General features: G+C 73.5%; 55 protein-coding genes (2 of these 55 cut by a window edge). 29 read left to right on the top strand and 26 right to left on the bottom strand.

What is annotated here, in order from left to right; all coding sequences use genetic code 11:
• A protein-coding gene (locus tag ACZ5UI_RS06560) for an alpha/beta fold hydrolase (protein WP_464195455.1) crosses the window boundary here: on the bottom strand, window positions 1-393 show its 5' end (the start). The gene continues 486 nt to the left of window position 1, outside the view; the window shows 393 of its 879 coding nt (coding positions 1-393); it begins with the start codon at window positions 391-393; its stop codon lies off the left edge, out of view.
• A 57-nt stretch (window positions 394-450) separates the two neighbouring features.
• Here ACZ5UI_RS06560 and ACZ5UI_RS06555 point away from each other — a divergent pair, with 57 nt between their 5' ends.
• Window positions 451-1,056 (top strand): TetR/AcrR family transcriptional regulator, encoded by a 606-nt coding sequence (locus ACZ5UI_RS06555; protein WP_464195453.1) that lies wholly within the window; start codon window positions 451-453, stop codon window positions 1,054-1,056.
• Here ACZ5UI_RS06555 and ftsH read toward each other — a convergent pair.
• Window positions 1,053-3,122, bottom strand: coding sequence for an ATP-dependent zinc metalloprotease FtsH (gene ftsH / locus ACZ5UI_RS06550; protein ID WP_464195451.1), 2,070 nt, complete (start codon window positions 3,120-3,122; stop codon window positions 1,053-1,055). The genes ACZ5UI_RS06555 and ftsH overlap by 4 nt on opposite strands.
• 32 nt (window positions 3,123-3,154) lie before the next feature.
• Window positions 3,155-3,529 carry a YybH family protein gene (locus ACZ5UI_RS06545; RefSeq protein ID WP_464195449.1) on the bottom strand — a complete coding sequence of 125 codons (375 nt, stop codon included), beginning with the start codon at window positions 3,527-3,529 and terminating at the stop codon, window positions 3,155-3,157.
• A gap of 70 nt (window positions 3,530-3,599) precedes the next feature.
• On the opposite strand from ACZ5UI_RS06545, the gene ACZ5UI_RS06540 reads away from it, so the two are divergent.
• Complete coding sequence (locus ACZ5UI_RS06540) at window positions 3,600-4,484, top strand: LysR family transcriptional regulator (protein WP_464195447.1); 885 nt, start codon at window positions 3,600-3,602, stop codon at window positions 4,482-4,484.
• Between the two features lie 34 nt (window positions 4,485-4,518).
• On the top strand, window positions 4,519-4,857 hold the full coding sequence (locus ACZ5UI_RS06535) for a luciferase domain-containing protein (protein WP_464195445.1): 339 nt from the start codon (window positions 4,519-4,521) through the stop codon (window positions 4,855-4,857).
• On the opposite strand, the gene ACZ5UI_RS06530 is transcribed toward ACZ5UI_RS06535, so the two are convergent.
• Window positions 4,833-5,135, bottom strand: a complete 303-nt coding sequence (locus ACZ5UI_RS06530) for a DUF2277 domain-containing protein (protein ID WP_464195443.1) — start codon at window positions 5,133-5,135, stop codon at window positions 4,833-4,835. The two genes, ACZ5UI_RS06535 and ACZ5UI_RS06530, sit on opposite strands and share 25 nt — an antisense overlap.
• A gap of 24 nt (window positions 5,136-5,159) precedes the next feature.
• On the opposite strand from ACZ5UI_RS06530, the gene ACZ5UI_RS06525 reads away from it, so the two are divergent.
• Both ACZ5UI_RS06525 and ACZ5UI_RS06520 read left to right on the top strand, forming a co-directional pair.
• Window positions 5,160-5,876 carry a VOC family protein gene (locus ACZ5UI_RS06525; protein WP_464195441.1) on the top strand — a complete coding sequence of 239 codons (717 nt, stop codon included), beginning with the start codon at window positions 5,160-5,162 and terminating at the stop codon, window positions 5,874-5,876.
• A gap of 51 nt (window positions 5,877-5,927) precedes the next feature.
• Complete coding sequence (locus tag ACZ5UI_RS06520; RefSeq protein WP_464195439.1) at window positions 5,928-6,914, top strand: hypothetical protein; 987 nt, start codon at window positions 5,928-5,930, stop codon at window positions 6,912-6,914.
• On the opposite strand, the gene ACZ5UI_RS06515 is transcribed toward ACZ5UI_RS06520, so the two are convergent.
• A complete protein-coding gene (locus tag ACZ5UI_RS06515) occupies window positions 6,911-9,034 on the bottom strand; it encodes a CocE/NonD family hydrolase (protein ID WP_464195437.1) in 2,124 nt (707 codons plus the stop codon). The two genes, ACZ5UI_RS06520 and ACZ5UI_RS06515, sit on opposite strands and share 4 nt — an antisense overlap.
• A 138-nt stretch (window positions 9,035-9,172) precedes the next feature.
• Between ACZ5UI_RS06515 and ACZ5UI_RS06510 the strand changes: the two genes are divergently transcribed.
• Complete coding sequence (locus ACZ5UI_RS06510) at window positions 9,173-10,423, top strand: MFS transporter (RefSeq protein WP_464195435.1); 1,251 nt, start codon at window positions 9,173-9,175, stop codon at window positions 10,421-10,423.
• On the opposite strand, the gene ACZ5UI_RS06505 is transcribed toward ACZ5UI_RS06510, so the two are convergent.
• The 4 genes from ACZ5UI_RS06505 to ACZ5UI_RS06490 are packed head-to-tail and all read right to left on the bottom strand — an operon-like array spanning window position 10,395 to window position 13,756.
• Window positions 10,395-11,717, bottom strand: coding sequence for a DUF4153 domain-containing protein (locus ACZ5UI_RS06505; RefSeq protein WP_464195433.1), 1,323 nt, complete (start codon window positions 11,715-11,717; stop codon window positions 10,395-10,397). The two genes, ACZ5UI_RS06510 and ACZ5UI_RS06505, sit on opposite strands and share 29 nt — an antisense overlap.
• Before the next feature lie 54 nt (window positions 11,718-11,771).
• A complete protein-coding gene (locus tag ACZ5UI_RS06500; RefSeq protein ID WP_464195431.1) occupies window positions 11,772-12,710 on the bottom strand; it encodes a sensor histidine kinase in 939 nt (312 codons plus the stop codon).
• A complete protein-coding gene (locus tag ACZ5UI_RS06495; protein ID WP_464195429.1) occupies window positions 12,707-13,387 on the bottom strand; it encodes a response regulator transcription factor in 681 nt (226 codons plus the stop codon). Before ACZ5UI_RS06495 ends, ACZ5UI_RS06500 begins: the two co-directional genes overlap by 4 nt.
• 36 nt (window positions 13,388-13,423) lie before the next feature.
• Window positions 13,424-13,756, bottom strand: a complete 333-nt coding sequence (locus ACZ5UI_RS06490; protein WP_464195427.1) for a DUF4031 domain-containing protein — start codon at window positions 13,754-13,756, stop codon at window positions 13,424-13,426.
• Window positions 13,757-13,780: 24 nt separating this feature from the next.
• Between ACZ5UI_RS06490 and ACZ5UI_RS06485 the strand changes: the two genes are divergently transcribed.
• Window positions 13,781-14,839 carry an FUSC family protein gene (locus ACZ5UI_RS06485; RefSeq protein ID WP_464195425.1) on the top strand — a complete coding sequence of 353 codons (1,059 nt, stop codon included), beginning with the start codon at window positions 13,781-13,783 and terminating at the stop codon, window positions 14,837-14,839.
• Window positions 14,840-14,843: 4 nt separating this feature from the next.
• Window positions 14,844-16,157: a Tim44 domain-containing protein gene (locus ACZ5UI_RS06480; RefSeq protein WP_464195423.1), complete on the top strand. Its 1,314-nt coding sequence runs from the start codon at window positions 14,844-14,846 to the stop codon at window positions 16,155-16,157.
• On the opposite strand, the gene ACZ5UI_RS06475 is transcribed toward ACZ5UI_RS06480, so the two are convergent.
• Genes ACZ5UI_RS06475 through ACZ5UI_RS06465 form a run of 3 tightly spaced genes read right to left on the bottom strand, consistent with a single transcriptional unit; the run spans window position 16,147 to window position 17,688 of the window.
• The gene (locus ACZ5UI_RS06475; protein ID WP_464195421.1) at window positions 16,147-16,458 is read right to left on the bottom strand and encodes a hypothetical protein; all 312 of its coding nucleotides are present in this window, start codon (window positions 16,456-16,458) and stop codon (window positions 16,147-16,149) included. The two genes, ACZ5UI_RS06480 and ACZ5UI_RS06475, sit on opposite strands and share 11 nt — an antisense overlap.
• A gap of 4 nt (window positions 16,459-16,462) precedes the next feature.
• Window positions 16,463-16,999 (bottom strand): glutathione peroxidase, encoded by a 537-nt coding sequence (locus ACZ5UI_RS06470; protein WP_464195419.1) that lies wholly within the window; start codon window positions 16,997-16,999, stop codon window positions 16,463-16,465.
• Window positions 16,999-17,688: an SDR family NAD(P)-dependent oxidoreductase gene (locus tag ACZ5UI_RS06465; protein WP_464195417.1), complete on the bottom strand. Its 690-nt coding sequence runs from the start codon at window positions 17,686-17,688 to the stop codon at window positions 16,999-17,001. Before ACZ5UI_RS06465 ends, ACZ5UI_RS06470 begins: the two co-directional genes overlap by 1 nt.
• A 67-nt stretch (window positions 17,689-17,755) precedes the next feature.
• Between ACZ5UI_RS06465 and ACZ5UI_RS06460 the strand changes: the two genes are divergently transcribed.
• From ACZ5UI_RS06460 to ACZ5UI_RS06440, 5 genes are all read left to right on the top strand, one after another.
• Window positions 17,756-19,486 carry a thiamine pyrophosphate-binding protein gene (locus ACZ5UI_RS06460; RefSeq protein ID WP_464195415.1) on the top strand — a complete coding sequence of 577 codons (1,731 nt, stop codon included), beginning with the start codon at window positions 17,756-17,758 and terminating at the stop codon, window positions 19,484-19,486.
• A complete protein-coding gene (locus tag ACZ5UI_RS06455) occupies window positions 19,483-19,992 on the top strand; it encodes a VOC family protein (protein ID WP_464195413.1) in 510 nt (169 codons plus the stop codon). Before ACZ5UI_RS06460 ends, ACZ5UI_RS06455 begins: the two co-directional genes overlap by 4 nt.
• Window positions 19,992-20,945 carry a phosphotriesterase family protein gene (locus tag ACZ5UI_RS06450; protein ID WP_464195411.1) on the top strand — a complete coding sequence of 318 codons (954 nt, stop codon included), beginning with the start codon at window positions 19,992-19,994 and terminating at the stop codon, window positions 20,943-20,945. The genes ACZ5UI_RS06455 and ACZ5UI_RS06450 overlap by 1 nt, the downstream gene beginning before the upstream one ends.
• Before the next feature lie 74 nt (window positions 20,946-21,019).
• Entirely contained in the window at window positions 21,020-21,514 is a 495-nt protein-coding gene (locus tag ACZ5UI_RS06445) for a hypothetical protein (RefSeq protein WP_464195409.1), read from the top strand.
• A 5-nt stretch (window positions 21,515-21,519) separates the two neighbouring features.
• Window positions 21,520-22,074 carry a hypothetical protein gene (locus tag ACZ5UI_RS06440; protein ID WP_464195407.1) on the top strand — a complete coding sequence of 185 codons (555 nt, stop codon included), beginning with the start codon at window positions 21,520-21,522 and terminating at the stop codon, window positions 22,072-22,074.
• 35 nt (window positions 22,075-22,109) lie between these two features.
• On the opposite strand, the gene ACZ5UI_RS06435 is transcribed toward ACZ5UI_RS06440, so the two are convergent.
• Window positions 22,110-22,694: a methylated-DNA--[protein]-cysteine S-methyltransferase gene (locus tag ACZ5UI_RS06435; protein ID WP_464195405.1), complete on the bottom strand. Its 585-nt coding sequence runs from the start codon at window positions 22,692-22,694 to the stop codon at window positions 22,110-22,112.
• Between the two features lie 48 nt (window positions 22,695-22,742).
• Window positions 22,743-24,422, bottom strand: a complete 1,680-nt coding sequence (locus ACZ5UI_RS06430; protein WP_464195403.1) for a DEAD/DEAH box helicase — start codon at window positions 24,420-24,422, stop codon at window positions 22,743-22,745.
• A 114-nt stretch (window positions 24,423-24,536) separates the two neighbouring features.
• Here ACZ5UI_RS06430 and ACZ5UI_RS06425 point away from each other — a divergent pair, with 114 nt between their 5' ends.
• Window positions 24,537-25,652 (top strand): XdhC family protein, encoded by a 1,116-nt coding sequence (locus ACZ5UI_RS06425; RefSeq protein ID WP_464195401.1) that lies wholly within the window; start codon window positions 24,537-24,539, stop codon window positions 25,650-25,652.
• Window positions 25,649-25,870 (top strand): RNA-binding S4 domain-containing protein, encoded by a 222-nt coding sequence (locus ACZ5UI_RS06420; protein WP_464195399.1) that lies wholly within the window; start codon window positions 25,649-25,651, stop codon window positions 25,868-25,870. Before ACZ5UI_RS06425 ends, ACZ5UI_RS06420 begins: the two co-directional genes overlap by 4 nt.
• Here ACZ5UI_RS06420 and ACZ5UI_RS06415 read toward each other — a convergent pair.
• Window positions 25,857-27,038, bottom strand: a complete 1,182-nt coding sequence (locus ACZ5UI_RS06415) for an alcohol dehydrogenase catalytic domain-containing protein (RefSeq protein WP_464195397.1) — start codon at window positions 27,036-27,038, stop codon at window positions 25,857-25,859. The two genes, ACZ5UI_RS06420 and ACZ5UI_RS06415, sit on opposite strands and share 14 nt — an antisense overlap.
• Window positions 27,039-27,105: 67 nt before the next feature.
• Between ACZ5UI_RS06415 and ACZ5UI_RS06410 the strand changes: the two genes are divergently transcribed.
• Window positions 27,106-27,432 (top strand): hypothetical protein, encoded by a 327-nt coding sequence (locus tag ACZ5UI_RS06410; RefSeq protein ID WP_464195395.1) that lies wholly within the window; start codon window positions 27,106-27,108, stop codon window positions 27,430-27,432.
• A gap of 84 nt (window positions 27,433-27,516) precedes the next feature.
• Here the strand turns inward: ACZ5UI_RS06410 and ACZ5UI_RS06405 are convergent, their stop codons facing one another.
• Together ACZ5UI_RS06405 and hrpA are read right to left on the bottom strand one after the other, a co-directional pair.
• The gene (locus ACZ5UI_RS06405) at window positions 27,517-27,882 is read right to left on the bottom strand and encodes a hypothetical protein (protein ID WP_464195393.1); all 366 of its coding nucleotides are present in this window, start codon (window positions 27,880-27,882) and stop codon (window positions 27,517-27,519) included.
• The gene (gene hrpA, locus ACZ5UI_RS06400; protein ID WP_464195391.1) at window positions 27,879-31,751 is read right to left on the bottom strand and encodes an ATP-dependent RNA helicase HrpA; all 3,873 of its coding nucleotides are present in this window, start codon (window positions 31,749-31,751) and stop codon (window positions 27,879-27,881) included. Before hrpA ends, ACZ5UI_RS06405 begins: the two co-directional genes overlap by 4 nt.
• 33 nt (window positions 31,752-31,784) lie before the next feature.
• On the opposite strand from hrpA, the gene ACZ5UI_RS06395 reads away from it, so the two are divergent.
• Window positions 31,785-32,600, top strand: coding sequence for a hypothetical protein (locus ACZ5UI_RS06395; protein ID WP_464195389.1), 816 nt, complete (start codon window positions 31,785-31,787; stop codon window positions 32,598-32,600).
• On the opposite strand, the gene ACZ5UI_RS06390 is transcribed toward ACZ5UI_RS06395, so the two are convergent.
• Complete coding sequence (locus ACZ5UI_RS06390) at window positions 32,590-33,642, bottom strand: flippase-like domain-containing protein (RefSeq protein WP_464195387.1); 1,053 nt, start codon at window positions 33,640-33,642, stop codon at window positions 32,590-32,592. The genes ACZ5UI_RS06395 and ACZ5UI_RS06390 overlap by 11 nt on opposite strands.
• 34 nt (window positions 33,643-33,676) lie before the next feature.
• Window positions 33,677-34,663, bottom strand: coding sequence for an NADPH:quinone oxidoreductase family protein (locus ACZ5UI_RS06385; RefSeq protein WP_464195385.1), 987 nt, complete (start codon window positions 34,661-34,663; stop codon window positions 33,677-33,679).
• 42 nt (window positions 34,664-34,705) lie between these two features.
• On the opposite strand from ACZ5UI_RS06385, the gene ACZ5UI_RS06380 reads away from it, so the two are divergent.
• Both ACZ5UI_RS06380 and ACZ5UI_RS06375 read left to right on the top strand, forming a co-directional pair.
• On the top strand, window positions 34,706-35,269 hold the full coding sequence (locus ACZ5UI_RS06380) for a methyltransferase family protein (RefSeq protein WP_464195383.1): 564 nt from the start codon (window positions 34,706-34,708) through the stop codon (window positions 35,267-35,269).
• 4 nt (window positions 35,270-35,273) lie between these two features.
• Window positions 35,274-36,023 carry an SDR family NAD(P)-dependent oxidoreductase gene (locus tag ACZ5UI_RS06375; RefSeq protein WP_464195381.1) on the top strand — a complete coding sequence of 250 codons (750 nt, stop codon included), beginning with the start codon at window positions 35,274-35,276 and terminating at the stop codon, window positions 36,021-36,023.
• Here ACZ5UI_RS06375 and ACZ5UI_RS06370 read toward each other — a convergent pair.
• Window positions 36,020-36,463, bottom strand: coding sequence for a hypothetical protein (locus ACZ5UI_RS06370; RefSeq protein WP_464195379.1), 444 nt, complete (start codon window positions 36,461-36,463; stop codon window positions 36,020-36,022). The two genes, ACZ5UI_RS06375 and ACZ5UI_RS06370, sit on opposite strands and share 4 nt — an antisense overlap.
• 68 nt (window positions 36,464-36,531) lie before the next feature.
• On the opposite strand from ACZ5UI_RS06370, the gene yaaA reads away from it, so the two are divergent.
• Window positions 36,532-37,200, top strand: a complete 669-nt coding sequence (gene yaaA / locus ACZ5UI_RS06365) for a peroxide stress protein YaaA (RefSeq protein WP_464195377.1) — start codon at window positions 36,532-36,534, stop codon at window positions 37,198-37,200.
• A 13-nt stretch (window positions 37,201-37,213) separates the two neighbouring features.
• Here yaaA and ACZ5UI_RS06360 read toward each other — a convergent pair whose 3' ends face one another.
• Window positions 37,214-38,047, bottom strand: coding sequence for an SDR family oxidoreductase (locus ACZ5UI_RS06360; protein WP_464195375.1), 834 nt, complete (start codon window positions 38,045-38,047; stop codon window positions 37,214-37,216).
• A 29-nt stretch (window positions 38,048-38,076) separates the two neighbouring features.
• Entirely contained in the window at window positions 38,077-39,471 is a 1,395-nt protein-coding gene (locus ACZ5UI_RS06355) for an FAD/NAD(P)-binding protein (protein ID WP_464195373.1), read from the bottom strand.
• Between the two features lie 214 nt (window positions 39,472-39,685).
• Between ACZ5UI_RS06355 and ACZ5UI_RS06350 the strand changes: the two genes are divergently transcribed.
• From ACZ5UI_RS06350 to ACZ5UI_RS06340, 3 genes are read left to right on the top strand one after another with little or no spacing between them, the layout of a single operon-like run.
• Entirely contained in the window at window positions 39,686-41,575 is a 1,890-nt protein-coding gene (locus tag ACZ5UI_RS06350; protein ID WP_464195371.1) for an alpha/beta fold hydrolase, read from the top strand.
• A complete protein-coding gene (locus ACZ5UI_RS06345; RefSeq protein ID WP_464195369.1) occupies window positions 41,503-42,690 on the top strand; it encodes a saccharopine dehydrogenase family protein in 1,188 nt (395 codons plus the stop codon). The genes ACZ5UI_RS06350 and ACZ5UI_RS06345 overlap by 73 nt, the downstream gene beginning before the upstream one ends.
• 20 nt (window positions 42,691-42,710) lie before the next feature.
• Window positions 42,711-43,511 carry an amidohydrolase family protein gene (locus ACZ5UI_RS06340; protein ID WP_464197768.1) on the top strand — a complete coding sequence of 267 codons (801 nt, stop codon included), beginning with the start codon at window positions 42,711-42,713 and terminating at the stop codon, window positions 43,509-43,511.
• Here the strand turns inward: ACZ5UI_RS06340 and ACZ5UI_RS06335 are convergent.
• A complete protein-coding gene (locus ACZ5UI_RS06335; RefSeq protein ID WP_464195367.1) occupies window positions 43,487-44,845 on the bottom strand; it encodes a M20/M25/M40 family metallo-hydrolase in 1,359 nt (452 codons plus the stop codon). The two genes, ACZ5UI_RS06340 and ACZ5UI_RS06335, sit on opposite strands and share 25 nt — an antisense overlap.
• A 14-nt stretch (window positions 44,846-44,859) precedes the next feature.
• Here ACZ5UI_RS06335 and ACZ5UI_RS06330 point away from each other — a divergent pair, with 14 nt between their 5' ends.
• Window positions 44,860-45,336 carry a cupin domain-containing protein gene (locus ACZ5UI_RS06330; RefSeq protein WP_464195365.1) on the top strand — a complete coding sequence of 159 codons (477 nt, stop codon included), beginning with the start codon at window positions 44,860-44,862 and terminating at the stop codon, window positions 45,334-45,336.
• Here ACZ5UI_RS06330 and ACZ5UI_RS06325 read toward each other — a convergent pair.
• On the bottom strand, window positions 45,284-46,213 hold the full coding sequence (locus ACZ5UI_RS06325) for a DUF1295 domain-containing protein (RefSeq protein WP_464195363.1): 930 nt from the start codon (window positions 46,211-46,213) through the stop codon (window positions 45,284-45,286). The two genes, ACZ5UI_RS06330 and ACZ5UI_RS06325, sit on opposite strands and share 53 nt — an antisense overlap.
• Window positions 46,214-46,239: 26 nt before the next feature.
• On the opposite strand from ACZ5UI_RS06325, the gene ACZ5UI_RS06320 reads away from it, so the two are divergent.
• Entirely contained in the window at window positions 46,240-47,373 is a 1,134-nt protein-coding gene (locus ACZ5UI_RS06320) for an FAD-dependent oxidoreductase (protein WP_464195361.1), read from the top strand.
• A 33-nt stretch (window positions 47,374-47,406) separates the two neighbouring features.
• Complete coding sequence (locus ACZ5UI_RS06315) at window positions 47,407-48,876, top strand: GDSL-type esterase/lipase family protein (protein ID WP_464195359.1); 1,470 nt, start codon at window positions 47,407-47,409, stop codon at window positions 48,874-48,876.
• On the opposite strand, the gene ACZ5UI_RS06310 is transcribed toward ACZ5UI_RS06315, so the two are convergent.
• A complete protein-coding gene (locus tag ACZ5UI_RS06310) occupies window positions 48,823-49,923 on the bottom strand; it encodes an acyltransferase family protein (RefSeq protein WP_464195357.1) in 1,101 nt (366 codons plus the stop codon). The genes ACZ5UI_RS06315 and ACZ5UI_RS06310 overlap by 54 nt on opposite strands.
• Window positions 49,924-49,947: 24 nt before the next feature.
• Between ACZ5UI_RS06310 and ACZ5UI_RS06305 the strand changes: the two genes are divergently transcribed.
• Window positions 49,948-50,802 (top strand): PPK2 family polyphosphate kinase, encoded by an 855-nt coding sequence (locus tag ACZ5UI_RS06305; protein WP_464195355.1) that lies wholly within the window; start codon window positions 49,948-49,950, stop codon window positions 50,800-50,802.
• Between the two features lie 242 nt (window positions 50,803-51,044).
• Window positions 51,045-51,533: a DUF1269 domain-containing protein gene (locus ACZ5UI_RS06300; protein WP_464195353.1), complete on the top strand. Its 489-nt coding sequence runs from the start codon at window positions 51,045-51,047 to the stop codon at window positions 51,531-51,533.
• Window positions 51,534-51,536: 3 nt separating this feature from the next.
• Here the strand turns inward: ACZ5UI_RS06300 and ACZ5UI_RS06295 are convergent, their stop codons facing one another.
• On the bottom strand, window positions 51,537-52,634 hold the full coding sequence (locus tag ACZ5UI_RS06295; RefSeq protein ID WP_464195351.1) for an AI-2E family transporter: 1,098 nt from the start codon (window positions 52,632-52,634) through the stop codon (window positions 51,537-51,539).
• Between the two features lie 97 nt (window positions 52,635-52,731).
• On the opposite strand from ACZ5UI_RS06295, the gene ACZ5UI_RS06290 reads away from it, so the two are divergent.
• Window positions 52,732-54,292 carry the 5' portion of a hypothetical protein gene (locus tag ACZ5UI_RS06290; RefSeq protein WP_464195349.1) on the top strand. It continues 14 nt past the right edge of the window, so only the first 1,561 of its 1,575 coding nucleotides appear in the window; the start codon lies at window positions 52,732-52,734; the stop codon falls past the right edge of the window.

Genomic DNA, 54,292 nt, shown 5'->3' with positions numbered 1-54,292 from the left:
AAACTGGTCGAACGCGTCGCAGTTGGTCAGCACGAGGCGACCGACGCGCGCCGGATCGGTGTCGAGCAGGAACTGGCACAGCGCCCCGCCGGTGTCGTTGCCGACGAGCGTGACGTCGTGCAGGTCCAGCCCCTCCAGGAACGCGGCGATCTGGCGCGCGATGCCCCGCGGCGAGTTGTCGGTGCCCCGGATCAGCGGATGGCGGTGCGAGCCCAGCGGCCAGTCGGGCGCGTAGGAGCGCACGCCGGCGGCAGCCAGCGCGGCGGCGGTGCGGTCCCACAGCGAGCCATCGACCAGGAAGCCGTGGACGAAGACGACGGGCGGCACCGCGCTCTCCTCGGCCCCCGCGACGCGGTAGTGGACGGTGCCCTGCAGAAGATCGATCGTCGGCATGCTTGCTCCTGCCACTAGATTTACGTACAAGCTGCACGCAACATACGTACTGTCTGTATGGAAGTCAACCGCCCCCGCTCCCAGGCCGACCGCTCGGCCGCCACGCGCACCGCCCTGATCGGTGCCGCCCGCCCCCTGTTCGCGCAGGAGGGGTTCGCCGCGGTCGGAACCGAGACGATCGTGCGCGCGGCGGGGGTCACCCGCGGCGCGCTCTACCACCAGTTCGCCGACAAGACCGAGCTGTTCGCCGCGGTCGTCGAGGCGGTCGAGCAGGACGTGATGCGCCGCATCGTGGAGCAGCTCGGCAGCGACGGGCCCGCCGATCCGCTGGACGAGCTGGCCGCCGGCGCGTCGGCCTGGCTGGACGCCTGCAGCGAGCCCGAGGTGCAGCGGATCGTGCTCATCGACGCGCCCGCCGTCCTGGGCTGGGCCCGCTGGCGCGAGATCGGCGAGCGCTACAGCATCGGCGTGGTCGCGGCGGTGTTGACCGAGGCGATCCGCGTGCAGCGCGTTCCCGAGCAGCCCGTCCTGCCGCTGGCCCACATCATCGTCGGCGCGCTCGACGAGGCCGCGCTGTTCGTGGCCCGCGCCGCCGACCAGGACGAGGCCCGCGCGCACATGCAGGTGGTCCTGCGGCGCCTGATCGACGGCTTCGCCGCCTAGACGGGCCCCGCCTCCGTGTCGGCGGCGATCGGCGCGTCGGTCGTGGCCCGCGCCTCGCGGGCCGGGTCCATCGGCGGCACGGGCACACCGGCCGCCTCGTAGGCCTCGGGTCCGTCGAGCGTCTCGCGCTCGAGCAGCGTGTGGGTCAGGCGGTCCAGCCGCCCGCGCTCGCGCTCGAGCAGCAGCAGGACGTCGTGCTCGGCGCCGTCGATGATCCGCCGGACCTCCTGGTCGACGAGCTCCTGGGTCGCCTCCGACGTGCCGGACACGCCCGGCAGCAGCGGCCCGTCCTGGCGGCCGTCGGTCACCGCGACCGGACCGATCGCGTCGCTCATCCCCCACCGCCCGACCATGCCGCGGGCGATCTGCGTGAGGTTCTGGATGTCGGACTCCGCGCCGGTGGTGATCTCGTCGTAGATCAGCTTCTCCGCCGCGCGCCCGCCGAGCGACACCTTGATGCGGGCCAGCAGCTCGTCGCGGCCGTAGCCGTAGCGGTCGCTGTCGGGCGTGGACAGCGTCACGCCCAGCGCCTGGCCGCGCGGGATGATCGAGATCTTGCGCACCGGGTCGGCACCCGGGGTGAGCATCCCGACGAGCGCGTGCCCGGACTCGTGGTAGGCGGTGCGCTCGCGGTCGGCGTCGGTCATCACGATCTGCCGTTCGGCGCCCAGGATGATCTTCTCGATCGCGTCGCCGAAGTCGGCGGCGGTGACCGCCGGATGGCCGCGGCGGGCGGCGAACAGCGACGCCTCGTTGACCAGCAGCGCGATGTCGGCGCCGGTCATGCCCGGCGTGGACGCCGCGATGCGCGACAGCTCGACGTCGTCGGCCAGCGGCACCGCGCGGGTGTGGATCTTGAGGATCTCCACGCGGCCGTCGCGGTCGGGGGGCTGCACGGCGATGCGCCGGTCGAAGCGGCCCGGGCGCAGGAGGGCGGGATCGAGGATCTCCGGGCGGTTCGTCGCCGCCAGGACGATCACGGTCGTGCCCACCTCGAACCCGTCCATCTCGGTGAGGATCTGGTTGAGCGTCTGCTCGCGCTCGTCGTGGCCGCCGCTGATGCCGCCCACGTTGCCCGAGCGCGAGCGCCCGATGGCGTCGAGCTCGTCGATGAAGATGATCGCGGGCGCCGCCTCCTTGGCCTGCTTGAACAGGTCGCGCACCCGGGATGCGCCCACGCCGACGATCGCCTCGATGAACTCCGAGGCGGAGATCGAGAAGAACGCCGCGTCGGCCTCGCCGGCCACGGCGCGCGCGAGCAGCGTCTTGCCGGTGCCGGGCGGGCCGTAGAGCAGCACGCCGCGCGGTATCCGCGCGCCGAGACGCTCGTAGCGCTGTGGGTTCTTCAGCATGTCGACGATCTCGACGAGCTCGTTCTCGACCTCGTCGATGCCGGCCACGTCCTCGAAGGTCACGCGCTCCTGGTCGTTGCGCTCGACGCGTCGCGCGGTCGAGCGGCCGAAGCCGCCCAGCCCGCCGCCGCCCGCGGCCGCCCGCCGCGCGAACCACACGAACAGCGCGACCAGCAGGATCGTCGGACCGAACCCGAGCAGCAGCGTGCCCAGGATGTTGCGTCCGTCGTCGGGCGCCTCGGCGTTGACGACGACGTCGGCCTCCTGCAGCGTCGAGGTCAGCTCGTCGGTGGTGATGAAGGCGGGGACCTGCGTCTGGAACTTCGTGACCTTCTCGGCCTTGTCGGAGCCGCTGGGCGTGTAGTCGGCCTCCTGCTTGAGCTCGCCCTGGATCGTCTCGTCCTGCGAGGTGATCTCCTTGACGTTGCCGGCCGAGACCTGCTCGGTGAAGAACGGCTGGTAGGGCACCTGCGTGCGGTCCTTCGGCCCGCCGGTGACGAACGCGAGAACGAGGTTCAGGACCAGGAACCCGGCGATCAGCCCGAGCCACATCCCCCGGCGGTTCTGGGGAACCATCGGCGGCTTCTGGGCCGGCGGCGCGCCGCGCCCGGTCGACGACGGCTCGACCTTCCACTTGCGCCCCTGCTCCTCCCCACCGTTGGCGCCCCCGCGGTCAGGGGCCGGCGGAGGCGGAGCGGTGCGCTGGTCGGGCATGGGCTCAGACTACGCACCGCTCCGCGCGGGCCTCATCGGTCAGCTGACTGCGGATCGCTCTCCGGGCGGTCGATGATCCGCTTCCAGCTGCCGTCGGCCTGACGGCGCACGACCTGGGCGCGGCCGCCCGCCCCGTCCTTGGCGCGCGTCGAGGTCAGCGCCAGGTCGCCGTTGCGCACGGTCGGAAGCGGCTCCTCCTGGGGGAACTCGGGCCGGGCCGCGACCATCTGCTCGAACAGGGCGCGGATCGCGTCCTGGCCCGCGGTCTCGGTGCCCGGCGGGTAGGCCATCACGGCCGTCGGCTCGTACAGGGCGACGAGACCCTCGACGTCGGCGGCGTTGACGCGCTCGACGAACAGGCGCGTGATGTCCTCGGGCTGCTGTGCGACTTCTCGTGTGGTGGTCATGGACCGATGGTTCCCGGTTCGCAGCCAGAAGTCGCAGATCTATGGCTGCTCCGAGCTAGCATGTTTCGTTATGGAGCTGCGGCAGCTCGAGTATCTCGTGGCGGTGGTCGACGACGGCGGGTTCACGCGAGCCGCCGAGCGCCTGCACGTGGCCCAGCCGGGCATCAGCGCGCAGCTGCGCAAGCTCGAGGCCGAGCTCGGACAGGAGCTCCTGGACCGCTCGGGCCGGCGGGTCCGCCCGACCGCCGCGGGCCAGGCGGTGCTCCCCTACGCACGAGCCGCGCTGGACGCCGTGCGCGGCGTGCGCCTGGCCGTCGACGAGCTCAGCGGCCTGTTGCGCGGGCGCGTCGCCGTGGGCACCGTCACCTCCTACGGCGACCTGCCGGTGCCCGACCTCCTGGCCGCGTTCCATGCCCGCCATCCCGGTGTCGAGATCACGCTCAGCGAGAGCACCTCCGACCAGCTGCTGTCCGGCGTGCGCGAGGGCCGCCTGGACCTGGCCCTGGCCGGCACCACCGGGGACGCACCGCCCGGCGTCGCCACCGACACGGTGATCGAAGCCGAGCTGGTGGCCGCGGTGGCGCCGTCGGACCCGTGGGCCCGACGGCGGACCGTGACGATCGCCCGGCTGGCCGCGCGCGAGCTGGTCAGCCTGCCCCGGGGCACCGGGCTGCGGGCCGGCCTGGAGGACGCGTTCGCCGCCGCCGGGCGCACACCGCGCGTGGCCTACGAGGCGGGCGATCCGCGGGTGGTCGCCGACCTGGCCCAGCGCGGGCTCGGCGTGGCGATCCTGCCCCGGGCCCTGGCGGAGTCGCGGGCCCCGGCCCTGCACACGATCGCGCTCACCGGCCCGACGCCGCGCTCACGCCTGGAGCTGGCCTGGCGAGCCGACGGCCCGGTCTCGCCCGCCGCCACCGCGCTCGTCGCCCTGGCCCGCGAGCGACTCGTCCCTTGACTTCAAGTGCGCTTGAAGCTTCACGCTTGGGCGCATGATCGAATCGGCAAGCGACATCATCACCACGACGGCCCTCACCTGGCCCGGCGTGCACGGCGCCAACGGCGAGCGCGGCGAGTGGTCGCTGCGGGTCGGGCGACGCGAGATCGGCCACCTGCACGGCGACCGCGTCGCCCACTTCGGGTTCCCGCGCTCGGTCGGCGCGCAGCTGCGGGCGGCGGGACGGATCGAGCCCCACCCGGTCATGCCGGACAACCCTGGCTGGGGCGCACGGCCGTTGCGGACCGAGGACGACGTCGCCGACGTGATCGCGCTGCTGCGGCTGAACTACGACCGCGTCGCCGCGCGCTACGGCGTGCCCGAGACGGCCTGACCGACCGTCACGCGCGTCTGGCGGCGCGCGAACTGGGCGCGCTTCTTGGCCAGCTCGACCTCGCGGTCCTTGGGCGGCTGGTTGGTGACCAACTCGCCCATCAGCTCACCGGAGATCGCGGCGATCGCCTCGACGGCGCGGTCGAACGCCTCGGCGTTGGCCTGCGACGGCTTGGTGAAGCCGCTGATCTTGCGGACGTACTGCAGGGCCGCCGCGTGGACCTCGTCATCGGTCGCCGGCGGCGCGAAGTTGTACAGCGGGCGGATGTTGCGGCACATGCAGCAAGGGTACGGTTCGCAGTCGTGTTCGACCACCTCAGCATCCGCGCCAGTGACCACGAGGCCTCCCACGCCTTCTACACGACCGTCCTGGGCGCGCTCGGACACGCCCCCGGCGGCGCCCCGGGCTTCAGCCAGTTCGGTGAGTTCTTCGTCGCCGCCGCGTCGGACGAGCGCCCGCCCACCCGGCACGTGCACGTCGGGTTCACCGCCGACTCGCGCGCCCAGGTCGACGCGTTCTGGCAGGCCGGCGTCGACGCGGGCTATGCCAGCGACGGCGAGCCGGGCGAGCGGCCGCAGTACCTGCCCGACTACTACGGGGCGTTCCTGCTCGATCCCGACGGCAACAGCATCGAGGCCGTCCACTACGAGACGGTCAACCGCAACGGCCTCGTCGACCACGTGTGGCTGCGCGTCCTGGACACGCCCAGCGCGCGGGCCTTCTACGAGACGATCGCGCCCGCCGCGCACCTGACGCCGGGCGAGCACGACGCCGAGCACGCGATCTTCCGCCTGGCCTCCGGCGGCTCGTTCTCGCTGGTCAACGGCACGCCGACCGAGGCGCTGCACATGGCCTTCAGCGGCAGCCGCGCCGACGTCGACGCGTTCCACGCCGCGGCGATGGACGGCGGCTACACCGACAACGGCGGCCCGGGCATCCGCGAGCAGTACGCGGCCGACTACTACGCGGCGTTCGTGATCGATCCCGACGGCAACAACATCGAGGTCGTCGACCGCTAGCGCGCCCGGGGAGGATTGCCGCCCGCCCGGACCGGGAACCGAGGTTCCACCATGCTCCGCCGGGTCGCTGTCCTCACCGCCGCCACTGCCCTCCTCGTCCCGGCGGTGGCCGGGGCCCAGGCGCCGAACTCCACCGACGTGCCGCTGGCCGGCGGCGGGGCCGTGCACGTCGAGTTCAGCGAGGCCGCCGGAGGCCTGAACCCGGAGCTGGCCGCGGCCTACGTCGGGTATCTGGACTCGATCCCCCACGGCAGCGAGCTGCAGCGTCTGCGGATGCGCATCTCGTCCCAGCAGGAGGTCGCGGGCCTGTGCTACGGGCTCGAGCGCGAGCACATCCTGGCCTGCTACGAGCCTCGCTTCAACCGCATGAACGTGCCCAACGTGGGCCTCGACGCGACCACCACGGACGGCAAGTACACGCTGCGCTACGTCCTCACGCACGAGTACGGACATCACATCGCCAACCACCGGGCCAACCCGGGCTTCCGCGGCGGCGCGGTCGACTGGGGCCCGAAGCTGTGGGCCTCCGCGGAGCTCGTGTGCGCCGGCGTCGCGCGCCGCTCGCTGTTCCCCGGCGACGAGGGCAGCCGCTACCTGGCCAACCCGGGCGAGGCGTGGGCCGAGGCCTACGCGCGCCTGGTCTTCCCCGACCAGCCCTGGCGCTGGACGGGCCGACTGCTGCCCAACGCGGTCACCCTCGACGCCGCCCGTCGCGACGTCGTCGAGCCGTGGACGAAGAACCGCGGGGCCGCCGGGTTCACGATGGCCTCGGGCCGCCACACGCAGCGCTTCTCGGTGCCGATGAGCCTGGACGGCACGGTCAAGGTGCTCGTGCGCGGCCCGCGCCGCTCCGAGGTCGGCGTGCGGCTGTCGCTCAACGGCCGCTCGCTGGGCGCCAGCCGCAAGCGCGGGCGCACCGACACGCTGACCCGCCAGCGGGCCTGCCGCAGCGCGCCGACGCAGAACCTGACGGTGACGGCGATCCGCCGCGGCGGGGCCAAGGGCCCCGTGAAGGTGCTCGTCTCCTACCCCGGCTAGGCGGGCGGGGGCACGAAGTCGCGGCAGGGCTCGCCGCGCTCGCCCGGGCAGGGCGGCAGCGGCGTCGGGACGCTCACGCCCGGGACCACCGGCAGCACGATCCGCGAGGGCATCGTCGCGCCGTGCGCGATCTGCACGATCGCGGTTCCGCTGGCGGGCTGCGTCTTGGTGAACTCCCACACGGGCTGGTCGCCGCCCGGCGCCGCCACGATGATGCGCAGCCGCGAGCCGGCCCGGTACACGTGGCCCTGGTAGTAGAGCGGCACTGTGACCTTGGTGAACTGGCCGGGGGGCAGCGGGGCCGCCGTCTTCTTGGCCAGCGACAGGACGGGCTCCAGCTCGGTGCTCTTGGCCGCGTCCAGCGCGCGCAGGCTCGAGCGCAGCCAGCCGTCCTGCACGAACGTCTCCTTGCCGTCCGGGCGCACCTCGGTGACCGTCACCTGCAGGTCGACGTCGGGCACGGAGGCCTGGATCCACAGGTCGACGGCGCCGCCGCCGATCACGGTCGTGTCGGCGCTGAGCGGGGCGGTCAGGTAGGACGCGGACGTGCCGGCGGGGTTCTGGTCCCAGTGGTAGCTCGGCGTCGCGGTCCACAGGCCGCCGGCGCCACCGCCGGTGTTGCCGGTGAAGCTCGTGGCCGACCGCGCCTTGGGGTTCCAGGTGAACTGGTCCTGGCGGACGGTGCCGGTGGCCGCGTCGGCCAGGGTGCCGCCCGCGTCCAGGAACCAGGACCGCGCCTGCGTGCCGGGGATCGGCAGCGTCGGGAAGGACTGCTCGAACCCGGGGACCGGCGCGCCGGCCTGCGGGCTGCCCGCGCCGTTGTCGAAGAGCACGCGCACGGACGGCTGCGCCTCGAAGGCGGCCAGCGCCGACTGGTAGTCCGGCTGCTGCTGGATCGGATCCGGCGGCAGCACCTGGCCGGGCACGCCGAGCACGGACTGGTAGATGGCCCCGGCGCCCGCCGCGGCGGCCGCGGGCAGCGTCGGCTTGCGTTGGGCGACGTACAGCTCGAGGAAGTCGAACCAGCGGTTGAACGTCGCGGGATCGAGCGAGTCGGTGTGTACGCCGTTGGTGAACGTGAACCACTTGCGGGTCGTGCCGGTGAAGTGCGGCACCAGTGCCGGGCAGTGCCCGCCGGTCTGCTCGTCGGTCCACTGGCAGGCCAGGAAGGTGGGCACGTTGATCTTGTCGACGAAGGTGATCGGCGCGAGCGGGTCGGCGACCTTCGGGACGTAGAACTGGTTGCGCTCGGTCTTGGCCAGCAGGTCGACCGCCTGGTCGTGCAGCTCCTGGTTGGCCTTGCACACCTTGTCACCGGCCTTGATCCGGTCCAGCGCCCACTCCTGGCCGCCGGTCTCCGACGCGGGCAGCGCGTCGTGCACGCGGTCCTTGGCCCAGGACAGCGCGAAGCCGGAGTTGAGCATCCCGCCGGGGTACAGGGTGGTGGCGGTGTTGTCGATCACCGACAGCGGCGTGATCGCCGACAGGCTCGGCGGCTGCGTGGCGGCGGTGAACAGCTGGCTGATGCCGCCGTAGGAGATGCCGGCCATGCCGACCTTGTTGTGCAGCACCCAGGGCTGGCGCGCGACGGTCTCGATGACGTCGTAGCCGTCCAGGCCCTGCAGTGGCTCGAAGTAGTCGAACGCGCCGCCCGAGCAGCCGGTGCCGCGCATGTTGACGTCGACGACCGCGTAGCCCAGCAGCTTGTAGATCGCCTGGATCGAGCTCTGGCCGCCCTCGGGGTTGGCGTAGCCGTAGCCGGAGTACTCCACCAGCGTCGGGTACGGGCCCTGATCCGCGGGCCCGGGCAGGATCACGTTGATGGCCAGCTTCGTGCCGTCGCGCGTGGTCAGGTAGCCGTAGCCCTCGGGCACCTTCTGGCTGTAGGTCCTGGTGGACGGCGGCGTCGAGCGCGTCGACATGACGGTCACGGCGCGGGACGGCTTGGGCTTCCCGGCGACGCGGATCCGGTAGCCGCTCCCGGCGGCCACGTTGCGGAACACGACGCCTCCGAGCTTGCCGGCCCGGCGGGTGGCCACCCGCTTGCCGGAGCGCAGCAGCACGACGCGGGCGCCGCTCTGGGCCCCCGTCACGTCGACCTGCTGGACGGAGCCGCGCACCACGGGCGCAGCGGAGACCGACGGGGCGGCAACGGCAAGCGTCGCAAGCCCCGCGGCGAGAAACAGTGACCCAGCCACGCGCATGGCGCGCACTCTGTCACGAACGACGGATGCGCGGCGCGCCATGATGCGGGCGGCATGTCGTCCACCGCTGTCCCACGTCACCTCGGCGGCCTCGTGCGCCTCGAGCTGGCCACGCTGCTGTCGGGCGCGGGCAACGGCGTGGCGCTGGTCGCGCTGCCGTGGCTGATCCTCGAGCGCACGGGCAGCGCCTCGGCCGCCGGCCTGGTGGGCGCGGCCGCGGCGCTGCCGATGTTCCTGTCGTCGGTGTTCTGCGGGACGCTGATCGACGTCGTCGGACGCCGGCGCATGGCCATCGCCTCCGACGCCGCGTCCTGCGTGGCCGTCGCGGCCATCCCGCTGCTGGACCTCGTCGGCGGCCTGAACCTGGCCACGCTCGTCGTGCTGGCCATGCTCGGCGCCGCGTTCGATCCGGCCGGCGTGACCGCGCGCGAGACGATGCTCCCGGCCGCCGCCACGCAGGCCGGCTGGACGCTGGACCGGGCCAACGGCGTGCACGAGGCGGTGTGGGGCGTGGCCTTCCTGATCGGGCCGGGCATCGGCGGGGTCCTGATCGCCGTGATCGGCGCCGTCGACACGCTGCTGGTCACCGCCGGCGGGTTCGCCGGCTCCGTGCTCCTGCTGGCCACGCTGCACCTCCCCGGAGCCGGCCGGCCGGCCGCCCACGAGCGCCCGGCCAGCATCTGGCACGGGACGCGCGAGGGCCTGTCCTTCCTGTGGCACGAGCCGCTGCTGCGGGCCGTCGGGGTCCTGACGACGCTGATCCTCGCGCTCTACCTGCCGATCGAGGCGGTGATCCTCCCCTACTTCTTCGAGAGCCAGGGCGAACCGGCGCGCCTGGGCATCCTGGTCATGGTCATGAGCCTGGGCGGCGTGGTCGGCGCGCTGGTCTACGGCGCGATCGGCGCGCGCTTCCCGCGTCGTGTCGTCTTCGTCGGCGCGCTGGCCGGCACCGGCCTGGCCATCCTGGGCCTCGCGCTGCTGCTGCCGTTCGCCGTGATGCTCTGCTTCGCGTTCGTCGTCGGCCTGCTCTACGGGCCGGTCAACCCGCTGCTCAACTACGCGATGCAGACGCGCACACCCGAGCGCCTGCGCGGCCGCGTGATGGGCACGATCACGTCGTTCGGCTTCGCCGCGGGCTCGCTCGGCTTCATCATCATCGGCCCGCTCGTGCAGGGCGTCGGGCTGAAGCCGACGTTCATCGGGCTGGCCGTCGTGCTGCTGGTCGCCGCGCTGGCCTCGATCCCGTCGCGCGCGCTGCACGAGCTCGACGCGCCGGTCAGCGAGCCCGCGCCCGCGCCAGGTTGAACCCGGCCAGCCCGTCGGCGCGCTCCAGCCGCCGCAGCAGGGGCGGCACGACCACCCGTCGCTCGCCCTCAGGCAGGTGCTGCAGCGCGCGCAGCGCGTCGGCGCTGAGCGACCGCAGGTACTCGCGGTCGATCTGGCCGGTCTCGGCGTAGCGATCGACCGCCGCGTCGGCGATGCGCGCGTCCGGATCGCTGAGCGAGAAGGCCAGCGCCAGCGCGAGCGACAGCGCCGCCGCGACCCGCGGAGCGACGCGGGCGATCCGCGGTCGCGCCCCGGCCGCCAGCACCAGCACGAAGGTGAGCGCGAGCCAGACGAGGATCGCGCCGCCGCCGTAGCGCACACGGGTCAGGCCGTAGGCGTCGATGACCAGGCCCAGGCGCCAGAACGCGCTGACCAGCACCAGCATCGTCAGCCCGCACAGCGCGCCCAGCAGCAGGCGCACCCGCGGGTCGCGCCGGCGCGCGGCGAGCGCCACCACGCTGAGCGTCAGGCCGGCCACGACCAGCAGCTGGACGAACCCGGACCGCGCGTAGTCCCCGTAGCCCAGCCCAGTGGTGCGCTCGACGTAGTCGGCGCCGCCGAACAGCACCCGCAGCTGGACGGTCACGAACAGCGCGAACAGGCCGACCAGCGCGGTCAGGGCGATCCGCAGCTCCACCCGCCCGACCGCCCACGGCTGCCGTTGCGGCCCCTGCGTCGCCGGCCGCCCCGACCAGATCAGCGCGGCCGCGATCAGCGTCACCAGCAGCGCCGCGCAGATCCGCGCCACCAGCTGGTCCACGTGCTCGGGCGGCGACAGCAGATCGTTGGTCAGATCGGCGAACGCGCTGTCGGCGCTGACGAAGAGCGCACCGAACAACGCGAGCAGCACCGCGGCCAGGGCGGTGCCGCGCAGCGCCGCGATGGCGCCGCCCGCGCTCTGCGGACGCGGCAGCTCGCGCACCAGGCCCTGCCCGAGCAGGCGGGTCCCCCCGAACCAGCGCAGCGGTGCGACCGCGGCCCGGGCGACCTGCGTCCACGTCGCGGGCTGCACCACGGCCACGGCCGTGGCGGCCAGCGCCGCGACGACGGACGCGGCCACCACCCACCCGGCGTCGCGCAGCACCGGTTGCACCGCGAGCGCCGCGGCCAACGCCAACGCCAGCCGTCCGATCGGTCGCTGCGTCCCATGCCAGGCGGCGGCGATCACCACGAGCAGCACGGCGGTCAGGGCCAGGCCGACGCGGTGGCCGACGACGGCCACGGCGGTCAGCAGCGCGGCGCCGGCCACGCAGGCCAGGGCAGAACGGGACATGCGGGAACCTCCCGGGTTCGGGTGAATGAGACGTGCGGTACGGCGGGCGTCAGCTCAGGGGAGCTCGACGACCATGCGGCAGCCGTGCGGGTGCGCCGGCTCGGCGCGGATCGAGCCGCCGTGCAGCTCGACGATCGAGCGGGCGATGGCCAGTCCCAGGCCGAAGCCGGCGGTCGACCGCGAGCGGTCGGCCCGGGCGAAGCGGTCGAACAGCCGCTCGGCCTCCTGCTCGGAGAGACCAGGGCCTTCGTCCTCGACCTCCAGCCGCAGACCACCGCGCGGCCGCGCGCGAGCGCGGACGGTCACGGGCGCCCCGCCGCCGTGGCGGCGGGCGTTGTCGACCAGGTTGGTGACCACCTGGGCCAAGCGGTCGGGATCGCCACGCGCCTGCAGCCCGGGCGGCAGCTCGACGGGCACGCCGTGGCCGTCGACCAGCTCGGCCACCGCGAACGTGCGCGGGTGCAGCGCGGTTCCGCCGGCCTCCAGCCGGGACAGGTCCAGGAGCTGGTCGCTCAGGCGCCCGAGGCGCTCGACCTGGGCCAGCAGCGCGCGCGGATCGACGGGTTCGACGCCGTCGACCGCGTTCTCCAGCTGGGCCCGCAGCGCGCTGATCGGCGTGCGCAGCTCGTGGGCGGCGTCGGCCACGAAGTCGCGGCGCGAGCGGTCGACCTGATCAAGCTCGGCGGACATGCGGTTGAAGGCGCCGGCCAGCTGGGCGACCTCGTCGATCCCGGAGGCCTCGACGCGCTGGCCGTGCTCGCCCCGGGCCATCGCCTCGGCGGCCCGGGCCATGGCCCGCAGCGGCGCGGTCAGGCCGCGGGCCACGAGCTGGACGGCGATCAGCGCCGCGACCAGCGCGACCAGCGCCGCCCAGCGCTGGCGCAGGCCCAGGTCGGACGCGACGACCAGCGTGGCCAGCGTGACCACGATGGCCAGCACGATCACCAGGCCCAGCTTCAGCTTGATCGACGCGATCCGGTCCAGCGGGTTCACGACGGGTCTCCCAACGCGTAACCGTGCCCCTGGACCGTGCGCACCACGGTGGCGCCGAGCTTGCGCCGCAGCGCGGCGACATGCGAGTCGACGGTCCGCGTCGATCCACCGGCGCGCCAGTCCCACACCTGGTGCAGCAGCTCGTCGCGCGAGAACGCGCGTCCGGGCCGGGCGGCCAGGGCGGCGAGCAGGTCCAGCTCGGTGGGCGTCAGGCGGATCTCCGCGCCGTCGCGCACCGCGCGGCGGGCCTCCAGGTCGACGACCAGGGCGCCGAGCTCGATGCGCGCGGGTGCGTCATCGCCCACGGCGCGGGCGGTGCGGCGCAGGATCGCCTGGACCCGCGCGACCAGCTCGCGTGGGCTGAACGGCTTGGTCAGGTAGTCGTCGGCCCCGATGCCCAGGCCGACGAGGACGTCGGCCTCGGCGTCGCGCGCGGTCAGGAACAGCACCGCGACCGGTCCGTCGGCCTGGACGCGGCGACAGACCTCCAGGCCGTCGAAGCCCGGGAGCATCCAGTCCAGGACGACCAGGTCCGGCGCGGCGCGGCGGCACAGCTCGACGCCCGCGGGACCGTCGCCGGCCACCTCGACGCGGTAGCCCTCCGAGCGCAGCCGCGCCGCGATCGATGCCGCGATCGCTGCCTCGTCCTCGATCACCACGATGGTCCTGGCGCTCACGACGGCGATGCTAAGCGCCCACCGGTGCAGGACAGGTCAGGAAGTTGTGCGGGTTCGGTGCAGATCTCGGGCGGCGGCGCGCTCGGCCAGCACCTGCGCACGCGGGACGTAGGACCCGTCGGGCCGCTTCATCAGGACGTCGTCGGGAACGCGGCGGTCGAGGATGGCCACCGCGCCCGCGGACAGCGCCAGCTCGCGGTACTCCGGGGTCACGTCGTAGTGCGGGAAGCGACGCGCGTCCTGGAACCAGGCCCGGCGCAGGCCGATCGCGGCGGCCAGCGCGTGCAGCTCGTCGAGGTCGGAGGCGAGCAGGTGCGCCCACAGGCGGCCGCGCCAGGGAATCACCGCTCTGTCGACGTACACCGCCACCCCGACGATCGTAGATCAGCGAACATGCCCCGCTCGATGGGCGCGATCGCGGACATCACCCGCGACGCCTTCCGCGTCGAGGAGGAGGGCCTGGACTGGGCCTCCGGGCTGGCCGGCGCGGTCTGCGCGGTCGGCCCGCTCGCCGTGGGCGTCGCGGTCGGCGACCCGGCCGCGGGCTTCACGGCGGCGATCGGCGGCCTGAACACGGCGCTGGTCGTCCCGCGCGCCGGGCTGCGCGCGCGCCTGTGGTGGGGCATCGCCGGCGCGCTCGGCGGCTGCGCGGCGATCACGCTGTCCCAGCTGCTGGAGGACCGCACCTGGACGCTGCTGCTGGGCACGCTCGTGTGGGTCGCGGTGTGGGCGTTCTGGCGGGCCAACGGCCGCGTCGGCGCGCTGCTCGGCTTCGCCACCGCCGCGGTGTTCGTGATCCTGTCCGGGCTGCCGGGCGATCCTGGCGACACGCTGCACCAGCTGTGGCTGTACGCCGCGGGGGCCGGTCCGGCGCTGGCGCTGATGGTCCTCGCGCGCCGCGGCGACGCTGCGCCCCCCACCGGCTCCGCCGCCCTGCGCGCCTTCCTGCACGCGCTGCGCCACGATCGCGACCTGCGCGGCCACGCCGTTCGCCTGTCGCTCGCCGTGACGCTGGGCACGCTGATCTACCGCGCGTTCGATCTCGATCACGGCTACTGGATCCCGTTGACCACGCTGGCCATCCTGCAGCCCGAGGAGCGCGCGACGAACGTGCGCGTGATCCAGCGGGCCGCGGGCACGCTCGGCGGTGCCGCGGTGATCCTGATCATCACGCTGGCCTTCGACGCCCAGTGGCTGCTGCTGACCTGCGCGGCGATCTCGGCCTTCGGCCTGTACGCGCTGGACCACCGCAGCTACTTCTGGCTCGTCGTGCTGCTCACCCCGACCGTGCTGTTCATGATCAGCGCGGTCGACTTCCAGGGCGACGACGTGGCGCTCGATCGCGTGGCCAACAGCACCCTGGGCATCGTCGTCGGCCTGGCCATCGGAGAGATCTGCTGGCGCCTGTTGCGCGCTCGCGGTGGAACGAACGCGCCCGGCGTGGCAGGCTGAGGGCATGTCGCGCGTCGCTCTGCTGGTCACCACGCTCCTGCTCGTCACCGCCCCATCCGCCCTGGCCGCGGCCGGCGGCGGCTCCTCGGGCTTCGGCGGCGGGGGTGGTGGCGGCGGTGGCGGCGGCGGGTTCAGCGGCGGCGGCGCGGGCGGCGGCAGCATCTCGCCCGTGGCGATCCTCCTGATCGTCATCGTCGTGCTGCTCTTCGCCGCGTTCAGCGCGATCCAGGCCCGGCGCTGGCGGCGCAAGCGCGACGCGCGCATCCGCCACGTGCAGCTGGCCGCGGCCGAGGCCGCCCAGGACGACGCCGCGTTCGCGGTCGAGAAGGTCACGACCGACGCGACGCAGCTGTTCCAGCAGATCCAGGACGCCTGGTCCAAGGACGACCGCAAGCGGCTGCACAAGCTGTGCTCGCCCGACCTGTGCGTCGAGTGGGAGCGCCGGCTGGACGACTTCTCCTCGCGCGGCTGGCACAACCGCGTGCAGATCCAGGGCACGCCCGAGGTGCACTACGTCGGCCTGGTCAACCGGGCCGACGACGTCGACGACCGCGTCTGCGTGCTGATCCAGGCCACGCTGCTGGACTACGTCGAGGACGCCAACGGCAACCGCATCAAGCGCAACGACTCGACCAGCACGACGACGTCGCTGCGCGAGTACTGGACGCTGACCAAGCGCGACGGGCACTGGCGCCTGCTGTCGATCGAGCAGTTCGGCGAGGGCGCCCACAACCTCGACTCCGAGCTCGTCGCCTCGCCCTGGAGCGACCAGCGCCTGCACGAGGACGCGGTGCTTGAGGGCGCCGCGGCCGACGCGGTCGGCAGCCCGGCCGACGTGGCCTCGCTGGTCGACCTCGACTACGCCCACGACGGGCGCAAGGCCGCGCTGGACCTGAGCCTGGTCGACGGTCGCTTCGCGCCCGACGTGCTGGAGACCAGCGCCAAGCGCGCCGTGGCCGCCTGGGCCGAGGCGGTCGACGGCCCCGATGACGCGCTGCAGCGGGTCGCGCGCCCGGCGGCGATCACCCAGCTGCTGTACCCGACCGGCGACGACGCGGTCCGCCGCGTGGTCCGCGGGCCGCAGGTCAAGGCGATGACGCTCGTGCAGCTGGACGGGTCCACGCAGCCGGCGCGGATGACCGTCGAGCTGTCGCTCTCGGGCCGCCGCTACCTGGAGAACCGCGACACGGTCGCGATCGTCTCCGGGTCGCGCGACAGCGAGACCTCGTGGACCGAGCGTTGGACGTTCACGCTCGACGGCGACGAGACGGCGCCCTGGCTGGTGGCCAGCGCGGGCGACACCGCCGTCACGGCCTGAGCGACCGCAGCAGCGCGGCGTCGGGCTCGCCGCCGTGCAGGTGGCCGAGGATCCGCTCCTCGAACTGCACCTCGATGCGCAGGCCCAGCCGGGCCGACAGCTCGCCCACGTGACCGATCAGCGCCTGGGCCAGCGCGTCGTCGAGCCCCTCGACCCGCGCGTAGGCGCCCACGGTGCGCTCGTCCCCGCCGGCCGGGTCGTCGAAGAACCCGGCACCCGGCACCGCCCGGGCCAGCTCGCGCAGCGCGTCGGCGTGATCGTCCGCGGCCCGATCCGCGACGAACACGACGAGGTACGCCACCGGCCTACGCCCCGAGCGCCTGCTCGACGGCGCTGGTGATCTTGTCGCTGGTCGGCGTCGTGGTCGGGCCCCAGTGGTCGATCAGCTTGCCGTCGGCGCCGATCAGGTACTTCGTGAAGTTCCAGGACGGCGGGCCGGAGCCGGGCTGGCGGGCCAGGTCCTCCCACAGCGGCGCCGGCTCGGCGCGTACCGACAGCTTCTCGGTCAGCGGGAAGCTGACGCCGTAGTTGCGCTGGCAGAACTCGCCGATCTCCGCGGCCTCGGCCAGCTCCTGCTCGGCGAAGTCGCCCGACGGCGTGCCCAGCACCTGCAACCCGCGCTCGCGGTAGGTCTCATACAGCTCCTGCAGGCCCGCGTACTGGGGCGTGAACCCGCACTTGCTCGCCGTGTTGACCAGCAGCGTCGGATGGCCCCGCAACGTCTCCAGGTCCAGCGTGCCGCCCTCCAGCAGCGTCACCTGGTGGGCGTACAGATCGCCCGCCGCAGCGAGCTTCTTCGGCCGGCGCCGCCCGTACATCCGCAGCGTGGACACGATTCCCATCAATAGACCGCCCTTCCGCCCGACAGGTCGTAGGTGGCGCCGGTCGAGAACGAGCAGCGCTCCGAGCACAGCCACGAGGCCAGCTCGGCCAGTTCTTCGGGGTGCCCCATGCGCCCCATCGGCACACGCGACGCGAACAGTTGGCGCTCCTGCGGTGTCGCCGTGTGGGTGGTCAGGCCCGCGTCGATCACGCCCGGCACCAGGCAGTTGACCAGCACCCCGGTCTGCGCGTTCTCCTTGGCCACCGACTTCGTGAAGCCGATCACACCCGCCTTGGAGGCCGAGTAGGCCGACATGCCTGGGTTGCCGTCCTTGCCGGCGATCGAGGCGATGTTGACGATCCGCCCCCACCCGGCGGCGACCATCGCGGGCAGGCAGGCGCGGGTGACGTGGAAGGTGCCGATCAGGTTGACCGCGATCACCCGGGCGAAGGCGTCGGGCGGGTAGTCGACCGCGTCGGCCGTGGGGCCGGCGATGCCGGCGTTGTTGACCAGCACGTCGATGCGCCCGAAGCGCTCCAGCACGCGGTCGGCCAGCGCCTGCGCGGAGCCCGGATCGGTGACGTCGACGCGCTCGCCCTCGACCAGATCCGCGCGCACCACCTGCAGCCCGTCGGCGGCCAGCCGGGCGCTCATCGCCCGCCCCAGACCACCGGCTCCACCGGTCACGATCGCCACGCGCTGATCCATCGCGGCGGGGATGGTACGCCTCCCCGCTTTCTGTTTGACTGTTTGACATCCGAACGGAGGAGAGGTCGTGGGGATCACCGCTGGTCAGGCCATCGTCGACGTGCTCGCGGCCGAAGGCGTCCGCCACGTCTTCGGGCTGCCCGGCGGCCACGTGCTGTCGATCTACGACGCGCTCTACGACACGCCGCAGATCGACCACATCCTCGTTCGTCACGAGCAGACGGCGGCCTCGATGGCCGCGGCGCACGCCCAGCTGACCGGCGAGCCGGGCGTCTGCCTGGTCACCGCCGGGCCCGGCGTGACGAACCTGCTGACCGGCGTGGCCGAGGCCTTCGTCGGCTGCCTGCCGATGCTCATCCTGGCCGGGCGCGGCGCCACCGCCACCGCCCAACGCGGCGCCTCCCAGGAGGTCGACACCGACCGCATCTTCGCGCCGGTGACGAAGTGGGCGGTGCGCGTGGATCGAGCCGATCTCGTCGTCGACGTGCTGCGCCGCGCGTTCGCGGTGGCCCGCAGCGGCCGCCCCGGTCCCGTGCTGGTGGATCTGCCGCGCGACGTGCTCGACAGCGAGATCGAGGAGCGCCCGTACCTGCCGGTGGGTCGCCCGGCCCGCCCCGCACCCGATCCCGACGCGGTGAGCGCCGCGGCCGACGCGCTGGCCGGCGCCCGCCAGCCGATCCTCATCGCCGGCGGCGGCGTGCTCGCCGCGGCGGCCTGGGACGGCGTGCGCGCGGTGGCCGAGGCGCTGGCCGCACCGGTGCTGACCAGCCTGTCGGGCCGCGGCGCCATCCCCGACGACCACCCGCTGTCGGCCGGCGGGCTGGGCGCGCATCGCACGCGGCTGTCCAAGCGCGTGCTGCTCGAGGCCGACGTCGTGCTCGGGCTGGGCACGCGCTTCGAGGAGATGGAGACGAGCTGGCGGGCGGGCACGGTGCCGCCGCCGGAGGCGACCTACATCCAGGTCGACATCGATCCCGCCGAGCTGGGTCGCAGCGTGCCGGCGCAGATCGCGGTGGCCGGCGACATCGGCCGCTTCCTGGACGCGCTGCTGCCCGCGCTGGCGCAGCGCGGCGCCGTGCTGGCGCCCGGCGCGTGGGCGCAGCAGCCGCGCACGCAGGCGATCGCCGACGAGCTGGCCGAGCTGGTGGCCGAGGGCGCCGAGCTGGCCCGCGAGGACCGCACGCCGATGCACCCGCTGTGGCCGATCGAGCGCGTGCGGGCCGCCTTCCCCCGCGAGACGACCGTGGCCTTCGACGTCGGCTGCCTGGCCCAGCACATCGCCGGCGCCCAGCCCTACTGCCAGGTGTACGGGCCGCGCACGACGATCGTCCCGTCCAGCTTCTACGGGATGGGGTTCGTGGCCAACGCGCTGCCCGCCGCGCGCGTCGTGCATCCCGACCGTCCCGCGGTGTGCTTCGTGGGCGACGGGTCCTTCCAGATGGCGCTGGCCGCGCTGCCGGTGGCGGCCGAGTACGGGCTGGGCGTGACCTGGGTGGTGCTCGACGACGAGGCGCTGGGCTCCATCCGCGACATCCAGCAGCACCGCTTCGACGACCGGATCCTGGGCACCGAGTTCACGCTGCAGCCCGACTTCGCGGCGCTCGCTCGCGCCTGCGGCTGCCACGGCGAGCGTGTCGAGCGCGCGCAGGACGTCGACGCGGCGATCGCCCGTGCGCTGGAGGCCAACCAGCGCGGCGTCCCCGCGGTGCTCGACCTGGCGGTCGCCCGCGAGCGGCTGCGCGGCTCGCTGGAGCACTACACGTTCTACCCCGAGGCGCTCGTGCAGGCCTCGCGATGACGCTGGTCCAGTACGCCTACGTCGTCGCCGACATCGACGCGGCGATGGCCGAGTTCACCGCCCGTCTGGGCGTCGGGCCGTGGCATCTGCGCAGCCGGTTCACCCCGCCCGCCGGGCGCTACCTCGGTCGGCCGACCGCGCCGCTGTTCAGCCTGGCCCGGGCCTACTCGGGCCCGACGATGATCGAGCTGATCGCCCAGCACGACGACACCCCGTCGGTCTACCACCCCGGCGACGGACCGCGCACCTACGGCTTCCACCACTGGGCCCGGTTCAGCCACGACTTCGACGCCGAGGTGCACCGGCTGCAGGCCACCGGGTGGACCGAGGCGTTCTACGACGAGCTGCCCTCCGGCTCGCGCGTGATGTACCTCGATCCGAACTCGACCCTGCCGGGGCTGCTCGAGCTCGTCGAGCACACCGAGGCCCAGGCCGCCCGGTACGCCGAGATCCAGCGCTCATCCATCGACTGGGACGGGTCCGATCCCGTCCGCCGGGAGAACTGATGCCGACCGTCGAGACCGTTCAGGGCCCTGTCGACGTGGCCGACCTGGGCACCACGCTCATGCACGAGCACGTGGTGATCCTCCAGCAGGAGATGTTCGAGAACTACGGCCGCGCGTGGGGCGAGCCGTACTGGGAGGAGGAGTCCGGCGTCGCCGACGCCGTGGCCAAGCTGCGCCGGGCCCGGGAGGGCGGGATCGACACGATCCTGGACCCGACCGCTCCCGGCCTGGGCCGCTCGATCCCACGCATCCAGCGCATCAACGCGCAGGTGCCCGACCTGAACATCGTCGTGTGCGGCGGCTTCTACGGCTTCCTCGAGCTCCCCAGCTTCCTGGCCTACCGCTCCGACGAGCAGATCGTCGAGCTGTTCGTGCGCGAGATCCGCGAAGGGATCAACGACACCGGCGTGAAGCCCGGGTTCCTCAAGGCGGCGGTCGAGAAGGAGGGCATGATCGGCGACGTGCCCCGGATCCTGGCCACGGTGGCGGCCGCGCAGGTCCAGACCGGCGTGCCGCTGATGGTGCACACCAGCGCGCCGACCCGCGGCGGGCTCCCGGTGCTCCAGCGCCTGCTGGAGCTCGGCGTGACGGCCGACAAGATCGTCATCGCCCACGCGGGCGACAGCAACGACCTCGACTACCTGCGGGCGCTGGCCGACCAGGGCGTGTGGCTGGGCTGCGACCGCTTCCAGATCGAGCACTTCAACCCCGACGCCGACCGCGTGCGCACGCTGGCGGCGCTGGTGGCCGAGGGCTACGCACCGCAGATCCAGCTGGGCCACGACGCCGCCTGCTTCTTCGACTTCATGCACCACAATCCGCCGTTCGCCGACGAGCGTCCCGACTACCTGCACATCCGTGACAAGATCCTGCCGCAGCTCCTGGCCGCCGGGGTCACGCAGGAGCAGCTGGACACCATGCTGATCGACAACCCGAGGCGCTTCTTCTCCTGATCGCGGCAGACCGGCAGCTCGACGACTGGCTGGCCGACCCGGTCATCCGCACGCGCCACCGCCGTGAGGCACCGGTGGCGCCGCAGACGCTGTGGGCGGCCGCGCGGGCGATCCGCCTGGACGAGACCCGCACCCTGGGTCGGCTGATCGGCTGGCGGATTCCCGACACGCCGCCGCACGAGACGTTCCGCGAGCTGTTCGCGCGCGAGCCGTTCCTCGTGCTCGACGAGGGCCCGCTGCACTCGGTGTCCGGGCTGTGCGGGCGCATCTGGACGCTGCGGCGCGACTATCCCAGACTGCACGGGCCGGGGGAGTTCCTGGCCTGGGACGAGCCGGGGACCGCGCGGGTGCTGTTCGCGCACTGGGTGGAGCCCTGCGCGCAGGGCAGCGCGCTGATCAGCGAGGCCCGCGTGGCAGCGGTCGACACGCGGGCCCGGTTCGCGCTCAGCGTGCTGTGGCCGACCGTCCGCGGATTCGAGCGGCGCATCGGCGGCGAGGCGCTGTCGCTGGCCGTGCGGCGGGCGTCCGAGCCGTCGCCGTTGATCCGCGACGCGACGGGCGGCGCATAGTGGTCATGCGCCCGATTGCCGCCTGCGCCGCGCTGCTGTTGACCGCGATCACCCTCGTGGCCTGCGGCGGCGGCTCCAAGTCTGAGCCGACCAGCACCGGCATGTCCGTCGTGACCGTGCCCAGCACGGTGCCGCACAACACCAAGCCCGCGCCGGCCAACGCCACCGACGAGCAGGTCATCCGCCTGTGGGCCGACACGCTGCGCCACGGCGACGTCGACGGCGCCGCGGGCATGTTCTCGGTCCCGTCGATCGCGCAGATCCAGCCCGGCGAGCCGTTCCTGAAGCTGGACACCCCGGAGAAGACCAAGGCGTTCAACGAGATGCTGCCCTGCGGCGCGGTCCTGCTGCGCACCGAGAAGCAGAAGGGCCTGACCGTCGGCGTGTTCCGCCTGTCCGACCGGGTCGGCGCGACCTGCGACGGCACCGGGGCGGTCGCGCGCACCGGGTTCGTCATCGAGAAGGGCCGCATCACCCACTGGATCCGCCTCCCCAACAAGCCCGGCGACGAGCAGATCCAGCCCGACACGGCCGACCAGCAGGACCCCCCGCTGGTCTGACGCCCGGCGTCGGATCGCGGCCTTGCGCCGCGCGCTCACCGACCGGCTGCTGGAGCAGCTGCTGACGAGAACAGGGTGAGCTCGTCGGCGGCGTCGCCGGCGGCACCGGCGCCCTCGATCTCCAGCATCCGCCGCTTGGTCGTGTTGCCGCCGCGGGCGCTGAAGCCGCCCAGTCGGCCGCCCGCGGCGACGACGCGGTGGCAGGGCACGACGATCGGGACCGGGTTGTGGCCCATCGCCTGGCCGACCGCCTGGGCGGCGCCCGGCTCGCCCAGCTCGGCGGCCACGTCGCCGTAGGTCCGCGTGCGGCCCGGCGGGATCGCCCGCACGAGCTCGTAGACGCGGCGGTTGAACGCCGGCACGCGCTCGAGATCGACGACCACGTCGGTCAGGTCGCGGTCGCCGCCGTCCAGCAGCTCGCCGATCGCCGCGATCGCGTCGAGGATCGCCGGATCGGTCGGGGGCTGCGTGTCGACGGCGTCGGGGAAGCGGCGGGTCAGGCGATCGCGCGTCTCGCGCACGCCGGCCTCGGGCAGTTGCACGCCGACCAGGCCGCGGGGGCCCCACACGAGCCCGACCGGGCCGATCGCCGTGCCGAAGAGGGTGTAGCGCAGGTCCATGCCGCCAAGAACGCTACTCCGGGGTCCGGCGTGAGCCGGACCGACGGACTAGAAGCGTTCGCGGCGGATGGTCGGGTGGCGGCCCTTGAGGTGCGTGCCCTTCAGCGCGGTGATGACCGTGTCGGCCTGCGCCTCGGGCACCTCGACAAGCGAGAAGCGGTGGGTGATCTGGATGGAGCCGATGTCCGCTCCGCTCAGCTCGGTCTCCCCCGTGATCGCGCCGACCAGATCCTGCGGCCGGATGCCAGCGCTGTGGCCGACGCCGACGAACAGGCGCGTCATGCCCTGGGCGGCGCCGCGCGGCGGGCGCTTCTTCGCGCCTCCGCCACCGGCCGAACCGCGGCCCTCGCGCTCGGGACGCAGCTCCACCTGCGGGATCTCGGGCTCGTCGTCGTCCTCGCCCCCGCGCACCGTCTCGTGGGCCAGCTTGACCGCCGCCGCGGCGATGTCCATCACGTCGAACTCGTCGGCCAGGGTCTCCACGACGACGCGGAAGGAGTCCAGGTTGTCCTCGGTCAGGCTCTCCTGGAGCGCCGCCCGGGTCAGCTCGAGGCGACGCGAGCGCAGGTCCGCGACGGTCGGGACCTTCTCGACCTCGATCTTCTGCCCGGTGAGGCGCTCGATCGTCTTGAGCATGCGGTGCTCGCGCGGCTCGGCCAGCGTGATCGCCACGCCCTCGCGCCCGGCGCGCCCGACGCGGCCGATGCGGTGCACGTAGGCCTCGGCGGCCGAGGGCAGGTCGTAGTTGATGACGTGGGTGAGCTGATCGACGTCCAGGCCGCGGGCGGCGACGTCGGTGGCCACGAGCAGGTCGGTCGTGCCCGCGCGCAGGCGGCCCATCACGCGGTCGCGCTGGGTCTGGTCCATGCCGCCGTGCAGCGCCTCGGCCCGGTAGCCACGCCCGTTGAGCGTCTCGGTCAGCTGGTCGACGTTGTCGCGGGTGCGGCAGAAGACGATCGCCGCCTCGGGCTGCTCGACGTCGAGCACGCGACCCAGCGCGGCCGACTTGTGGGCCCGCGAGACGACGTAGGCGCTCTGGCGCACCAGCGGCGCCTCGCCGGGCGGCGTCGAGTCGCGGCCCATCTCGATGCGCACCGGATCGCGCTGGTGCTTGCGCGCGATGTTCTCGATGCGCGACGGCATCGTGGCCGAGAACAGCACGGTCTGGCGCGTCTTGGGGGTGCCGTCGAGGATCGCCTCGATGTCCTCCGCGAAGCCCATGTCGAGCATCTCGTCGGCCTCGTCGAGCACGACGACCGACAGGCGATCGATGGCCAGCGCGCGCCGGCCGATGTGGTCCAGCGCGCGGCCGGGCGTGGCCACGACGACGTCGACGCCCCGCTCGAGCGCGCGCAGCTGGCGCGAGAACGGCTGGCCGCCGTAGATCGGCAGGACGCGAGCGCCCAGGGCGCGGCCGTAGCGGTGGACGGCCTCGGAGACCTGCACCGCGAGCTCGCGGGTGGGCACGACGATCAGCGCGGACGGGGCCGGCCCGCGCTGCCCCGGCTCCAGGCGCTGCAGCAGCGGCAGCGCGAACGCGGCCGTCTTGCCGGTGCCCGTGGCGGCCTGACCCAGTAGGTCCCGACCCTCCAGCAGCGGTCCCATCGCCTCGCGCTGGATCGGCGTGGGCTCCTCGTAGCCGAGCTCGCTGAGGGCGCCCAGAAGCTCGGGGCGCAGCCCGAGATCGGCGAAGGTGGTGGGGGTGTCACTGGGGGTGTCGCTGCTCATTCGTTCCCTAGAACCTAGGGGTGCCGACGGCCAAGTGGCGTTTGCGCCGCCGGGCGACGACGCGCCTGCCGGAGGCGGGCCCCCGTGGGATCTCCGGGCCGGTACCGTTTGCGCATGGACGTCGCCTCGATCCAGACCGCGGTGCGTTGGCTCTCCGAGGGCCGCCGCGTGGTCGCCTGCACGCTGGTGGAGACGCTCGGCTCGGCGCCGCTGGACCCCGGCGCGCAGATGCTCGTCGACGACCAGGGCCACATCGAGGGCTCGGTCACCGGCGGCTGCGTCGAGGGTGCGCTGGTCGAGGAGGCGATGGGCATCCTGGCCGGAGCGCCGCCGCGCGTGGCCGCCTACGGGATCAGCGATCAGCAGGCCGCCGACGTGGGCCTGATGTGCGGCGGCACCGTGCGCGTGTTCGTCAGCGAGGTGGTCGACGCGCAGCCCTGGGCGCTGGTGCTGGCCGACGTCGAGGCCGGCCGCCCGGTCGCGCTGGCCACGATGCTCGACGGCCCGACCGCGGGCGCGCGCCTGGCCGTGCGCCCCGACGGCGCGCTGGGCACGCTGGGCTACACGCCGCTGCTGGACGCCAACGTCACCCGCGAGGCGCGCGGCTACCTCGACGAGGGCCGCTCGATGGTCCGGCGCTACGGCACCGGCGGCGAGACGATCGGCGCCGAGCTGCGGGTGGCCATCCACGCCTTCGCGACGCCGCCGCGGATGATCGTCTTCGGCGCGATCGACTTCAGCGCCGCCGTGGCCAACATGGCCAGCGAGATCGGCTACCGCGTGACGATCGTCGACGCGCGGCGCGCCTTCGCGCAGAGCCCGCGGTTCTCGGCCCATGCGGAGGTCGTCGTCTCCTGGCCCCAGGAGTACCTGGCCGGCGTCGAGCTCGGCCCCCGCGACGCCGTGCTGGTGTTCACGCACGACCCGAAGTTCGACGAGCCCGCGCTCCTGGCCGCGCTGGACTCCGACGCCGGCTACATCGGCGCGCTCGGCTCGCGGCGCACGCACGCCGACCGCGAGGAGCGCCTGCGCGCCCTGGGCATCAGCGACGCCGCACTGGCCCGCATCAGCTCCCCCTGCGGCCTGGACCTGGGCGCCCGCACGCCCGGCGAGACCGCGATCGCGGTGCTGGGCGAGATCCTCGCGCTGCGCGCCGGCCGTCGCGGCGGCCGTCTGGCCGAGGGCGACGGGCCGATCCACCCGCGCAGCCAGCAGACCGCCGCCGCGTGAGCGACGCCCGCGAGATCCCCATCCGCGGGGACATGATCCGCCTCGGCCAGCTGCTCAAGCTGGCCGGCATCGCCGATTCGGGCACCGACGCCAAGGACCTGCTGGCCCAGGGCGACGTCCTGGTCAACGGCGAGCCTGAGGCCCGCCGCGGGCGCCAGCTGCACGCCGGCGACGTGGTGCAGGCCGACGGCGAACGCGTCGTCGTCAGGGCTGGATGAGGTACTTGATCGCGCCGTCCTCCTTCTTCTGGAACGTCGCGTAGGCGTCGGGCGCCTCGTCCAGTGAGATGTGGTGGGTGGCGAAGTCGTCGACGCCCAGCGGGTCCTCGTCGGTCAGCAGCGGGAGGATGTCGTCGACCCAGCGCTTGACGTTGGCCTGGCCCATGCGCAGCTGCAGTTGCTTGTCGAAGATCTGCAGCATCGGCAGTGGGTCGGCCGCGCCGCCGTAGACCCCGCTGATCGAGATCGTGCCGCCGCGGCGGACGATGTCGACGGCGCTGAGCAGCGCCGTGAGCTTGTCGACGCCCACGTTCTCCATCAGCGGCCGGGCCAGCGCGTCGGGCAGCAGGCCGGTGAGCTTCTGGGCGATGCCGGCGGCGGGCGCGCCGTGCGCCTCCATGCCGACCGCGTCGATCACCGAGTCCGGCCCGCGCCCGTCGGTCAGCTCGCGGATGTGGTCGGCCAGGTCGCCGTCGTACTGCTGCAGGTCGAGCGTCTCGACGCCCCGTGAGGCCGCGCGCTGCAAGCGCTCGGACACCAGATCGACGCCGATGACGCGGATGCCCCGATGGACGGCGACGCGCGCGGCCATCTCGCCGATCGGACCCAGGCCCAGGATGCACAGCGTGCCGCCGTCGGGCACCGCGGCGTACTCGACGCCCTGCCAGGCGGTCGGCAGCACGTCGGAGAGGTAGACGAAGCGGTCGTCCGGCGGGCCGTGCGGCACCTTGATCGGCAGCGTGTCGCCGAACGGCACCCGCAGGAGCTCGGCCTGACCGCCGGGCACCTGGCCGTACAGCTTGGTGTAGCCGAACAGCGAAGCGCCGGTGCCGTACTCGTGCACCTGCGTCGTCTCGCACTGGGAGTGCAGCCCGGTGCCGCACATGTGGCAGGTGCCGCAGGAGATGTTGAACGGGATCACGACGCGGTCGCCGACCGCCAACGTGGTGACCGCGCTGCCCACCTCCTCGACGATGCCCATCGGCTCGTGGCCGAGGATGTCGCCCGCGTCCAGGAACGGGCCCATCACCTCGTACAGGTGCAGATCGGAGCCGCAGATCCCGCTGGAGGTGATGCGGACGATGATGTCGTCCGGCTGCTGGATGGTCGGGTCGGGGACCGTGTCGATGCGGACGTCGCGTTGACCGTGATAGGTGAGGGCCTTCATGGCCCCCGCCTGCCCAGCGCCCGGTCCACGAAACCTCCGACACCTGCTTCCTCTACGCTGCGTCGGGATGCCCGTTGTCGAGGGCCTTTCCTTCAGCTACCGGCTCTACGAGCTCCCGCCCGGTCGTCTGCCATTTCGTCGCTGGCGCTGGGAGCTGTGGCATGGTGCGCGCCTCGAGGCCGCCGGCTGGCGCCTGAGCCAGCGCGACGCCACCCGCGCGCTGCGCCAGCACGGCTCACGCGTCGGCCATCGGCTGTTCGGCCTGCGCCCGCCCGCCGACGCGGTCGACAACACCGTGTTCGAGCCGGGCGCCGCCGTCCGGGTGCGCCACGGCGCCGTCGCCTTCGCGCTGATGCCGGCCGCGCTCGACGCGCCGGTGCCGCTCAGCGTCTAGTGGGCCGAGTGGCATGTTCCCGCCGCTGAGCGGCGGGAACATGCCACTCGACCGGCTGTCGTGCCCTGCGCGCGGCAGGCGCCGCTAGTGAGAGTCGGACGCTTCGATGGTCCGCAGCGCCGCGGCGGTCCCGCCGTCGATCACCGTGAGCACCGCGAACGTCTTGCGGCCGGCGGCGCGCAGCGTGGGCGACAGGCCGGGCGCCGCCTCGAAGTAGGCGATCAGCCCGAGGTTCAGCGCGGCGCGCGCGGTCATCCAGGGCCAGGCGGGGCGGCTGCGCAGCAGCCCGCCGGCGACCACGAGATCCGACAGGCCGATGGCCCGGATCGCGGTCTCCTGGCCTTCCAGGTGCAGTGGCCCCGTGGCCAGCTGGGGCCGGACGGCGAGGGCGGCGCCGATCAGCAGCGTGGCCGTGCCCACGACCTGGGGCGCGGTCTTCAGCAGGCTCATGCGGGCGATCCTATGGCCTGGCGGATGCGCTTGGCGGAGACCGGGCCCTTGACCCCGACGCCCTGGGCGAAGTGGCTGAGGCGCAGCTCCTCCAACATCCAGGGGACCTCGCGCAACGTGGCGGGCAGCGGGCGGTCCTTGGGCCAGCCCTCTCGCCGGGCGCGATAGAGCGCCTCCAGCTCGTTGACCGAGCGCATCCGATCGACGTCGGTGCCCGGCTGGGTGGGCAGCCGTTCCAGCCGGCGCGCCGCGCCCTGCAGGTAGCGCACGAGATCCGGCAGACGAGCCGCGCCGGTGGCCGCGATGAACCCCGGATAGACCAGCCGGCCGAGCTGCGTGGCCACGTCGAGGCGCGCCTCCTGCGGCGTGGTCAGCGGCGTGTCCTCCAGCGCGCGGTCGGCGGCCCGGCGGGCGTCGAGGACGGCGACCGCGTCGGCCACGATGCGCGCGGTCGCTTCGGCCAGCTGCCCGGCCACGCGGTCGCGCAGCGCGGCGAAGGCGGCCGCGTCCCAGGCGGGCCCGCCGGCCTGGGCCAGCAGCTCGTCGATCGCGGCGCTGGCGGCGTCGTCGACCAGCGCGGCGAGGTTGGCGTGCGGCGCGGCGGCCAAGCTCAGCTGGGCGGCCGGGCTGAGGCGCGACTGCACCCACTTCAGCGGCGACGGGCAGGTCAGCAGCAGCAGTCGCCGGGTGCCGGCCCACATCGCACCGGCCTGGACGCCCGGGGCGTCGAACACGCGCACGCCGACGCGCTCGCGCTGGTCGACGAGCGCGGGATAGGCCTTCACCGCGCCGCCGGTGCCCGGGAGCGCGATCTCGCGCGGCAGGTCGCCGATCGTCCAGTCGGTCAGGCCGTCGCGTTCCAGGCCGGCGCTGGCCGCGCCCAGCTCGGCCCGCAGCCGCGGCTGCAGCGCCGCGCGCACGGCGGCCAGGTCCTGCCCCTCGCCCAGCGCGGTGCCGTCCTCGTCCTCGACGCGGAAGGTCATGCGCAGGAAGTCGGGCAGTCCGGCGACGTCGAAGTCGTCCGCGCTGACCTGGACGCGGCGCAGCTCGTGCAGCAGCGTGGCCACCTGCTCGACGATCGGACCGCTGCGCGGGCGCAGGCCCGCCACCACCTCGGCGGCCACGTCGGGCACCGGCACGAGCTGGCGGCGCAGATCCTTGGGCAGCGAGCGGATCAGCTCGGTGACCAGCTCCGGGCGGAACGCGGGCACCAGCCAGTCGAAGCCCGTGGCCCGCAGCTCGCCCAGTAGGCGCAGCGGCACGTGCACGGTGATCCCGTCGTGGGCGCTGCCCGGCTCGAAGCGGTAGGTCAGCGCCAGCTCGTGGCCGCTCTGGCGCCACACCGGCGGGCGGCCCGCGTCGTCCAGCGCGTCCGCGGCGGCCGGGGCGATCAACAGCTCGCGGGTGAAGGTCAGGCGCTGGGGATCGCGCTTGCGCTCGTCGCGCCACCAGCGGTCGAAGTGCGCGCCCGAGACGACCTTCTCCGGGATCCGTTGGGCGTAGAAGTCGTAGAGCACCTGGTCGTCGACCAGGATGTCGCGCCGGCGCGCCTTCTCCTCCATCGCGCGGACCTCCTCGACGAGCGCCTCGTTCTCGGCCACGAAGTGGTGGCGCGTGTCCCAGTCGCCCTCGACCAGCGCGCGGCGCAGGAACAGGTCGCGCGACAGCTCCGGGTCGATCCGCCCGTAGGCCACACCGCGGCCGGCGACGATCGGCAGGCCGTACAGCGTCACGCGCTCGGTGGCCACGACCGCCGCGCGCTTGCGGTCCCAGCGCGGCTCGGAGTACTGGCGCTTGAGCAGATGCCCGGCCAGCGGCTCGACCCAGGCTGGGTCGATGCGCGCGCCGACCCGGCCCCACAGGCGCGACGTCTCGACCAGCTCGGCCACCATCACCCAGGCCGGCGGCTTCTTGGCCAGCCCGGAGCCAGGGAAGATCGCGAACCGCGCGTTGCGGGCGCCGACGTACTCGCGCGGGCGGCGCTCGTCGCGCACGCCGATGTGGGAGAGCAGGCCGGCCAGCAGCGCCTGGTGGATCTGCGGCGGCTCGGCGGGCTCGCGGTTGATCGTCACGTCCGCACCGCGGGCCGCGGCGCGCAGCTGTCCGACCAGGTCCTGCCACTCACGCACCCGCAGGTAGTGCAGGAACTCGGCCTGGCAGCGCTTGCGGAACTGGTTGCCCGACAGCTCGGCCTGCTGCGCGCGCAGGTGGCGCCACAGGTTCAGGTAGGCGACGAAGTCCGACGTCTCGTCCTTGAAGCGCGCGTGCAGCTGGTCGGCCTGGGCCTGCTTCTCGCTGGGCCGTTCGCGCGGGTCCTGGATCGACAGCGCGGCGGCGATCACGATCACCTCGTCGGCGCAGCCCAGGTGGTTGGCCTCCAGGACCATGCGGGCCAGGCGCGGATCGACCGGCAGCTGGGCCAGGCGCCGGCCCAGGGGCGTCAGCCGGTCGTCGTCCAGCGCGCCCAGCTCGGTCAGCAGGTTGACGCCGTCGCGGATCTGGCGCGCGTCGGGCGGGTCGAGGAACGGGAACCTGGCGATGTCCCCCAGCCCGACGGCGGCCATCTGCAGGATCACCGAGGCCAGGTTGGTGCGCAGCACCTCGGGGTCGGTGTAGCGCGGGCGCTCGGCGAAGTCGTCCTCGGCGTACAGGCGGATGCAGACGCCCTCGGCGACGCGCCCGCAGCGGCCCTTGCGCTGGTCGGCTGAGGCCTGCGAGATGCGTTCGATGGGCAGGCGCTGGACCTTCAGCCGCGCGCTGTAGCGGCTGATGCGCGCTGTGCCGGGATCGACGACGCTGCGGATCCCGGGCACGGTCAGCGACGTCTCGGCCACGTTGGTGGCCAGCACCACCCGGCGGCCCGTGGAGTTCTTGAACACGCGCTGCTGCTCGGCGCTGGACAGGCGCGCGTAGAGCGGCAGGATCTCCAGGTCGGCGCCGAAGCGGCCGCGCAGCGCGTCGGCGGTGTCGCGGATCTCGCGCTCGCCGGACAGGAACACGAGCACGTCGCCGCGGCGCTGGCGCAGCAGCTGGTCGACGGCCTCGCCGATCGCGTCGGTCGGGTCGACGTCGTCCTCGTCCTCGCGCTCCATGGGCTGGTAGCGCACCTCGACCGGATAGGTCCGCCCGGAGACCTCGATCACGGGGACGTCGGCGCCGAAGTGCGCGGCGAAGCGCTGCGGGTCGATCGTCGCCGAGGTGATGATCAGCTTGAGGTCGGGCCGCTGGGGCAGGATCCCCTTGACGTAGCCGAGCAGGAAGTCGATGTTCAGCGACCGCTCGTGGGCCTCGTCGACGATGATCGTGTCGTAGCGGCGCAGGAGGCGGTCGTGCTGGATCTCGGCCAGCAGCAGGCCGTCGGTCATCAGCCGCAGCAGCGTGTCATCCCGCGAACGGTCGTTGAAACGCACGGCGTAGCCGACCTGCTCCCCCAAGGGCACCTGCAGCTCGTCGGCGATGCGCTCGGCCACGGCGCGGGCGGCGATCCGCCGCGGCTGGGTGTGGGCGATCATCCCCCGCACCCCGCGCCCGAGCTCCAGGCAGATCTTCGGCAGCTGCGTCGTCTTGCCGCTGCCCGTCTCGCCCGCGACGACCACGACCTGGTGATCGCGGATCGCCTCCAGCAGCTCGTCGCGGCGCTGGCTGACCGGCAGCTCGGGCGGATAGGCGATCGTCGCGGGCACCCCGGCCGCGCGGCGCGCGACACGGGCCTGCGCGTTGTCGATCTCGCCGGCCAGCTGGGTCAGCTCGACCCCGCGGGCCTCGTCGTCCTCGATGCGGCGGATGCGCTGCGCCCGCCCGCGCAGCCGGTGCTCGTCGCGCAGCGTCAGCTCGCTCAGGCGCGCGTCGAGATCGGCGGTCGCAGACACCTACCGAGGGTAGGCGTCACTACCTTCGACGAGGTGACCGCTCGCCGCGCGTTCAGCGCGCTCCTCGCGGGCGTCGCCGGCCTCCTGGTCGTGGCGACGGCCCTGTGCTGGTCGGTCGATCGCCGCGTGGTCGATCAGCAGGCCTTCGCCGACCAGGCCGTCGCGGCACTGCATCGCGACGCCGTCCGCCGCGCCGTCAGCGCCGAGCTGTTCGCCGAGATCGACCCCGAGGTGCCGGACTCGGCGGCGTCCAGCGGCGAGGTGCGCACGATCGTCGACCGCACCGTGGCCCGTGCGCCGTTCGAGCGCGTCTACCGCGAGGGCGCGCTGACGCTCAACCGCGCGCTGTTCCACGCCGACGGCAGCAACGCCACGCTGCGGGTCAACCTGGCCCGGGTGCTGCGGCCGACCAGCCCGCAGCTGGCCACCGTGGTGGGCGACCGTGACGCGACGATCTTCTCGCTGCGCGCCGGCGGGGCGCTCGACGCCACCAACCGCGGTGCGGACCTGGCCCGCACGCTGGCCCTGACGCTGCCGTTCTTCGCCGCCGCGGCGCTGATCGGCGCGCTGCTGCTGGCGCCCCGGCGGGCCCGCGTCGCGGTGGTGGCCGGCGCTGCGGCCGCCGCGGCCGGCGCGGTGCTGCTGGTCGCGCTGATCCTGGCCCGCGCTCAGGTCGACCAGGCGATCGACATCAGCGGCGTCGGCGCGACGCAGGCCCGCGATGCGGCGCACGGGATCTGGGACGTCTTCGCCGCCCAGCCCCGCACGATCGCCATCGGGGCGCTGGCCGGCGGGCTCCTGGTCGCGGTGGCCGGCCTCGTCGCCGGCCGCCGCCCGCTCAGCAGCTGATCAGCGGTTTGGTGTCGCTGCTGGCCAGCTCGCGACGCAGGAAGGCGAACGAGATGGCGCCGACGACCAGCGGGAGCCAGAACAGGATGACGCGATAGACCAGGACCGCGGCGGCGGCCACCGCGGCCGGCGCGCCGAAGACGATCAGCGTGCCGATCAGCCCGCCGTCGATGCCGCCGATCCCGCCGGGGATCGGCAGCAGCCCGCCGAGCTGCCCGATCAGGTAGCCCATCAGCACCGTGGTCAGCGGGATCGATGCGCCGAACGCGTGGAACGTGGCCCACAGCACGGCGTTGTCCCAGGCCCAGTAGCCGATCGCCCCGACGAGCACCAGCACGTTGCCCGAGCGCAGCGTGTGCAGCGCCTCGGAGGTGCCGGTGACCAGCGCGCGCCGCACGGCGGCCCAGGCCTTGGCCACCTTGCCGGCGTCGTCAGGCGCCTCCTCGCCGGGACCGAGCAGCGGGATCGCCACGACGGCGACGATCACCAGCAGCGCGAGCACCGCGGGACCGAGCGTCAGCCACAGCGGCTGGTCGGCGTGCAGCAGGCCGATCGCCATCAGCGCGCCGAGCACGAACACGGCGATGAAGTTGACCGAGCTCTTGATCAGGAAGAAGGCGACGGAACGGCGGGCGATCCGCTCGGTCTCCATCCCGCCCTCGTGCAGCGCCCAGGCGCCGAGCGCGAGGCCGGCGGCGCCGGAGGCCGGGACCAGCGATCCGGCGCCGAGCTCGCTCCAGGAGATGTTCCAGGCGGTGCGCCAGCGCATCTGGGGGCAGAAGATCGGCCGGAACATCAGCACGTAGCTCAAGCAGGACAGGAACTCGAGGCCGATGGCGATGGCGATCCACTCCGGGCGCGCCTCGTCCAGGAGCGAGCTGACCTCGTGCAGCCCGGGCGCGAACAGCACGACGAGCACGAGCGCGGCGATGATCGCGATGACCTCGAGCGCGCGCTTGACCAGCTTGCGCGTCTCGAACTCCGTCGGGAGCGAGCTTCGCTTTCCCTCCGCTTCTCGATCGACGATGGAGGGAAAGTTCACGACCTCAATTATTGCACGTACCTAAAGACCGCGCTTAGGTGAGGTCGAGCACGATCTTCCCGAGCGCGCCGCGGCCGTCGATCAGGTTCAGCGCGTCGGCCGCCCGCTCCAGCGGGAAGCGCGCGCCCACGATCGGGTTGACGAAGCCCGCCCGCGCGAGCCGGTCGACCTGCTCGCCGATCTCGACGTTCGCCTCGGGCTTGCCCATCGCGAACGCGCCCCAGCCGGCGCCGATCACCTCGGTGTTGTTGAGCAGGAGCCGGTTGACCTTGACCTCGGGGATCGACCCGCCGGTGAAGCCGACGACGACCAGGCGACCGCGCTCGGCCAGCGAGCGCAGGCTGTCGGTGAAGCGATCGCCACCGACGGGGTCGATCACCAGGTCCACCCCGCCGCCCGACCACTCCTTCGCCGCGCCCTTCCAGTCGCCGTCGCTGCGCACGACCTCGTCCGCGCCGGCCTCGCGCGCGACGCGCTCCTTCTCGTCGGTGGAGACCACCGCGATCGTCGTCGCGCCCAGGCCCTTGGCCACCTGCAGTGCCGCGGTGCCCACGCCGCCCGCGGCCCCGTGGACGAGCACCTTCTCCCCCTCGCGCAGCCGGCCGCGGGTGACCAGCGAGAAGTAGGCCGTGTGGTAGTTGAGGATCAGCGCGGCGGCCTGACCGGGCTCGAAGCTGTCGGGCACCTTGAACGTCAGGTGCTCGGGCGCGACGGCGACCTCGGCGAACCCGCCCAGGATGCAGAACGCCGCCACGCGGTCGCCGGCCTGCACGGCCGCGCCGTCGGGCGCGCTGCGCACGACGCCGCCCACCTCGCTGCCGGGCACGAACGGCACGTCCGGCTTGATCTGGTAGGCGCCCCGGGTCTGGAGCACCTCCGGGAACGAGACGCCCGCCGCCTGCACGTCGACCACGACGCCACGCCCCGGCGTCGTGAAGTGCGACGGCTCGGGCTCGGGGAGGTCGACGAGGGACAGAGCGGTATCCGGGCCGGTGAGCTCGGTGATCTGGACAGCACGCATGGCGCGGCACGCTACTGCGCGCGCCCCTACCGTGTGGGTCCTATGGGTGCCGTCATCGGTGGTCTCGTCGTCTTCGCGCTGCTCGCCGCGCTGCTGCTGGCCATGACCAACGGCGAGGATCGCGCGCAGGCGCTGAGTGGCCCGGCGGCGATCGCCGTCTGGTTCGTCTACCTGATCCACGCCGACACGGTGGTCAGCGCGGCCTACATCACCACGGGCCGCGTGGACGCGATCCCGCGCGAGGTCGGCCTGGTGGCCGGGATCGCCGTGGGCGCGTGCGGCTTCGCGCTGTTCGCCTGGGCCACACGCTCGCTGGTCAAGCAGGCGGGCTTCGAGGGGATGCGGGCGACGCGGCTGGTCACCGGCGGCCCGTACCGCCTGATGCGCCAGCCCCAGAACACCGGCTGGGCCCTGATGCTGCTCGGCGTGGCGATCGCCGGACGCTCGCTGGTCGCGCTGGCGCTGGTCGCTCTGTTCTGTGGCTTCGTGGCGCTGCTGGAGCGGGCCGAGGACTCGGGCCTGCGTTCGAGCTTCGGGCTCGACTACGAGCTGTGGCGCGAGACCACGCCCCTGCTGCCCTTCCGCCGCGCCCGACAGGCGGCCTGAGCGCATGCCCGTCGCCGTCGTCACCGGTGCCGCCAAGGGCATCGGCGCCGCGATCGCCGCCGCGCTGGCCGACGCCGGCCACGAGCTCGCCCTGATCGACCGCGAGGACGCCTCCGAGCAGGCCCGCGGCGGGCTGGCCGTGCGCGGCGACGTGTCCGAGCTGGCCGACATCCACGACTTCGCCGACGCGGTGTTCGAGCGCTTCGGCCGCGTCGACGTGCTGGTCAACAACGCCGGCGTCTCCTCGCTCGGACCCGCCGAGAACACGGCGCTGGAGGAATGGCGCCGGGTGCTCGACATCAACCTGACCGGTCCGTTCTTGCTCTGCCAGGCGTTCGGCGCCCGGATGCTCGAGCAGGGCAGCGGCTCGATCGTCAACATCGCCTCGATCGCCGGGCTGCGGGGCGTCAGCGACCGGGCCGCCTACAACACGTCCAAGCACGGCCTGATCGGGCTGACCCGGACCCTGGCCGCCGAGTGGGGCGGCCGCGGCGTGCGCGTCAACGCCGTCTGCCCGGGCTGGGTCAAGACGCCCATGGACGTCGCCGACCAGGCCGCGGGCGGCTACGACGACGCCGACATCGAGAACCAGGTCCCGATGGGCCGCTTCGCCGCACCCGGGGACATCGCCTCCGCGGTCGCCTGGCTGGCCGATCCGGCCACCAGCGGGTTCGTCAACGGCGTGGAGCTGCCCGTCGACGGCGGCTGGATCGCCGACGCCAGCTGGACCAGCCTGCGGACGCGAAAGCGCTAGCGGGCGCCGGTGCCGTGCTCTAGCTCTTCGCTCGCCACGGCCATCTGCGAGACGCGCTCGAACAACGGCGCGATCAGCGCGCGAAGGCGCTCGATGCGCTCGGTCTCGCGCTGCGGGAGGTGCTCCTCGCTGTGGCGGGCGGCCACGTAGCGCGCGGCCGACTCGGCCAGCTGGGCGACCTGCTCGGACGTGAGCATCACCGGGCCGCCGTCCTGCGCGGCGGTCGCCTCGACCTCGTCGATCAGCAGCGCGAGCTGGCGGAAGGCGATGACCGCCTCCGGGGTGTCGAACGTCGCCACCTGGTGGTCCTGCGCGCGCTGCCAGGCGAGCGCGTCAGCCAGGGCGCGCGCGTCGTGGCCGCTCACGAGGGTGGCGAGCACGAGCTGCTGACCGCCGCCGGCGACGGCAACGACCTGCAGGTTCGCGTCGGCGAAGGACACGACATCCATATACCCAGAGTACGCCCGCCACGGACGGATGGATGTGATTTGTCACACTGCCGCGTCGCATGCTGATCCTCCTGCCGCCCTCCGAGGGCAAGGCGCAGCCTGCGCCCGCGCCGCCGCTCGACCTCGATGCGCTCGCCTTCCCGGCCGAGCTGAACGGCGTCCGCGCGCGGCTGCTGCGGGCGTTGGCCCGGACCCAGCCGCTGGCCATCGCCCCGGCCGCGCCCGCCGCCGAGGTCTACACCGGCGTGCTGTACGGGCGGCTGGACCTGCCGTCGCTGGAGCGACACGACGACGTGCTGATCGCCTCGGGCCTGTGGGGCCTGCTGCGCCCCGGTGACCGGATCCCCCATTACAAGCTGCCGCTCGACGGCCGCGTCCCGCGCCTGCGGGGCACGCTCTCGGCGCTGTGGCGGACGCCGGTGGCCAAGGCGCTCAAGCCGCTCGACACCCCCGACCAGCTGATCGTCGACACGCGCTCCGGCGGCTACGCCGGCGTGTGGAAGCCCCAGCACGCCGAGCTGCTGCACGTGCGCGCGTTCCGGGTGCACCCCGACGGCACGCGCCAGCCGATCTCGCACATGGCCAAGGCCAGCCGCGGTGACGTGGCCCGCGCGCTGCTCAGCGCGTCGCGCCCGGCGCAGACGCGTGACGAGGTGGCCGACCTGGCCCGGGGCGCGGGCCTCGACGTCGAGCTGACCGCCGAGACCCTGGACGTGCTCGAGCGCTAGACGTGGTCGAGCGCTAGACGTGGTCGACGTAGAGGTCGACCATCGGCTCCTCGCCGGGGAAGTACGAGTACTGGTCCATGTCCGTGACGCCCTCCGCGGCGAGCACGTCCTCACACAGCAGCGTCTGCCCGGTGTACTCGCGCGACGGCTTGGTCAGCACCGCGTAGGCGGCGTCGGCGTACAGCTCCGGCTTGCGCGAGCGCTTCATCGCCTCGTCGCCGCCGAGCAGGTTCTGGACCGCGGCGGTGGCGATCAGCGTGCGCGGCCACAGCGCGTTGGAGGCGATCCCGACGTCGCGGAACTCCTCGGCGAAGCCCAGCGCGAGCAGGCTCATGCCGTACTTGGCCAGCGTGTAGCCGATGTGGCCCTTGAGCCACTTCTGCTCCAGGCCGATCGGCGGGGACAGCGTGAGGATGTGCGGGTTGGAGGCGTTGCGCAGGTGCGGGATGCAGGCGCGCGAGACCACGAACGTGCCGCGCGAGTTGATGCTCTGCATGAGGTCGAAGCGCTTGACCGGCAGGTCCTCGGTGCCCGACAGGTTGATCGCCGACGCGTTGTTGATGGCGATGTCGATCCCGCCAAAGCGCTCGACCGTCTGCGCCACCGCCGCGTCGACCTGGTCCTCGTCGCGGATGTCGCCGACGATCGGCAGCGCCTGGCCGCCGGCCGCCTCGATCTCGGCGGCGGCGGTGTGGACCGTCCCCTCCAGCTTGGGGTGCGGTTCGCCGGTCTTGGCGATCAGCGCGACGTTGGCGCCGTCACGCGCGGCGCGCAGCGCGATCGCCAGCCCGATGCCACGGCTGGCACCGGAGATGAACAGGGTCTTGCCGTTGAGCGGAGCGGACATGGCCGGAGACCGTATCCGCCCGGCGTCCGTCAAGCGGCGACCTGCTCCGCGGCGCCCGCCGCCGCCTGCTCGGCGATCGTCGCGGCGATCGCGTCGGCCTGGACCCGGATCTCCGGCACGGCCGTGGTCTCCCACAGCTCACCGCGACGCAGGGCGCCCAGCGCGTAGAGGGCGCTGTTGGTCGCGCCGGCGGCGTCGGTCAGGGCGCCGTCGGCGTCGGCGGCCAACCCGAGGCCGAGCGGTCCGGGCACGGCCAGGCCGGCGTCCAGCAGCGAGGCCAGCAGCGGATCGCCCGCGCGGCGCACGTCGAGGTCCGGGCCGGTCGCGTTGATGACGGCGTCGAAGCGCTCGACCTGGCCGTCGATCTCGACGGCGATGCCCCCGCCGCGGCCCGGGGCGATCGACCGCACGCCGCCCGCTCGCAGCTCCAGGCGCCCGCGCTCCTGCAGCTCCTGCACGCGCGCCGCGACCGCGGGCGCCATGCGGTGGCGATGCACCTCCCAGTTGCGCGCGTGGCGCGCGGCGAACCGCTCCTGCTCGCCGGGCGCCATCGAGCGCCACAGCTGCTGCGTGACCGGCCGCAGCGAGTCGACCGCCGAGCGCCAGTCCGAACATCGTGCGGCCGCGTCGGCCACGCGGGCGGCCAGCGCATCGGCCTCCCACGGCCCCTCCTCGGGCACCGCGACGGGCGCGATGCGCTCGCAGCCGCCCGGCACGTGGGCCCGCGGAAGCAGGCCGCTGCGCGAGACGGCGGTCAGGTGCGGCGCGTCGGGGCCCCGGCCGAGGGTCAGGGCGACGTCGACCATGGTCAGGCCGGTGCCGACGATCAGCACGCGCTCCTGCCCGGCCAGCGCGCGCAGCCGGGCGTGGTCCCACGGATCGGCCAGGTAGGCGGGATCGAGGTCCAGGTCGGCGGCCGCGCCGGGCAACGGCGCGGGTCGTGACACCCCGGTGGCCAGCACCGCGACGTCGGCGGCCAGCACCTCGCCGGTGGCCGTGCGCACCGCCAGCCCGGCCGGCTGCTCGTCGATGGCCACGACCTCGGCGTCCAGGCGCTCCACCACGCCCGGACCGGCGGCCGCCTGCGCCTGGTCGAGCTGATGAGCGACGTAGTCGCCGAACGCCTTGCGGCGCACGTAGGCGCGCTCGTCGATCTGGTGGCCGTGGGCGCGCACCCAGCCCAGGAAGTGGTCGGTCTCGACGGGGTAGGCGCTCATCCCGCAGGCGACCACGTTGAGCAGGTGCTGGTCGTCCGGGGTCGAGTAGGCGACGCCGCGGCCGTAGTCGCCGCTGCGCTCGACGAGCGTCAGCCGCAGCGGGCGAGCGCCGCTCCAGCGCCGCAAGAGCCCGATCGCGGTGAGCGATCCGGACACGCCGGCGCCGACGATCACCGCGCGGAAGGAGTCCCCTGTCGAGGCATGCATGACCACCAGTGAATCATGTCCACCAAATTAGTAGAGATTCATGAAACCCGACCGGTTTTCGCCCGGTTCACCGGGTGACTGCCCGATTGGACAGAGGACTCTGATACCAATGGCCGCGCACACGGACCGGCCCGGATGGCCGACGGAGGACGCCGCCTTGGCCAGGACTCGGATGAATCGCAGGCTGTTCGCTGCGCTGGTGGGACTGATCGGCATGACGCTGCTGGCGGTCCCCGCGGGCGCCCACGCGGAGATCACGCTCAAGCGCTGCTCCAAGAGCACCAAGTCACGCTGCGGTCGCGTCGTGGTGCCGCTGGACCGCACCGGCGCGATCCCCGGCTCGGTGTCGCTCAAGGTGCGCGTGCGCCAGCCCAAGACGACGGCGTCCAACGGCACGATCCTCCTGCTGGCCGGGGGTCCCGGGCAGGCCGCCGCGCCGTTCGTCGGGCTCGTTCCCGGCGTGCTCGGCGCCGTCGCCGACAGCCACCAGGTCGTCGCCTTCGACCAGCGCGGCACCGGCGGCTCGGGCTACCTGGACTGCAAGGCGCTGCGCCACCTCGAGCTGACCGCGCAGGCCGCCGCGCGCTGCGCGGCGCAGATCGGGCCCAAGCGCGCCGCGTACACGACCGCCGCGTCGGTCGAGGACATCGACGCCGTGCGCGCCGCGCTGGGCGTCGAGAAGCTGACGATCCTCGGCGTCTCCTACGGCACGAAGGTCGCGCTGGACTACGCCTCCGCCCATCCCGACCACGTCGACAAGCTGATCCTCGACTCGACGCTCGACCCGGCCCGACCCGATCCGTTCAGCCTGTCGACGTTCGCCGCCGCCCCGCGCGTGATGCGCAACCTGTGCGTCACCGGGTGCCCGTTCACGCGGGACCTGGGCGCCGACGTCGAGGCGCTGGCCGCCCGCCTCCAGCGCGGCGCGCTGCGCGGCACCTGGTTCGACGGTCAGGGCCGCCCCCACGCGACCCGCGTGACCGGCAACGACCTGCTCCAGCTGGTCGGCGGAACCGACGTCGACCCGTTCCTGGACGCGGTGCTCCCCGGCGTCGTGCGCAGCGCGCTCGACGGCGACCCAGCACCGCTGATCTCGCTCGTGCGGGCCGGCGCCGGTGCGGAGCAGCTGTCCGGCCAGGACAGCAACGCGATCCTGATCGCCACCAACTGCGAGGACCTCGCACCGGTCTGGCCGGTCGGCACGCCGATCGCCCAGCGCCCCGCGTTGATCGCCGGCGCGCTGGCCGCGCTCCCGCCCACCGCGTTCGGCGGGTTCGGGGCCAAGGTCGGCAACCACGAGTCGGTGCCGGAGATCTGCCGGGCCTGGCCGGAGTCGCCGATCGCCCAGCCCGCCCCGACCACCACCGAGGCACCCACGCTGATCCTGTCGGGCGGGCTGGACCTGCGCACGCCCACCGAGGTGGCCGAAGGTCTGGCCGCGCGCCTGCCCAACGCCAAGCTCGTGCGCGTCGCGGGCGTCGGTCACTCGGTGCTGACCTCGGACCTGACCGGCTGCGCGACCGCCAACGCGGCCGCCTTCCTGGGCGGTCAGGGCGTGAGCGACTGCACGCGGGGCAAGCCGATCCTGCCCGTCTTCTCCCCCGCGCCGGCGCGACTGGCCGACATCCCGCCGGCCAGCCGCCTGCGCGGCGCCGTCGGCCGCCTGGCCGCGGCGACGGCGCTGACGGTGGAGGACATCAAGATGCGCGCGTTCACCTCCAACCGCACGGCGGGCTTCGGCGGGCTGCGGGGCGGCTACATCAGCGCCAACCGGCGTGCGCGCGGCTTCCGCCTGCACCGCTACTCCTACGTGCCCGGCGTCGACCTGGACGGGGCATCGCTGGGCACGCTGACGGTGCGCGGGCCCGACGGGCTGCGCGGCCGGGTGCGCGTGACCGGCGGCGGCAGCCGCGTGCGCGGCACGATCGCCGGCCACCGCGTGAACGTCGCGGTGCCCAACCGCCTCGAGGACGCCATCAGGGCGCTCACTCGAGCGTTCGGGGGCGACCGCGTATCTGCGATCCTCGCGCCATGGCCGACCTCGACCGCGACCGCGAGCACGATCTCGTCCTCTTCGGCGCCACCGGCTTCACCGGCGCGCTGACGGCGGAGCACCTGGCCCGCCACGCGCCGCCTCAGGCGCGCTGGGCGCTGGCCGGGCGCAACCAGGACAAGCTCGCGGCCCTGCGCGACCGGCTCGCGGCGATCGAGCCGCGCTGCGCCGACCTGCCCCTGCTGCACGCCGACGTGACCGACCCCGCCACGCTGGAGGCCGTCGCGCGGTCGACCCGCGTCGTGATCACCACCGTCGGCCCCTACGTGACCTACGGCGAGCCGCTCGTCGCCGCCTGTGCCGCCGCCGGGACCGACTACGGCGACCTGACCGGCGAGCCCGAGTTCGTCGACCGCATGTACGTCGCCCACCACGCCCGGGCCGTGCAGACCGGCGCGCGCCTGCTGCACGCGTGCGGCTTCGACTCGATCCCCCACGACCTCGGTGCCCAGTTCACCGTCCAGCAACTGCCCGAGGGCGTGCCGCTGGAGGTGCGCGGGTTCGTGCGGGCCAAGGCCACGTTCTCCGGCGGCACGTTCCACTCGGCGGTCACCGGCTTCAGCCGGCCCCGCCAGAACATCGCCGCGGTCAAGGCCCGCAAGGCCGTCGAGCCCCGACCGGTCGGTCGCTCCGTCCACGGGCTGCGGACCACGCCCTACCGCGAGGCCGCGATCGACGCGTGGGCGATCCCGCTGCCCACGATCGACCCGCAGGTGGTGCTGCGTTCGGCCGCCGCGCAGGAGCGCTACGGGCCGGACTTCCGCTACGCCCACCACGCCTGGGTCAAGCACCTGGCCACCGCGGCCGGCGCGGGCGTCGGGCTGACCGGCGTGTTCCTGGCCGCCCAGCTGTCCCCCACCCGCAACCTGCTGCTCAAGGCGATCGACCAGGGCGACGGCCCCAGCGAGGAGCGACGCGCCGGCTCCTGGTTCACCGTCCGCTTCACCGGCGTCGGCGGCGGCCGGCGCGTGGTCACCGAGGTGACCGGCGGCGACCCCGGCTACACGGAGACCTCGAAGATGCTGGCCCAGACCGGGTTGTCGCTGGCCTTCGACGACGTGCCGGCCACCGCCGGACAGGTCACGACGGCCACCGCGCTGGGCGACGCGCTGCGGGCCCGCCTGATCGCCCGGGGCATCGCCTTCACCGTGGTGGAGACGGCGTGAGCACGATCGTCGACGTGTGGATGCAGCACCCGACGCAGCGGTTCCTGCAGCAGGACATCTTCGCCTCGCTGCGGCGCTGGACCGGCGGGGCGATCCCGCAGGACGAGATCCCGATCGATGCCACGATCGCGGCGATGGACCACGGCGGCATCGCGTTCGGCCTGCTCAGCGCCTGGTCGGCGCCCGCCGGCCAGACGCCGATCAGCAACGCCGAGGTGGCCGGCTGGGTGGCCGCGCATCCCGACCGGTTCGCCGGCCTGGCCGCGGTCAACCTCGAACGCCCGATGGAGGCCGTGCGCGAGCTGCGCCGCTGCGTGACCGAGCAGGGCTTCAAGGGCCTGCGCGTGATCCCGTGGCTGTGGGAGGCCCCGCCCACCGATCGCCGCTACTACCCGCTCTACGCCGCCTGCGTGGAGCTGGGCGTCCCGTTCTGCACCCAGGTCGGCCACACGGGACCGCTGAAGCCGTCCGACACCGGGCGGCCGATCCCCTACATCGACCAGGTGGCGATCGACTTCCCCGAGCTGACGATCGTCTGCGGGCACATCGGCTACCCGTGGACCGAGGAGATGGTCGCGGTCGCGCGCAAGCACGAGCACGTCTACATCGACACCTCGGCCTACACCTCCGAGCGCATCCCGCCCGAGCTCGTGCGCTACATGCACTCGCGCAGCGGGCGCCACAAGGTGCTGTTCGGCACGAACTACCCGATGATCGCGCCCGATCGCGCGCTGGCCGGCCTCGACGCGCTCGAGCTCGACGACGAGACGCGCGGCCTGTACCTGGCCGGCAACGCTCAGCGCGTCTTCGCGCTCGCGTAGGCCCGTAGGAAGCGCGCCTCGGCCAGCGCGGTCCGCTCGATCTCGCGCGGGTCGACCGACTCGTCCAGCGCGTGGATCCGCGACGTCGGCTCCTCGATGCCGAACAGCAGGATCTCGGCGTCGGGGTACTGGGCGCGCAGCACCGCGCAGAGCGGGATCGCCCCGCCCTCGCCCAGCAGCGTCACCGGCGCGTCGACGCCCTCGGCCAGCGCGTCGCGCAACGCCGCGAACGCCGGGCCGTCGGAGGCCACGGCGAACCCGGCGCCGGTCTCGATCGGTGTGATCTCGGCCTGCAGGCCCCAGGGCACGCGTCGGCGCAGATGCTCGACCAGCGCCTGCTGGGCGGCGAGCGGTTCCATGGCCGGCGGCAGCCGCAGCGCCAGCCGGGCGCCGGCCGAGGCCTGGACCGCGTTGACGCCGCCCTTGACCGACGGCACGTCGATGCCGGTGACGGTCAGCGCCGGCCGCGCCCACACCTGCTCGGCCACGCTGCCGCTGCCGATCAGCTGCACCCCGTCCAGCACCTGGGCGTCGACCCGGAACTCGTCGGGGTCGATCGTCGCGCCCTCCCAGCGCTGATCGTTGGGGATCCCGTCGACGGTGGTGTCGCCGCGCGCGTCGCGCAGCGAGGCCAGCAGGGCGATCAGGCCGGCCAACGGGTCCGGCGCCGCGCCGCCGTAGGAGCCCGAGTGCACGGCGCTGCGCAGCGCGTGCAGGCGCACCTCGACGACGGCCATGCCGCGCAGGGAGATCGTCAGCGCGGGCGCGCCGACGCGCGGGTTGCCCGAGTCGGCCACCAGGACGGTGTGCGCCTCCAGCAGCTCGGGCTCGGCCGGCACCAGCGCGGCCAGCCCGGCGCCGCCGAACTCCTCCGAGCCCTCGCAGACGATCTTCACCCCGCAGGGCAGCCCGCCGTCGACCTCGGCCAGCGCGCGCAGCGCGGTCAGGTGCATGATCACGTTGCCCTTGCAGTCGGCCGTGCCGCGGCCGTACCAGCGGCCGTCGCGCTCGCTCAGCGTCCACGGGGGCGCGGTCCAGCCGTCGTCGCCCAGCGAGGGCTGCACGTCGTAGTGGCTGTAGAGCAGGACGGTCGGGGTGCCGGCCGGTCCGGGCTGATGGCCGACGACGGCGAGGCTGCCGTCGCTGGTGCGCACGGTGTGCGCGTCGGCGATGCCCGCGGCCACGAACGCCTCGGTCACCCAGGCCGCCGCGGCATCGCCCTCGGGCGTCGCGCCGGCCGTCGGGTCGAACACCGACGGGAACGCGATCAGGTCGGTCAGGTCGGCGCGGGCGCGGTCCATGAGCGACGCGACCGCCGCGGCGAGGGAGTCCATGGGACGATCGTGGCATGAAGGTCGTCAACCTCGCCTCCCCGCCGTTCACCTACGACCCCGAGGACCCCGACGGCTTCGGTGCCGGGCTGTTCCGGTTCGGGCCGCTGCTGGGGGCCAAGAAGCTGGGCGCGTCGCTGTATGAGCTGCCGCCCGGCCAGGCGCTCTGCCCCTACCACTACGAGTACGCCGAGGAGGAGTGGCTGCTGGTCGTGCAGGGCCGGGCCAGCGTGCGTCACCCTGACGGCGTCCGGGAGCTCGCGCCGTGGGATGTCGTCTGCTTCGCCACGGGGCCCGAGGGCGCCCACCAGGTGCGCAACGACAGCGACGAGACCGTCCGCGTGCTGATGTGGTCCGAGGTCCTGCATCCCGCGGCCACGGTCTATCCCGACAGCGACAAGATCGGCATCTGGACGGGCAACCGCGACGACGACGTGATGGTCAGGCGCTCGAGCGACGTCCCCTACTACGACGGCGAGACCAACGCGGGATGAGCGCGGGCACCCGCGCCATGTGCTCGGCGTAGCCCGGTCGGCGGGCCAGCGAGCGCTCGTCCATCATGGGGACGCTGACCAGGGCGAACAGCGCGACCATGGCCAGCGGGCCGACCACGGTCCACCACCAGGACGCGTCGGCGGCCAGCGCGAACAGCCACAGTCCCCACCAGAAGCCGAGCTGGCCCAGGTAGTTGGGATGGCGCGAGGCCGACCACAGGCCGCGGTCGGCGATCCGCCCCCGGTGGGCCGGATCGCGCGCGAACGCGCGCAGCTGCAGGTCGGCGGTCATCTCGGTGACGATCGCCGCCCCGGTGACGACGATCGCCACGGCGTCGACCACGCCGAAGCCGGGCCCGGCGATCGTCGTGGCGGGCCACACGGCCAGCATCCCCGCGAAGACCAGCAGCGTCGGCATCAGCTGGATGCCACCGAGGTTGACGACCCAGAACGGCAGGCGGCCGCGGGTGTCGGCGCGCAGCTTGCGGTAGCGCCAGTCCTCGTGCCCGAACCCGGGCCAGCCGGTGGCCCAGTTGGCGGTCAGCCGGATCCCCCACGCCGTGACCAGCACGCAGACGATCGTGGCCCGCAGCGCATCGCCGTCCGCGTTCAGCGCCCAGGCGATGGCGATCACCGGCGGTGCCACCGACCAGTAGGGGTCGTACAGCGACGCGTTGCGCACCAGCTCCGACAGCGCCCAGATCACCACCGTCGCGACGACGTCGGCGATCAGCGTCTCCAGCAGCGGCGCGAGGTCCAGGACGGCCACCGTCACCCACGCTGCGGCGCCCGCGAGCACGTAGGCCGCCGCGACGAGCGCGAGCGCCACGCCGCGCGGTCGGGCGGCCAGCGATCGGCCGATGCGCTCGTCCTGCATCGGGCGCAGCGTAGGCTGGCCCGCCGATGCATCCTCTGCGCGTCACCGTCGTCGGGTGCGGGACGGCCGGCGCCGCCGCCGCCCTGCTGCTGGCCCGGGCCGGCCACGCGGTCGAGGTGCTCGAGCGGTTCGCCGATCCCCAGCCGATCGGCGCGGGCCTGCTGCTGCAGCCCACCGGCCTGGCCGTGCTCGGCCGCCTCGGCCTGCGCGAGCGCGTGGTGGCGGCCGGCGACCCGGTGGCCCGGATCGTCGGCCACACGACGCGCGGGCGGCGCGTCCTGGACCTCGACTACGGCGACCTGCGCCCGGGCCTGACCGGGCTGGGCATCCATCGCGCCTCGCTGTTCGGCGCGCTGTGGGACGCGGTCGCCGCCCAGGAGCGCGTGACCGTCCGCACCGGCGTCGAGCTGACCGATCCCGGCGACGTCGACGCCGACCTGCTGATCATCGCCACCGGCGCGCGCACGCCGCTGCGCGAACGCCTGGGCATCGAGCACACGGCCCGCCCGTATCCGTGGGGCGCCCTGTGGTGCATCGCGCCGGACCCCGAACGCGCCTTCTCCGGCGCGCTCCAGCAGGTCTACCACGGCACCCGCGGCCTGCTCGGCTTCCTGCCCACCGGCGGCGCCGTCTCGCTGTTCTGGAGCGTCCCGGCGGGCACCCCGCCGCCCGCCGACCTCGACGCGTTCGCCGCCGCGGTGACCGCGTTGGACCCGCGGGCCGCGACGATCCTGGAGCGCATCGACGGTCCGCAGGCGCTGCTGCCCGCCACCTACCTCGACGTGCGCATGCGCCGCTGGCACACGGGCCGCACCGTGCTGCTCGGCGATGCCGGGCACGCGATGAGCCCGCAGCTGGGTCAGGGCGCCAACCTGGCGCTGATGGACGCGGCGGCGCTGGCCGACTGCCTGGCCGACGCGCCCGACGTGGCCACCGCGCTGGCCCGCTACAGCGAGCGGCGCCGGGCGCACCTGCGCTTCTACGCCATGACCAGCCGAGCGATGACCCCCGTGTTCCAGTCGCGCTGGAGCGTCATCGCGCCGCCGCGCGACGCGCTGATGGGGCCGGTGGGACGGGTGCCCTGGCTGCGCCGGCAGATGCTGCAGACGCTGGTTGGCGTGAAGACCGGCGTGATCCGGTCCATGGAGTTGCCAAGCTGAGTGTCGTTGTCCCGGGTTCGTCTCGCCCTCCTGTTGGCCCTGTTCGCCGGCCTGCTCGTGTCGCCCGCCGCCGCGAGCGCGGCGGCCTGCCTGACGCCGCACTGGGTCGCGTCGTGGGCCGCCGTGCCCAGCGACGCGGCCAACGGCGGCTTCCAGGCCCAGACGCTGCGCGAGGTGCTGGTGCCGCATCTGGCCGGTCGCCAGGCCCGCATCCGCCTGTCCAATCGCTTCGGCGCCGAGCCGCTGAGCGTCGACTCGACCACCCTCGGACGTCGGGCCAGCGGCGCGGCGATCGTGCCCGGGACGCTGGTGCCCGTCACCTTCGGCGGCAAGCCGGGCGTCTCGATCCCGCCCGGCGGCGAGGTGCTCAGCGACCCGGTGACGATCCGGGTGACCGCGTTCCAGCCGCTCCTGCTGTCGCTGTACTTCGCCAACGGCACCGGCCCGCTGACCGAGCACTTCTACGCGCGGCAGGTCCCGTTCGTGGCCAACGGCGACCGCGCGCGCGACCCGACCGACGCCGGCTTCACCACGTTGACCGCGACCTCGTCCTATGTGGTCAGCGGCCTGGACGTGCTGGCTCCGGGCTCGACCGGCAGCGTGGTGGCCTTCGGCGACTCGCTGTCTGACGGCTACGAGTCCGGCTCGGCCCCCGGCATCCCCAGCACGCTGCCGATCGGGACCGACGAGGCCTACCCCGACGGCCTGCAGCGCCGCCTGCTCGTCGTCGCCGGAGCGCCCCCGCTGTCGGTCATCGCGGCCGGCATCAGCGGCAACCGGATCCTCGACGACGGCCTGATCCCCGAGCACGGCATCAGCGCGCTGGGCCGCATCGCCGCCGACGCCCTGACCCAGCCGGGCGTGACGACGGTGATCATCCAGATGGGCGCCAACGACATCGGCAACGGCGAGGCCGAGGCGCCGCGGATCATCGCCGGGCTGAGCGATCTCCTGGCCCGCGCACGCGCGGCCGGCCTGCGGGTCATCCTGGGCACGCTGACCCCCGCCGAGGGCGCCCGCCCGGAGAGCTACGGCGACGGGCAGGCCGAGCACACGCGCGCCGCCGTCAACGCCTGGATCCGCTCCGGCGCGGGGCGCCGCGACGTGGTGATCGTCGACTTCGACGCGGTGCTGCGCGATCCCAGCTCGCCCGGCCGGCTCAACCCCTCCTACGACTCCGGCGACGGGCTGCACCCCAACGCCGCGGGCTACCGGGCGATGGCCGCCGCGATCGACCTGACCCAGCTCGCCACCACCGGCTGCACCTGCCAGACGCGCCCGGCGCTGACCGTCGGGGTGCCCGCGCGCTACCGCCGGACGCTGGTCCGGGCCACCGTCTCGCTGGACGGGCGGCGGGTGGGCACGATCACCGAGCGCAACCCGGGCGTGCGCGTGTCGTTCGCCCGGTCGACGGCCGACACCGTCGTCGTGCAGACCACGATCGAGCTCTCAGACGGACGGACCGTCACGCGCACCCAGCGGCTGCGCCGGTGCGTCGCCTGAGGGCGGCCGGCGCGCGTTGCGCGGCTTCCAGAAGCGGCGCTCGATCACATACGTGCTCAGGAAGCCCATCAGGAACGTGCCGGCCCAGAACACCACCTGCTGGCGGCCGTGGGTGTAGCCCTCGCGGATCGTGAAGGTCAGCACGACGAACTGCCACAGGTACATCGGATAGGAGATGCGCCCGATCCAGGGCAGCGGCGGGATGCGCAGCAGCCGCGACAGCGGCGTCGTGTCGCTGGTGACCAGGCGCGCGAGTACGAGCGCCGAGCCGATCGCCACCAGCGGGACCGGGACCGTGACGCCCCAGTGCCAGAAGACCTTCCACGCGGCCACGAAGATCAGCGCGAGCCCGGCGACCGCGCCGGCCTCCAGCCCCCACTCGACCCGGCGATCGAACGGCCCGCGCCGGCCGTGCAGCACCAGCGCGACCAGGCAGCCCGCCAGCAGCTCGCCGAAGCGCGTCCACGGCTGGAAGTAGCTGGGTGCGACGGCCAGGCCGGGATCCCGCCCGGTCGGGCCCAGCCAGAACAGCGACAGGCAGACGATCGCCAGCACAGCGGTGCCGGCGATCAGCGCGCGGCGCGACACGCCGCGCTTGAGCAGGAGGACCAGCAGCGGCGGCCACAGCAGGTAGAACTGCATCTCGACGGCCACGCTCCACAGCGGCCCCAGCGCGCCCAGCCACTGGCGTCCGTCGACCAGGATGGCCAGGTTGGCCACGTACGTGCCGCTGACGAAGACGCTGTCCCACCATTGGCTCCAGGTGCCGTCCTGGCTGAGCTGCCGGCCCCAGGGCGAGCACAGGATCAGCAGCGCCGCCAGCGCCGGGTACAGGCGCCGGATGCGCCGCCCGTAGAAGCCGGTCAGGTCGTTGGCCCCGCGCTTGTCGCGCTCGGTCAGCAGGATCGACGTGATCAGCATCCCGCTGAGCACGAAGAAGACGTCGACGCCGAGGTACCCGGCCGGGACCTTCAGGTCGTGGAAGCCCATCACGGCCAGGACCGCCAGCGCTCGCACACCGTCGAGCTGGTCGATCTGGCGCCGCATTCGCCCGGAGACTAGGGTCCGCCAATGGCCAAGACGACGCCGGAGCCGATCCCGCCGCGGCTCAGCGACCTGCTGCGCGTGCCCGAGGGCGGCGTGGACCTCCGCGAGCTCCCGACGCGCACCACGCCGGCCTTCGCGGGCAAGAAGGCCGACGCCGCCGGCGCGATGGACGTGCTCGGCCCGCAGCTGTCGGACCTGCAGGAGCGCCTGTTCGCCGAGCGCGACCGCCGCGTGCTGCTGGTGCTGCAGGGCATGGACACCTCCGGCAAGGGCGGCACCGTGCGCCATGTCGTCGGCCTGATGGATCCGGGCGGACTGCACGTCGCGCAGTTCAGCGTCCCCACCCGCGAGGAGCTGCGCCACGACTTCCTGTGGCGCATCCGCCGTGAGCTGCCGCACGCCGGGAAGATCGGCGTGTTCGACCGCTCCCACTACGAGGACATCGTCACGGTGCGCGTCAACGGGACGGTCGACAAGCGCACGTGGGCGCGCCGCTTCGGTGCGATCAACCGCTTCGAGGCGCGCCTGGCCGCCACCGGCACCCGCGTGATCAAGGTCTACCTGCACATCTCGCCCGAGGAGTCGCGCGAGCGGCTGCTGGCCCGGCTGGACGACCCGACCAAGCGCTGGAAGTTCACGCCCTCGGACCTGGCCACGCGCGAGCGCTGGGACGACTACCTGACCGCCTGGAACGACGCGCTGACCCGCTGCAGCAGCGACCTGGCGCCGTGGTTCGTCGTGCCCGCCGATCGCAAGTGGTACCGCAACTGGGCGATCACCCGGCTGCTGATCGAGCAGCTCGAGGAGATGGCCCCGGCCTGGCCGGAGGCCACCTACGACGTCGAGGAGATGCGCGCGCGGCTGACGGCGATGCCGTAGTGCCCTGAGTCAGAATTCGCATGCACCTGGCGGCGGCGGCATCGTGCCTGCCCGCACCCGCCATCCACAGCCGTACCACCAGTACGACGGTGGATGGCGGTCACGGGCAGGCCCGCCCCGCCATCCACCAGCTGCACACGAATTACCGACTCAGGCCACTGCGCCCGTCGCGACCGCTTCACACGCGCTTGAGACGGCGCGATAGCGTCCCGCGCGATCCACCCTCAACGGAAGGAGCGCGCATGTCTGATCTCGTGGCCATCGCGTACAAGGACCTCGATACGGCGCAGACCGTCGCGGGGAACCTCGGTGACGCGGTCAAGCAGCACCTGATCGAGCTCGAGGACGTCGTCGTCGTCGAGCGCAAGGAGGACGGCAAGGTCAAGCTGCATCAGCCGTCGCTGGCCGGCATCGGCGCGGCCGGAGGCGCCCTGTGGGGCGGCCTCATCGGCCTGATCTTCTTCATGCCGCTGTTCGGCATGGCGATCGGCGCCGCCGCGGGCGCCGCTTCCGGCGCGCTGAGCGACGCCGGCGTGGACGACAAGTTCATGAAGCAGCTGGGCGAGAACCTCGAGCCCGGCGGCGCCGCGCTGATCCTGCTGATCCGCAAGGTCTCGGCCGACAAGCTGCTCCCGGAGATCAAGATCCCCGGCACGGTCATCCAGACCTCGCTGTCCGACGAGCAGGAGACGCACCTCAAGGACGCGCTGGCCGCGGCCGGCAAGGAGTAGGGGTCAGCCGGGCTCCGGCTCGGCCACCGATGGTGGCGGCGCAGCGGCTTCGCGCGCCGCCGCCATCCGCGCCCGGCGGGGGCGTCCCGCCTCGCGCACGACGATCTTGATCACGGCGGCGAACGGCACCGCGAGGATCGCGCCGACGATGCCGAGGATCGAGCTGGCTATCAGCACCGACACGATCGTCGTGAAGGCCGTCAGCTCCACCGCCCGGCGGTAGACCAGCGGGTAGACGACGTAGTTCTCCAGCTGCTGGTAGACGAGCTGGATGATCAGCATCGCGATCGCGGCCTCGAGGCTGACGGTCAGCGCGACCGCGACGAGGATCACGGCGGCGATCGTCGCGCCGACCTGCGGGATCAGATCCAGGAAGCCGGTCATCACGGCGAGCACGATCGGGAAGGGCAGGCCGAAGATCCAGGCCGACAGCCCGGCCACCGTCGCCGCCACGCAGGAGATCGCCACGTTGCCGATCAGCGACGAGCTGATCGCCGAGATCGAGTCCTCCAGCACCGGGCGCCAGCGCTTCTCCTGGTGGGGCTCCAGGAAGCCGAACAGCCAGTCGGTGATCGCCGGGCGCTCCATCAGCAGGAACAGCGCCAGGAACGTCAGCGTGACCAGCGACAGCACCGAGCCGAAGATGCCCCCGGCGGCGCCAAGGAGGGTCGAGGCGGCGTCCGGCAGCTCGGCCGCGGCGCCCTTCAGCCACTTGCTCACGTCCTCCTGCGTGCTGGAGCTGATGACCTGCTGGAACGCGTCGGTGTTGGAGATGTCCTCCCAGTACTGGGGGATGTGATCGACGAAGTCGACGACCTGGCTCCACAGGGGGCTGATCGTGATGACGACGATCAGGAACGCGCTGACGAACAGCATGACCAGGACGAAGATCGCCGCCAGCCCGCGCTTCCAGCCGCGGCGCACGAGCGCGCTGACCACCGGGTCCAGCCCCAGCGCCAGCACGCCGGCGATGAAGATCGACAGCAGCGAGCCCAACGAGGCGATGGCCAGGAGCACCAGGAGGCCGAACAGGGCGAGCGTGAACAGCGTCCGCCAGGGGATGACGAGCTCGACGCGACCGGTGGGCGGCGGCTGGGACACGGGCGCACCGTACGCCCGCGGGTGGACGGCACCGTTCGTGTCCCGCATCGACGATGCCGATACGGGGTTTATGCGGGTCATCTACCTTCGTCCGTGCATGCGCACCCGCTTCCTGCTGCTCGCGATCCCCTTCGCGCTCGCCCTCGCCCCCGCTCCGGCGTCGGCGATCTCGTCGGCCTGCCAGGGCCTGCCGGTCAAGGTGTCGCTCTCCTCCTCCGATCCGACGGTGCTGCGCGACGACCCGTCCGCGGTGGTCAAGCCGGTCGGCGGGGCCGGCGTGGAGAACGTGCGCGTGACGCTCACCCGCAACGGGCGCCGCTACGCCACGGGCCTGCTCACCGGGCGCGTGGCCCGCAGCGGCGTCGCCGTGCCGCTGCGCCTGGACTCCGGTCGCTCGATCCGGGCCGGCAAGTACCGCCTGGTCGCCTCCGGGTCGCGCTCGGGCTGCGGGCGCCTGACCACCGCGCGCACCTGGAAGTTCGGCACGCCGTCGCTGCCGGTGCGCGCCGCGCCGGTCAGCACGCTCGTCTCCGACAACAAGGGCGGCGTGAAGCTGCTGTTGCGCTCGGTCGACCGCCAGCCGGTCTCGGGCGTGCGCGTCACGCTGATGGACGCCTCGGGCGCGACGATCGCCCAGACCACCCACGCGGGCTCGTTCACCGGTCAGGTCGACATCGACCTGCCGCTGGCCGCCGCACTGCCCGCCGGCTCCTACACGCTGCGCGTGACCGGCCGCAGCGCCGGCTCGTCGTCGGTCTCCGAGCAGAAGCTGGCCTTCGCCGCCGGCTCCAGCGAAGCGGCCAACACGACGACCACGGCGACCACCGGCCTGATCGAGCAGCACGCCACTGTCGACTGGTCCGGCGGCGCCTGGCAGGGCCGCGAGGTGGCCGGCTTCGTCGCCCCCGGCATCGGCTACGGCGAGATCGTCTGCCGTCCCGACGCCCAGTGGATCCGGTTCTACCCCAACGACCTCAACCGCGAGGTCTCGATGATGAACTGGACCTACAAGGACTGGACGCAGGACAAGGAGAAGTCGATCCGCGAGGCGCTGCACACGCAGTACACCGGCAAGGACTTCCGCGAGGGCCTGAACAAGTTCGGCCCGGCCGAGAAGCTGGCCACGGGCCAGTTCGACGGGATCATCTCCGACCGCGGCGGCTTCACGGTGGCGGCGCCGACCGACCTGGCGGCGCCCACCTCCCTGAAGCTCACCTGGTCGTGGGACTTCAGCGAGACCGGCAGCGAGAAGTGCCACGTCGACGCGACCTTCATCACGCAGTCGCTGTCCAGCGAGGCCGCGCCGCTGGCCCGGTCGGGCTCGATCGCCTGGCGCGGGAGCGACGCCGCCGCCGGCCATGACAGCACCGCGTTCGCGATCCCCGGCGTGGGCACCGTCAACCTGGCCTGCTCCTCGGCGCTGCTGGGCGCGCGCGGTCTGACGATCGACTCGCCCCAGGGTGGAACGGTGACCACGCGCGAGGGCTCCGACGATGCCGCCCGCCCGCAGGAGATCGGCCCGGTGGCCGCCGACCTGCCCAACAACGGGATGCTGTTCGTGACCTTGGCCGACGGGACGCGCCTGATCGTCTCGTCGCGCTGGAAGGTCAACGATCCGGACCCGACGCAGAACAGCTGCTTCGTCGCGGCGCAGGCGA

The sequence above is a fragment of the Conexibacter sp. JCM 18997 genome (assembly GCF_055391915.1).
The sequence above is the reverse complement of the archived record's forward strand: the minus strand, read 5'-3'. Positions and strand labels throughout refer to the sequence as shown.

Coding starts and splice junctions, on each gene's coding strand:
- ACZ5UI_RS06450 (WP_464195411.1), top strand. CDS start 19,992: ATGCCGACCGTCGAGACCGTTCAGGGCCCTGTCGACGTGGCCGACCTG.
- ACZ5UI_RS06520 (WP_464195439.1), top strand. CDS start 5,928: ATGCTCCGCCGGGTCGCTGTCCTCACCGCCGCCACTGCCCTCCTCGTC.
- ACZ5UI_RS06410 (WP_464195395.1), top strand. CDS start 27,106: ATGCCCGTTGTCGAGGGCCTTTCCTTCAGCTACCGGCTCTACGAGCTC.
- ACZ5UI_RS06300 (WP_464195353.1), top strand. CDS start 51,045: ATGTCTGATCTCGTGGCCATCGCGTACAAGGACCTCGATACGGCGCAG.
- ACZ5UI_RS06405 (WP_464195393.1), bottom strand. CDS start 27,882: ATGAGCCTGCTGAAGACCGCGCCCCAGGTCGTGGGCACGGCCACGCTG.
- ACZ5UI_RS06465 (WP_464195417.1), bottom strand. CDS start 17,688: ATGGATCAGCGCGTGGCGATCGTGACCGGTGGAGCCGGTGGTCTGGGG.
- ACZ5UI_RS06305 (WP_464195355.1), top strand. CDS start 49,948: ATGGCCAAGACGACGCCGGAGCCGATCCCGCCGCGGCTCAGCGACCTG.
- ACZ5UI_RS06530 (WP_464195443.1), bottom strand. CDS start 5,135: ATGTGCCGCAACATCCGCCCGCTGTACAACTTCGCGCCGCCGGCGACC.
- ACZ5UI_RS06430 (WP_464195403.1), bottom strand. CDS start 24,422: ATGAGCAGCGACACCCCCAGTGACACCCCCACCACCTTCGCCGATCTC.
- ACZ5UI_RS06355 (WP_464195373.1), bottom strand. CDS start 39,471: ATGCATGCCTCGACAGGGGACTCCTTCCGCGCGGTGATCGTCGGCGCC.
- ACZ5UI_RS06425 (WP_464195401.1), top strand. CDS start 24,537: ATGGACGTCGCCTCGATCCAGACCGCGGTGCGTTGGCTCTCCGAGGGC.
- ACZ5UI_RS06510 (WP_464195435.1), top strand. CDS start 9,173: ATGTCGTCCACCGCTGTCCCACGTCACCTCGGCGGCCTCGTGCGCCTC.
- ACZ5UI_RS06340 (WP_464197768.1), top strand. CDS start 42,711: ATGCAGCACCCGACGCAGCGGTTCCTGCAGCAGGACATCTTCGCCTCG.
- ACZ5UI_RS06335 (WP_464195367.1), bottom strand. CDS start 44,845: ATGGACTCCCTCGCCGCGGCGGTCGCGTCGCTCATGGACCGCGCCCGC.
- ACZ5UI_RS06535 (WP_464195445.1), top strand. CDS start 4,519: ATGATCGAATCGGCAAGCGACATCATCACCACGACGGCCCTCACCTGG.
- ACZ5UI_RS06375 (WP_464195381.1), top strand. CDS start 35,274: ATGCCCGTCGCCGTCGTCACCGGTGCCGCCAAGGGCATCGGCGCCGCG.
- ACZ5UI_RS06310 (WP_464195357.1), bottom strand. CDS start 49,923: ATGCGGCGCCAGATCGACCAGCTCGACGGTGTGCGAGCGCTGGCGGTC.
- yaaA (WP_464195377.1), top strand. CDS start 36,532: ATGCTGATCCTCCTGCCGCCCTCCGAGGGCAAGGCGCAGCCTGCGCCC.
- ACZ5UI_RS06540 (WP_464195447.1), top strand. CDS start 3,600: ATGGAGCTGCGGCAGCTCGAGTATCTCGTGGCGGTGGTCGACGACGGC.
- ACZ5UI_RS06545 (WP_464195449.1), bottom strand. CDS start 3,529: ATGACCACCACACGAGAAGTCGCACAGCAGCCCGAGGACATCACGCGC.
- ACZ5UI_RS06350 (WP_464195371.1), top strand. CDS start 39,686: ATGACGCTGCTGGCGGTCCCCGCGGGCGCCCACGCGGAGATCACGCTC.
- ACZ5UI_RS06470 (WP_464195419.1), bottom strand. CDS start 16,999: ATGGGAATCGTGTCCACGCTGCGGATGTACGGGCGGCGCCGGCCGAAG.
- ACZ5UI_RS06330 (WP_464195365.1), top strand. CDS start 44,860: ATGAAGGTCGTCAACCTCGCCTCCCCGCCGTTCACCTACGACCCCGAG.
- ACZ5UI_RS06345 (WP_464195369.1), top strand. CDS start 41,503: ATGGCCGACCTCGACCGCGACCGCGAGCACGATCTCGTCCTCTTCGGC.
- ACZ5UI_RS06415 (WP_464195397.1), bottom strand. CDS start 27,038: ATGAAGGCCCTCACCTATCACGGTCAACGCGACGTCCGCATCGACACG.
- ACZ5UI_RS06485 (WP_464195425.1), top strand. CDS start 13,781: ATGCCCCGCTCGATGGGCGCGATCGCGGACATCACCCGCGACGCCTTC.
- ACZ5UI_RS06505 (WP_464195433.1), bottom strand. CDS start 11,717: ATGTCCCGTTCTGCCCTGGCCTGCGTGGCCGGCGCCGCGCTGCTGACC.
- ftsH (WP_464195451.1), bottom strand. CDS start 3,122: ATGCCCGACCAGCGCACCGCTCCGCCTCCGCCGGCCCCTGACCGCGGG.
- ACZ5UI_RS06320 (WP_464195361.1), top strand. CDS start 46,240: ATGCATCCTCTGCGCGTCACCGTCGTCGGGTGCGGGACGGCCGGCGCC.
- ACZ5UI_RS06380 (WP_464195383.1), top strand. CDS start 34,706: ATGGGTGCCGTCATCGGTGGTCTCGTCGTCTTCGCGCTGCTCGCCGCG.
- ACZ5UI_RS06480 (WP_464195423.1), top strand. CDS start 14,844: ATGTCGCGCGTCGCTCTGCTGGTCACCACGCTCCTGCTCGTCACCGCC.
- ACZ5UI_RS06435 (WP_464195405.1), bottom strand. CDS start 22,694: ATGGACCTGCGCTACACCCTCTTCGGCACGGCGATCGGCCCGGTCGGG.
- ACZ5UI_RS06555 (WP_464195453.1), top strand. CDS start 451: ATGGAAGTCAACCGCCCCCGCTCCCAGGCCGACCGCTCGGCCGCCACG.
- ACZ5UI_RS06455 (WP_464195413.1), top strand. CDS start 19,483: ATGACGCTGGTCCAGTACGCCTACGTCGTCGCCGACATCGACGCGGCG.
- ACZ5UI_RS06325 (WP_464195363.1), bottom strand. CDS start 46,213: ATGCAGGACGAGCGCATCGGCCGATCGCTGGCCGCCCGACCGCGCGGC.
- ACZ5UI_RS06360 (WP_464195375.1), bottom strand. CDS start 38,047: ATGTCCGCTCCGCTCAACGGCAAGACCCTGTTCATCTCCGGTGCCAGC.
- ACZ5UI_RS06440 (WP_464195407.1), top strand. CDS start 21,520: ATGCGCCCGATTGCCGCCTGCGCCGCGCTGCTGTTGACCGCGATCACC.
- ACZ5UI_RS06385 (WP_464195385.1), bottom strand. CDS start 34,663: ATGCGTGCTGTCCAGATCACCGAGCTCACCGGCCCGGATACCGCTCTG.